55 protein-coding genes (1 of these 55 cut by a window edge) are annotated in these 53018 nt (G+C 62.7%); 22 read left to right on the top strand and 33 right to left on the bottom strand.

All coding sequences use genetic code 11. From position 1 onward, the window contains the following. The 3 genes in view from pcaH to pobA are tightly spaced (at most 42 nt apart) and all read right to left on the bottom strand, a layout consistent with a single transcriptional unit that may run on beyond the window. Nucleotides 1-90: the 5' portion of a protocatechuate 3,4-dioxygenase subunit beta gene (gene pcaH / locus SKA53_RS00810; RefSeq protein WP_007204124.1), read on the bottom strand. It extends 630 nt beyond the left edge of the window; the window shows 90 of its 720 coding nt (coding positions 1-90); its start codon is at nt 88-90; its stop codon lies beyond the left edge, outside the window. Beyond that, the gene (pcaC, locus tag SKA53_RS00815; RefSeq protein ID WP_007204125.1) at nt 87-470 is read right to left on the bottom strand and encodes a 4-carboxymuconolactone decarboxylase; all 384 of its coding nucleotides are present in this window, start codon (nt 468-470) and stop codon (nt 87-89) included. Before pcaC ends, pcaH begins: the two co-directional genes overlap by 4 nt. A 42-nt stretch (nt 471-512) precedes the next feature. Continuing rightward, on the bottom strand, nt 513-1682 hold the full coding sequence (gene pobA / locus SKA53_RS00820) for a 4-hydroxybenzoate 3-monooxygenase (RefSeq protein ID WP_007204126.1): 1170 nt from the start codon (nt 1680-1682) through the stop codon (nt 513-515). A 95-nt stretch (nt 1683-1777) separates the two neighbouring features. Here pobA and pcaQ point away from each other — a divergent pair, with 95 nt between their 5' ends. Continuing rightward, nucleotides 1778-2689, top strand: a complete 912-nt coding sequence (pcaQ, locus tag SKA53_RS00825) for a pca operon transcription factor PcaQ (protein ID WP_007204127.1) — start codon at nt 1778-1780, stop codon at nt 2687-2689. A 2-nt stretch (nt 2690-2691) separates the two neighbouring features. Here pcaQ and SKA53_RS00830 read toward each other — a convergent pair whose 3' ends face one another. The 4 genes from SKA53_RS00830 to SKA53_RS00845 are packed head-to-tail and all read right to left on the bottom strand — an operon-like array spanning nt 2692 to nt 7618. Continuing rightward, nucleotides 2692-3969: a flavin-dependent oxidoreductase gene (locus SKA53_RS00830; protein ID WP_007204128.1), complete on the bottom strand. Its 1278-nt coding sequence runs from the start codon at nt 3967-3969 to the stop codon at nt 2692-2694. Between the two features lie 23 nt (nt 3970-3992). After that, the gene (locus SKA53_RS00835) at nt 3993-5513 is read right to left on the bottom strand and encodes an acyl-CoA dehydrogenase family protein (protein ID WP_007204129.1); all 1521 of its coding nucleotides are present in this window, start codon (nt 5511-5513) and stop codon (nt 3993-3995) included. 8 nt (nt 5514-5521) lie between these two features. Further along, nucleotides 5522-6700 (bottom strand): cytochrome P450, encoded by a 1179-nt coding sequence (locus SKA53_RS00840; RefSeq protein ID WP_007204130.1) that lies wholly within the window; start codon nt 6698-6700, stop codon nt 5522-5524. A 27-nt stretch (nt 6701-6727) separates the two neighbouring features. After that, entirely contained in the window at nt 6728-7618 is an 891-nt protein-coding gene (locus tag SKA53_RS00845) for a 4-hydroxyphenyl-beta-ketoacyl-CoA hydrolase (RefSeq protein ID WP_007204131.1), read from the bottom strand. 96 nt (nt 7619-7714) lie between these two features. Between SKA53_RS00845 and SKA53_RS00850 the strand changes: the two genes are divergently transcribed. The 4 genes from SKA53_RS00850 to SKA53_RS00865 all read left to right on the top strand — a co-directional run bounded on the left by SKA53_RS00850 (nt 7715) and on the right by SKA53_RS00865 (nt 11557). Then, nucleotides 7715-8500, top strand: coding sequence for a crotonase/enoyl-CoA hydratase family protein (locus SKA53_RS00850; protein WP_007204132.1), 786 nt, complete (start codon nt 7715-7717; stop codon nt 8498-8500). A gap of 72 nt (nt 8501-8572) precedes the next feature. Next, nucleotides 8573-9622 carry a TRAP transporter substrate-binding protein gene (locus SKA53_RS00855; RefSeq protein WP_040482726.1) on the top strand — a complete coding sequence of 350 codons (1050 nt, stop codon included), beginning with the start codon at nt 8573-8575 and terminating at the stop codon, nt 9620-9622. Nucleotides 9623-9743: 121 nt separating this feature from the next. Beyond that, entirely contained in the window at nt 9744-10220 is a 477-nt protein-coding gene (locus tag SKA53_RS00860; RefSeq protein ID WP_007204134.1) for a TRAP transporter small permease, read from the top strand. Nucleotides 10221-10225: 5 nt separating this feature from the next. Further along, nucleotides 10226-11557 carry a TRAP transporter large permease gene (locus tag SKA53_RS00865; RefSeq protein WP_007204135.1) on the top strand — a complete coding sequence of 444 codons (1332 nt, stop codon included), beginning with the start codon at nt 10226-10228 and terminating at the stop codon, nt 11555-11557. A 6-nt stretch (nt 11558-11563) separates the two neighbouring features. Here SKA53_RS00865 and SKA53_RS00870 read toward each other — a convergent pair whose 3' ends face one another. From SKA53_RS00870 to SKA53_RS00880, 3 genes are read right to left on the bottom strand one after another with little or no spacing between them, the layout of a single operon-like run. Next, nucleotides 11564-13351 carry a feruloyl-CoA synthase gene (locus SKA53_RS00870; protein WP_007204136.1) on the bottom strand — a complete coding sequence of 596 codons (1788 nt, stop codon included), beginning with the start codon at nt 13349-13351 and terminating at the stop codon, nt 11564-11566. Nucleotides 13352-13367: 16 nt separating this feature from the next. Continuing rightward, nucleotides 13368-14135 carry an SDR family NAD(P)-dependent oxidoreductase gene (locus tag SKA53_RS00875; RefSeq protein WP_007204137.1) on the bottom strand — a complete coding sequence of 256 codons (768 nt, stop codon included), beginning with the start codon at nt 14133-14135 and terminating at the stop codon, nt 13368-13370. After that, entirely contained in the window at nt 14135-14617 is a 483-nt protein-coding gene (locus tag SKA53_RS00880; protein WP_007204138.1) for a MarR family winged helix-turn-helix transcriptional regulator, read from the bottom strand. The genes SKA53_RS00875 and SKA53_RS00880 overlap by 1 nt, the downstream gene beginning before the upstream one ends. Nucleotides 14618-14707: 90 nt before the next feature. Here SKA53_RS00880 and SKA53_RS00885 point away from each other — a divergent pair, with 90 nt between their 5' ends. Beyond that, nucleotides 14708-15172, top strand: coding sequence for a DUF3237 domain-containing protein (locus SKA53_RS00885; RefSeq protein ID WP_007204139.1), 465 nt, complete (start codon nt 14708-14710; stop codon nt 15170-15172). A 202-nt stretch (nt 15173-15374) separates the two neighbouring features. Here the strand turns inward: SKA53_RS00885 and SKA53_RS00890 are convergent, their stop codons facing one another. The 5 genes from SKA53_RS00890 to SKA53_RS00910 form a co-directional block, all read right to left on the bottom strand. Then, on the bottom strand, nt 15375-16172 hold the full coding sequence (locus SKA53_RS00890; protein ID WP_007204140.1) for a carnitinyl-CoA dehydratase: 798 nt from the start codon (nt 16170-16172) through the stop codon (nt 15375-15377). After that, a complete protein-coding gene (locus SKA53_RS00895; protein WP_040482728.1) occupies nt 16169-18169 on the bottom strand; it encodes an acetate--CoA ligase family protein in 2001 nt (666 codons plus the stop codon). Before SKA53_RS00895 ends, SKA53_RS00890 begins: the two co-directional genes overlap by 4 nt. Before the next feature lie 256 nt (nt 18170-18425). Continuing rightward, nucleotides 18426-19589: an acyl-CoA dehydrogenase family protein gene (locus SKA53_RS00900; protein ID WP_007204142.1), complete on the bottom strand. Its 1164-nt coding sequence runs from the start codon at nt 19587-19589 to the stop codon at nt 18426-18428. Further along, complete coding sequence (locus tag SKA53_RS00905) at nt 19589-21031, bottom strand: carnitine 3-dehydrogenase (protein WP_007204143.1); 1443 nt, start codon at nt 21029-21031, stop codon at nt 19589-19591. The genes SKA53_RS00900 and SKA53_RS00905 overlap by 1 nt, the downstream gene beginning before the upstream one ends. Further along, nucleotides 21028-21927 (bottom strand): 3-keto-5-aminohexanoate cleavage protein, encoded by a 900-nt coding sequence (locus SKA53_RS00910; protein WP_040482729.1) that lies wholly within the window; start codon nt 21925-21927, stop codon nt 21028-21030. The genes SKA53_RS00905 and SKA53_RS00910 overlap by 4 nt, the downstream gene beginning before the upstream one ends. A 73-nt stretch (nt 21928-22000) precedes the next feature. Between SKA53_RS00910 and SKA53_RS00915 the strand changes: the two genes are divergently transcribed. Further along, a complete protein-coding gene (locus SKA53_RS00915; RefSeq protein WP_040482730.1) occupies nt 22001-22969 on the top strand; it encodes a GlxA family transcriptional regulator in 969 nt (322 codons plus the stop codon). Here the strand turns inward: SKA53_RS00915 and SKA53_RS00920 are convergent. From SKA53_RS00920 to SKA53_RS00935, 4 genes are read right to left on the bottom strand one after another with little or no spacing between them, the layout of a single operon-like run. Next, nucleotides 22956-24503, bottom strand: a complete 1548-nt coding sequence (locus tag SKA53_RS00920; protein WP_007204146.1) for a 5-guanidino-2-oxopentanoate decarboxylase — start codon at nt 24501-24503, stop codon at nt 22956-22958. The genes SKA53_RS00915 and SKA53_RS00920 overlap by 14 nt on opposite strands. Further along, nucleotides 24500-25678 (bottom strand): pyridoxal phosphate-dependent aminotransferase, encoded by a 1179-nt coding sequence (locus SKA53_RS00925; protein WP_040483040.1) that lies wholly within the window; start codon nt 25676-25678, stop codon nt 24500-24502. The genes SKA53_RS00920 and SKA53_RS00925 overlap by 4 nt, the downstream gene beginning before the upstream one ends. A gap of 3 nt (nt 25679-25681) precedes the next feature. Continuing rightward, nucleotides 25682-26311, bottom strand: coding sequence for a TetR/AcrR family transcriptional regulator (locus SKA53_RS00930; RefSeq protein ID WP_007204148.1), 630 nt, complete (start codon nt 26309-26311; stop codon nt 25682-25684). Then, entirely contained in the window at nt 26308-27177 is an 870-nt protein-coding gene (locus tag SKA53_RS00935; protein WP_007204149.1) for a dimethylarginine dimethylaminohydrolase family protein, read from the bottom strand. The genes SKA53_RS00930 and SKA53_RS00935 overlap by 4 nt, the downstream gene beginning before the upstream one ends. A 189-nt stretch (nt 27178-27366) precedes the next feature. Here SKA53_RS00935 and SKA53_RS00940 point away from each other — a divergent pair, with 189 nt between their 5' ends. The 3 genes from SKA53_RS00940 (at nt 27367) to SKA53_RS00950 (ending at nt 29683) form a co-directional block, all read left to right on the top strand. Further along, nucleotides 27367-28137 (top strand): transporter substrate-binding domain-containing protein, encoded by a 771-nt coding sequence (locus tag SKA53_RS00940; RefSeq protein ID WP_040483041.1) that lies wholly within the window; start codon nt 27367-27369, stop codon nt 28135-28137. A gap of 104 nt (nt 28138-28241) precedes the next feature. Further along, entirely contained in the window at nt 28242-28895 is a 654-nt protein-coding gene (locus tag SKA53_RS00945; protein WP_081440145.1) for an ABC transporter permease subunit, read from the top strand. After that, on the top strand, nt 28892-29683 hold the full coding sequence (locus SKA53_RS00950; protein ID WP_007204152.1) for an ABC transporter permease: 792 nt from the start codon (nt 28892-28894) through the stop codon (nt 29681-29683). The genes SKA53_RS00945 and SKA53_RS00950 overlap by 4 nt, the downstream gene beginning before the upstream one ends. On the opposite strand, the gene modC is transcribed toward SKA53_RS00950, so the two are convergent. From modC to modA, 3 genes are read right to left on the bottom strand one after another with little or no spacing between them, the layout of a single operon-like run. Further along, nucleotides 29661-30767 (bottom strand): molybdenum ABC transporter ATP-binding protein, encoded by a 1107-nt coding sequence (gene modC, locus SKA53_RS00955; protein ID WP_007204153.1) that lies wholly within the window; start codon nt 30765-30767, stop codon nt 29661-29663. The genes SKA53_RS00950 and modC overlap by 23 nt on opposite strands. Beyond that, nucleotides 30764-31474, bottom strand: a complete 711-nt coding sequence (modB, locus tag SKA53_RS00960) for a molybdate ABC transporter permease subunit (RefSeq protein WP_007204154.1) — start codon at nt 31472-31474, stop codon at nt 30764-30766. The genes modC and modB overlap by 4 nt, the downstream gene beginning before the upstream one ends. After that, nucleotides 31474-32253: a molybdate ABC transporter substrate-binding protein gene (modA, locus tag SKA53_RS00965; RefSeq protein ID WP_007204155.1), complete on the bottom strand. Its 780-nt coding sequence runs from the start codon at nt 32251-32253 to the stop codon at nt 31474-31476. The genes modB and modA overlap by 1 nt, the downstream gene beginning before the upstream one ends. Before the next feature lie 122 nt (nt 32254-32375). Here modA and SKA53_RS00970 point away from each other — a divergent pair, with 122 nt between their 5' ends. Beyond that, on the top strand, nt 32376-33107 hold the full coding sequence (locus SKA53_RS00970; RefSeq protein ID WP_242601226.1) for a sugar transferase: 732 nt from the start codon (nt 32376-32378) through the stop codon (nt 33105-33107). On the opposite strand, the gene SKA53_RS00975 is transcribed toward SKA53_RS00970, so the two are convergent. Then, a complete protein-coding gene (locus SKA53_RS00975; RefSeq protein WP_007204157.1) occupies nt 33104-33829 on the bottom strand; it encodes a metallophosphoesterase in 726 nt (241 codons plus the stop codon). The genes SKA53_RS00970 and SKA53_RS00975 overlap by 4 nt on opposite strands. Nucleotides 33830-33968: 139 nt before the next feature. Between SKA53_RS00975 and SKA53_RS00980 the strand changes: the two genes are divergently transcribed. Further along, nucleotides 33969-34226: a spike base protein, RCAP_Rcc01079 family gene (locus SKA53_RS00980; protein ID WP_007204158.1), complete on the top strand. Its 258-nt coding sequence runs from the start codon at nt 33969-33971 to the stop codon at nt 34224-34226. A gap of 3 nt (nt 34227-34229) precedes the next feature. Continuing rightward, entirely contained in the window at nt 34230-35834 is a 1605-nt protein-coding gene (locus SKA53_RS00985) for a hypothetical protein (protein WP_007204159.1), read from the top strand. Here SKA53_RS00985 and SKA53_RS00990 read toward each other — a convergent pair. Then, complete coding sequence (locus SKA53_RS00990; RefSeq protein ID WP_007204160.1) at nt 35825-37681, bottom strand: GumC family protein; 1857 nt, start codon at nt 37679-37681, stop codon at nt 35825-35827. The genes SKA53_RS00985 and SKA53_RS00990 overlap by 10 nt on opposite strands. A 189-nt stretch (nt 37682-37870) precedes the next feature. On the opposite strand from SKA53_RS00990, the gene SKA53_RS00995 reads away from it, so the two are divergent. The 8 genes from SKA53_RS00995 to SKA53_RS01025 are packed head-to-tail and all read left to right on the top strand — an operon-like array spanning nt 37871 to nt 44212. Continuing rightward, nucleotides 37871-39055, top strand: coding sequence for a hypothetical protein (locus tag SKA53_RS00995; protein WP_242601227.1), 1185 nt, complete (start codon nt 37871-37873; stop codon nt 39053-39055). After that, nucleotides 39040-40380 (top strand): hypothetical protein, encoded by a 1341-nt coding sequence (locus SKA53_RS01000; RefSeq protein ID WP_007204162.1) that lies wholly within the window; start codon nt 39040-39042, stop codon nt 40378-40380. The genes SKA53_RS00995 and SKA53_RS01000 overlap by 16 nt, the downstream gene beginning before the upstream one ends. After that, nucleotides 40373-40759 carry a hypothetical protein gene (locus tag SKA53_RS01005; RefSeq protein ID WP_007204163.1) on the top strand — a complete coding sequence of 129 codons (387 nt, stop codon included), beginning with the start codon at nt 40373-40375 and terminating at the stop codon, nt 40757-40759. The genes SKA53_RS01000 and SKA53_RS01005 overlap by 8 nt, the downstream gene beginning before the upstream one ends. Beyond that, nucleotides 40729-40899, top strand: a complete 171-nt coding sequence (locus SKA53_RS15680; protein WP_007204164.1) for a hypothetical protein — start codon at nt 40729-40731, stop codon at nt 40897-40899. Before SKA53_RS01005 ends, SKA53_RS15680 begins: the two co-directional genes overlap by 31 nt. Next, nucleotides 40896-42029: a glycosyltransferase gene (locus SKA53_RS01010; RefSeq protein WP_007204165.1), complete on the top strand. Its 1134-nt coding sequence runs from the start codon at nt 40896-40898 to the stop codon at nt 42027-42029. The genes SKA53_RS15680 and SKA53_RS01010 overlap by 4 nt, the downstream gene beginning before the upstream one ends. Next, a complete protein-coding gene (locus tag SKA53_RS01015; protein WP_007204166.1) occupies nt 42026-42571 on the top strand; it encodes an acetyltransferase in 546 nt (181 codons plus the stop codon). The genes SKA53_RS01010 and SKA53_RS01015 overlap by 4 nt, the downstream gene beginning before the upstream one ends. After that, nucleotides 42564-43466, top strand: a complete 903-nt coding sequence (locus SKA53_RS01020; protein ID WP_007204167.1) for a glycosyltransferase family 2 protein — start codon at nt 42564-42566, stop codon at nt 43464-43466. The genes SKA53_RS01015 and SKA53_RS01020 overlap by 8 nt, the downstream gene beginning before the upstream one ends. After that, nucleotides 43463-44212 carry a glycosyltransferase family 2 protein gene (locus tag SKA53_RS01025; protein ID WP_007204168.1) on the top strand — a complete coding sequence of 250 codons (750 nt, stop codon included), beginning with the start codon at nt 43463-43465 and terminating at the stop codon, nt 44210-44212. The genes SKA53_RS01020 and SKA53_RS01025 overlap by 4 nt, the downstream gene beginning before the upstream one ends. 24 nt (nt 44213-44236) lie before the next feature. Here the strand turns inward: SKA53_RS01025 and SKA53_RS01030 are convergent, their stop codons facing one another. The 9 genes from SKA53_RS01030 to SKA53_RS01070 form a co-directional block, all read right to left on the bottom strand. Then, complete coding sequence (locus SKA53_RS01030; protein WP_110549050.1) at nt 44237-44761, bottom strand: cell wall hydrolase; 525 nt, start codon at nt 44759-44761, stop codon at nt 44237-44239. Next, nucleotides 44761-45990 (bottom strand): mandelate racemase/muconate lactonizing enzyme family protein, encoded by a 1230-nt coding sequence (locus SKA53_RS01035; protein ID WP_040482732.1) that lies wholly within the window; start codon nt 45988-45990, stop codon nt 44761-44763. Before SKA53_RS01035 ends, SKA53_RS01030 begins: the two co-directional genes overlap by 1 nt. A gap of 62 nt (nt 45991-46052) precedes the next feature. After that, entirely contained in the window at nt 46053-47132 is a 1080-nt protein-coding gene (locus tag SKA53_RS01040) for a zinc-binding dehydrogenase (protein WP_040482733.1), read from the bottom strand. Between the two features lie 72 nt (nt 47133-47204). Continuing rightward, nucleotides 47205-48422: a TCR/Tet family MFS transporter gene (locus tag SKA53_RS01045; RefSeq protein WP_040482734.1), complete on the bottom strand. Its 1218-nt coding sequence runs from the start codon at nt 48420-48422 to the stop codon at nt 47205-47207. 42 nt (nt 48423-48464) lie between these two features. After that, complete coding sequence (locus tag SKA53_RS01050; protein WP_007204173.1) at nt 48465-49169, bottom strand: alpha/beta fold hydrolase; 705 nt, start codon at nt 49167-49169, stop codon at nt 48465-48467. Nucleotides 49170-49171: 2 nt separating this feature from the next. Then, complete coding sequence (gene pcaD, locus SKA53_RS01055) at nt 49172-49957, bottom strand: 3-oxoadipate enol-lactonase (RefSeq protein WP_007204174.1); 786 nt, start codon at nt 49955-49957, stop codon at nt 49172-49174. Beyond that, the gene (locus SKA53_RS01060; protein ID WP_007204175.1) at nt 49957-50919 is read right to left on the bottom strand and encodes a threonine ammonia-lyase; all 963 of its coding nucleotides are present in this window, start codon (nt 50917-50919) and stop codon (nt 49957-49959) included. The genes pcaD and SKA53_RS01060 overlap by 1 nt, the downstream gene beginning before the upstream one ends. Further along, a complete protein-coding gene (locus SKA53_RS01065; protein WP_007204176.1) occupies nt 50916-51734 on the bottom strand; it encodes an alpha/beta fold hydrolase in 819 nt (272 codons plus the stop codon). Before SKA53_RS01065 ends, SKA53_RS01060 begins: the two co-directional genes overlap by 4 nt. Next, nucleotides 51734-52411 (bottom strand): haloacid dehalogenase type II, encoded by a 678-nt coding sequence (locus tag SKA53_RS01070; protein WP_007204177.1) that lies wholly within the window; start codon nt 52409-52411, stop codon nt 51734-51736. Before SKA53_RS01070 ends, SKA53_RS01065 begins: the two co-directional genes overlap by 1 nt. A gap of 129 nt (nt 52412-52540) precedes the next feature. Between SKA53_RS01070 and SKA53_RS01075 the strand changes: the two genes are divergently transcribed. Continuing rightward, nucleotides 52541-52975 carry an FKBP-type peptidyl-prolyl cis-trans isomerase gene (locus SKA53_RS01075; protein WP_007204178.1) on the top strand — a complete coding sequence of 145 codons (435 nt, stop codon included), beginning with the start codon at nt 52541-52543 and terminating at the stop codon, nt 52973-52975. Nucleotides 52976-53018: the final 43 nt, after the last annotated feature.

The raw sequence follows: 53018 nt of genomic DNA on the forward strand, positions 1-53018 counted from the left end.
GCGCGGGGAACGCGCGAGGCTGGTCTTGTAATTTTGCGCCAATGCGGGCGGGTGCCACTCGCGGTCGCGTTGGTAAAGTTCAGAGGTCATGTCTGTTCCCCTTCCATTTCTGCATAGGTTTGTTTGGCCAGCTTGATCGCATGATTGGCCGCGGGGACACCTGCATAGATTGCGACGTGCTGGAAGGCCTCGATCACGTCTTGTTTGCTGGCGCCGGTGCGCGCAGTCGCACGGATATGCATGGGAATTTCTTCGAAGTTCTTGGTCGCCGCCAAAAGTGCCAATGTGATCATCGAGCGTTCGCGTTGCGTAATCGCATCCGATGCCCAAACACTGCCCCATGCGCCTTCGGTAATCAGCGTTTGAAACGGAAGATCAAAGTCGGTTTTGGCGGCTTCTGCCTTGTCGACATGCGCGTTTCCCAAAACGGCGCGCCGCGTTGTCATGCCTTGATCAAACCGATCAACCATTGTGATCCTCCTTAAGCAGTGAACGCCAATGATTGGCGTAAATCAATATGGTAACCCGACATAGTTTTCGGCCATCGCCTTTTGCGCCGCTTTGTTGGAACGCAAAAACTCCAGATCGGCGACCTGCATTTTCAGGTCAAATTCGGATTGGTCAGGATAGCGGTGCATCATGGATGAAAACCACCAGCTGAACCGTTCGGCTTTCCACACCCGTGCAAGCGCCTTTTCAGAATAGCGGTCGATCCCTTCGGTGCTGCCGCGCGCATAGTAATCCGTTAGCCCATGATAAAGGTAATGGACATCCGATGCTGCGGTATTCAGCCCCTTCGCTCCTGTCGGCGGCACGATATGTGCCGCGTCACCGCATAAGAACAGGCGCCCCCAGCGCATTGGTTCTGTCACAAAAGACCGTAAAGGCGCGATAGACTTTTCAATGGAAGGACCCGTCACCAGACGCGCGGCTTGGTCGGCTGGAATGCGGCGTTTGAGCTCTTGCCAGAACGCCTCATCAGTCCAATCTTCGGGTTTGTCGCTCAGGGAGCACTGGATATAATAGCGGCTCAGGTTCTCATTGCGCATCGAACACAGCGCAAAGCCGCGCGGCGAATTGGCATAGATCAATTCATGGTTCACCGGCGGCGTTTCGGACAGGATGCCAAGCCAGCCGAAAGGATAGACCTTTTCGTACTCGCGGCGCACATCAAGCGGAATTGTCTGGCGGCTGACCCCATGAAAGCCGTCACATCCGGCGATGAAATCACAGTCCAGCCGTCGGTCCTCACCGTCGACACGGTAGGTGACATAGGGCGCATCACTATCGGCGCCGTGGATCACGACGTCATCGACATTGAATTCAATCAGCCCGCCTGCCTTTTCACGCGCAGCGTATAGATCGCGGGTGACTTCGGTCTGGCCATACACGATCACCGGGGTGCCGGTATGCTCGGTAAAATCGATCCGGAACATCTCATCACCGTAAGAAAGCAGCGTGCCGTCATGCTCATAGCCTTCTGCATGCAGGCGGTCCGCGCATCCGGCCTCTTCCATGAGCTTGACAAGGCCCTGTTCCAGAACACCCGCGCGGATACGGCTCAGGACATAGTCCTTTGTCTTGCGTTCCAACACGACGCTTTCGATGTTGTGCCTGTGCAGCAGCTGCGCCAACAAAAGCCCCGAAGGCCCGCCACCGATAATTGCGACTTGCGTTTTCATGCAGATCTACTCCTCTTGCTGAACAGGAATGGCATATTGAAATGGTGATGAAAATAAACTAATTGACCGATTTAGTTGCTATTTTGGGAAAGTAAATGGATCGCAGGATCAAGTTTCGACATCTCAATGCGTTCAGCACCATTGCCCGCGCGGGCAGCCTCAAACGCGCAGCCGAACAGATGAACCTGACGCAACCGGCGATTTCGAAAGCTCTCAAGGAGTTGGAAGAGATTATCGGCGTCGTGCTGCTTGCGCGGAGCAGGGCGGGGGTTCAGCTGACCGCCGAAGGTGAAATTTTCCTGCAATTTGCTGAACAAAGCATCTCTGCCTTGCGTCACGGGTTGCGCAATGTGCGTGCCACCGGCCTGTCTGCTGGCAAGTTGCGCGTTGGGGCGCTGCCAAGTGTTGTGTCGCATCTTTTGCCACAAGCCGTATCTGATTTTGGGGAAACAAACCCTGATACCTTGCTAGAGCTTCACGAAGGCCCGCATCAGGATTTGGTGACACGATTGCGCAATGGCGGGCTTGATCTGGTGGTTGGTCGTCTGGGGCGGCCCGAAACAATGACGGGATTGGAGTTTCTGCAACTTTATACCGAACAGGTGGTTGTCGTGGCACACCCCGACAGTCCGGCGGTATCGGTCCGCCAGTGGCAGGATCTGGACCGGTTCCGGGTGCTTTATCCGCCCCAAGATTCCGCGATCCGGTCGCTGATCGCGCGGTTGCTTATCTCGCAAGGTGTGCCGCTTTTCACAAATCGGATCGAGTCCGCATCCTCCGCCTTTGGGCGTGCTGTGACACTGGCTGATCCACAAACGGTCTGGGTCATCAGCTATGGGGTGGTGGCCGGTGAGCTGGCCGAAGGTCGCTTGGTCGCGCTTGATCTGGACACATCTGCCACCACGGGCGCTGTCGGCATCATGTCACGGTCACAAGAGGTCCGCTCGGTCGAGGCGCGTGCCTTCATCAGCGCTCTTTTGCGTGCAGCACCCGATGCGATGGCCTGACGCTAGCTGACACGCGCTCCAACAGGCAGCGTTGCCGGCGCGGCATTCAGCCGCTCAATCGCAAAACCCGCCGCCGCTTTATAGGTCGCCATAAACTCTGAGCGCTCTTGCGCAGGGATCACATCTTCGATGTCCTCAAACACACTGCCACAGCGTTCATCCAAAAGATTGAGCAACCCGAAAGGCCCGGCCCCGCGATTGCGCAAAACAAGCGCCGAGATCGGCGCGCAAAGCTGCGCATCATATGCCGACAGGGCCGCGGGCGTCACGCCGAGTTCCAGGATTTTTGCCCCAATCACGCGGGCATCGACGATGGCTTGGCTCGCGCCGTTCGAGCCTGTGGGATACATCGCATGGGCCGCATCTCCCATCAAAGCGACAGGTCCGTCGACCCATGTCGGGATCGGGTCGCGGTCAATCATCGGGTTTTCATAGGCGCAATCGGTCTGCGCCAGCATCTCTGGCACATTCAACCAATCATAGCGGAACTGGTCGAAATGATGCGCGAAATCGGCAACTTCGACAGGCCTGAACCAGCCTTGTTCCTGCCAGCCGCCTGCATTGTCGCGGGTCACTTCGGCAATCCAGTTGATTTGCGCATAGCCTTCGCTATCGGGGGCCGAGATCGGATAGATCACCATGCGGTGTTCATGGGTGCCTAGCCCGACAAAGGATGATCCGGTGCGCATTGGCTTGGCGCGCACCGTGCCACGCCACATGACAGCGCCACCCCAATGAATCGGTGGCTGGTCTGGGTGCATCTGGGCGCGGATGGCAGAATGGATACCATCGGCCCCGATCAGGAGTTGCGCGGTTTGGTCTTCTGTGCGGCCATCGGACCCTGTCACCACGGCTGTGACACCAGTGTCGGACTGCCTCCAGCCTGTCACACGCGATCCCAAAAGCACCGCATCTGCGCCAAGTCTTTCGATGACTTTGCGGTAAAGCAGCATATGAAACGCCCCACGGTGGGCGGCGTATTGCGGCCATTCATAGCCTGCCTCCAGCCCGCGCGGTTCGGCATAGACCTCTTTGCCGTTCAGCCCCACCAAAGCCCATTCGCGGGCGGGGACCCCGACGCTGTTCATGTCCTGCTCGGTGAAACCAAGATCAAATAGCTCGCGCACCGCGTTGGGCTGGATGTTGATGCCAACCCCCAAAGGCTTCATCACAGGCGATGTTTCGATCACGCGACAGCTGACCCCGATCTGGTGCAATGTCAGCGCCAAGCTCAGCCCGCCAATACCGCCGCCGGCGATCAAAACATCTGGGTGTGTCATAAATGAAGTGCCTTTTGCCTAGATCATCGCCTGTGCAAGCGCCTGAGCTCGCTGGGTGAATTATGGTTCTCAGCGACGGCGTCAATGCGCGCCCAAGCGGCGGCAAAAAACAAATTCGCTGTTTGCTGCGCGAAAGCGTGGGCTTGCGGTAACGGATCGGATGTCTGTGACATCGCGCTGCGCAAGATTTGCCAGTCGGCCAGACGCTGCAGCACAGGCGCGGACCCATGAGCCAGGTCGGTAACGAGATCTGCAAATTCATCCGCTCCGCCGCCTGCGCGCAGCCCACGGGTGGCAATGCTGCGTTCATGGATGCCGTTCGCCCCTTCGTAGATTGCACAGATCCGCGCATCCCGCCAAATCTGTTCCAGGCCATATTCGTTCAAATAGCCATAACCGCCGAGGATCTGGATGCCGAGGTCGGCCGCGCGTATCCCTGCCTCCGAGCAAAAGACTTTGCACAGCGGGGTCAGGAAATCACAAAGCGCGGGGCTATCTGCAGTTTCGACCGCCACAAGGGCGATGTGGCACATCGCGCGCGCGCCCAAAGCAAGGTGGCGTTGGTCGTCCAACATGCGCTGAACGTCTGCGTGCTGGTTGAGCAGGGCAGGTGATCCATGCGGCTGGCGGCCTTGTATGCGCTGCGCCGCATAGGCAGCCGCGATATCCGCGGCGCGGCTGGCGTGGGCCACCCCTTGCAGGGCGACGTCGATGCGAGCGTGGTTCATCAAGGTAAACATCGCTTGCAACCCTTGCCCCTCGGTGCCGATCAATTCCGCCTTGGCCCCGTCAAACCGAAGCTGGCAGGTGGGCGATGCGTGCAGGCCCATCTTTTCCTCGATCCGCGTCACGCTGACGTCGGGCTGGGCGGGGCACATGTACAAGGACAGCCCGTTCATGCCAGCGTTTGCCGCACTGCTTCGGGCCAGCACCAGATGCAGGATTTCGGCTGACATGTCCTGATCGCCGCCAGAGATAAAGATTTTCTCGCCTGTGATCCGCCACCCGTCACCGGTGTTTTCAGCCCGGCACCGGATCGCCGAGAGATCCGATCCCGCCTGCGCTTCGGTCAGGCACATGGTCGAAAGGGCCGCGCCAGAGGCAAGTTTCGGAATCCACGCGTTCTGCTGGGCTGCCGTGCCGTATTTCATAAGCGTTGCAATCGCACCGGGCACCAGATTGCAGACCATTTGCATCGCGTGATTTGCGCCGGAAAATAATTCGGACACCCCTGCCGCGATCAAAGGCGAGGCCCCCATGCCGCCAAACGCGGCTGGGGCTGTCAGCCCTTGCCAGCCGTCTTGTGCCAGTTGGGCATAGGCCGCGACAAAGCCGTCGGGCATCCGGACGCGCCCGTCGACAAGTTGCGCATGCTGGCGGTCACCCACCGCGTTGAGCGGCGCAATGACCCTTTCGGCAAAACCGGCAAAGTGGCCCAAGATGTCACCCGCCAATTCTGGGTCCCATGCGGCAAGCGCGCCGGCCCCCGCCACATGATGCAGCGAGAAAAGGATATCTTCGGTCGGGGCAACAAAGGCGGTCACGTCAGGGGCTACTTCAACAAGACTGGGATTTGAACAGCCCCACGAAAGCCAAATCCGCGCCAGATCACAGCGTCAGTATCGGGGATTTCCATATTCGGGAAACGGTCAAACAGGATTGGCAACATCACCTTGCCCACCGCGCGCCTTGCCACATGGGTGCCTTGGCAAAAGTGCGGCCCATTGCCGAAGGATTGATGCGGGTTCTTGTCGCGATAGACCTCAAACACCTCGCCGTTATCAAAGAAGTCTTCATCGCGGTTAGCGCTGGCCTGAATCGTCATGACCGTGTCGCCTTTTGGGATGAGATAGCCGCGAATTTCGGTATCGACGGTCACAAGCCGCGACGAAGCAGAAATGGGCGCGACCCAGCGCACACCTTCTTCAAAGGCTTTGTCCCAATCCTCACGGCGTTTTACTTCGGCCAGTTGATCGGGATTGGTCAAAAGCCCGTAGATGATCGTGTTGAGCGCATCGCGTGGTTCATTGATCCCGCCGCCGATGGCGATTTTGATGTTGGCGTAGATTTGCGAAATGGGGATCGGATCTTCGGCATTGAGCATCACGGAAAACGCCGAGTTGTTCGGCGCAGCGCGGTGGCGATCCTGAATGCGGTCGAGCAGCGCATCAATGGCGTCATTGGCGCGGTCGCTGCGGGCAAAGGGTTCATCCCGCCAACCGAAGTTGCCTGCGCCTTCGATAAGAGCTTGGGACCATTCCAGCATATCTTCGTCACTGGCGTCTTCCATACCCAGCAAGATCGCAAGGCCGCGCGCGGCATAGGCGCCTGACAAGATCGCAAACAGGTCTACGATTTCGCCGCGCGGCAGGCGGCTGACATATTCGCGGGCGATCTGCTCGTATTTGGGCATCCAGTCTGTCTGGATCACTTTGGCGGTAAAGGCGGGCGCCATCGCCATCCTCTCGCGGCGATGCTCGTCGCCGTCCTTGCGCATGAGCGTATGGGCGCGGAACGCCCGCTTCATCGGCGTATTGGGATCGTCAGAGCTGAAAATCTCGGGATTGTCTTTGACGTATTTTGTGTCGACCGCCTTTGTCAGCAGGGTGCGGCCTGCGGATTTTACGCGCAACACCGGGGCTTGGGCGCGCAGGCGGCGATAGATCGGAAACGGGTCGCGGTCCAATTGGTCCAGCGTAATCTGCTCGTCCAGTGGTGCTAAGTTTGGCATGTGTCATCTCCTCCCAATCGACGCTGTCTAAGACGTGGCTTCACCCAAAATCCGCAATGCGTTTTCTTTGAGGATCAAGGGCCGGACTTCGTCTTTGAAAGCAGCAGCTTCAAAGTCGGCCAACCAGCGGTCCGGCGTGATGGCAGGCCAGTCAGAGCCGAACAGCATCTTCTTTTTCAGGATCGAATTGGCGTAGCGGATAAATGTTTCGGGGAAGTATTTGGGCGACCAGCCAGACATATCATAATAAACATTCGGCTTGTGCTGGGCGACGGCCAGACCTTCCTCGGTCCATGGAAATGACGGGTGCGCCAGCACGATTGGCATATCGGGGAAATCAACCGCGACGTCATCAAGGTACATGGGGTTAGAGTATTTCAGCCGCATCCCCATACCGCCGCGCATACCCGATCCAACACCTGTTTGGCCGGTATGGAACAAGGTAATCGCGCCTTCCTCGGCGCATGCTTCCAAGACGGTATATGCCGTTTCGCGGTCATTGGGGTAAAAGCCCTGCATCGTGGGATGAAACTTGAAACCGCGCACGCCAAAGTCGCGGACCAGACGGCGCACTTCGCGCGCGCCTGCCTTGCCTTTGTGCGGATCGACCGACGCGAAGGGGATCAGGATATCGTCATTCTCGGCGCAAATCCCTGCGACTTCTTCGTTGGAATAGCGCCGAAAGCCGGTTTCGCGTTCAGCATCAACAGGAAAGATGACCGCCGCGATATTGCGCTCGCGGTAATAGTTGGCAGTGTCTTGCACGGTGGGAAGCATACCCTGCGCGCCGGCTGGATTTTTGAAATAGGCGGCCATGCCAGCCTGAAATTCATTGTACCCATCATCGCGATGATCACAGCAGGGTTCTTCTGCGTGGGTGTGGAAATCAATGGCCTTGACCTTGGTGAAATCGACCATGCGAACCTCCGTTTTGCACGCGCCTTGCAAAAAAAGGTATACAGTAAAACTGTTAACCTATACAACAGCTTTCAAATTAGGCCCCTAGCGGAGAAAATGATGCAGTCTTCGGCCCGCGATACGTCTGTCACACGCGTTGAATTTGACGGCGACATTGCGACCATTATTTTCAATCGTCCCGAAAAGCGCAATGCGATGAATGATGCGCTGGTCGACGCGCTTGATGCATTTTTTTCCAACCCGCCTGAAGGTGTGAGCGCCGTCATCCTGCGTGGCGAGGGCGGGCATTTCTGTTCCGGCCTTGATCTGGCCGAGCATGAAAGCCGAAAGCCGATCCCGGGCGTTTACCATTCACGCAACTGGCACCGCGTGTCCGAGCTGATCGAATTTGGCGGCTTGCCCGTGATTTCCGTGCTGACAGGTGCGGTCATTGGTGGCGGGCTTGAGATCGCGACATCGACTCATGTGCGGATTGCCGAACCTTCGGTGCGGTTCCAATTGCCCGAGGGGCGACGCGGCATTTTTGTAGGTGGCGGTGCGACCGTGCGCGTGGGCCGTATCTTGGGAGCCGACCGTATGCGCGAGATGATGCTGACAGGGCGCAGCTATGGCGCTGAGGACGGGCTGGCGCTGGGCTTGACGCATTATGCTGTGGCCGAAGGCGAGGGTGTCCCGCTTGCGCTGAAGCTGGCGCGCCGGATAGCGGACAATGCGCCGTTCTCTAACTATTTGATGATAAATGCGATTTCACGAATTGGTGACATGTCACGGAGCGATGGGATGTTCACCGAGAGCCTTGCGGCAGCGATGTCGCAGTCGTCTGCCGGGGCGCAGGAAGGTCTGCGGGCCTTTCTCGAAAAGCGGGAACCGAAATTCAGATAACAAAAGGCACAAACACCGCGAAGACTGAATAACCTTTGCTCACTTAACTGGAAATCTTTGGGAGGAGTTACCATGAAAAGAAGAGACTTTCTGAAAACCACTGCCGTTGGTGCATTGGCCGCAAGTATCGGCCCTAATATGGCTTTTGCACAGGACGCGACCCTGCGGTTCCATCAGTTCTTGCCACCTGTAGCGCCGCTGCCTGCCTTTGCATTCAAGCCTTGGGGCGAGCGTCTAGAGGCGGCGTCCGGTGGCCGTTTGCGTATCCAGCATTTCGACGCGATGGCCCTGGGTGGGCGTCCACCTGAACTGCTGGATCAGGCACGCGACGGTGTGGTCGATATTGCGATGTCGGTTGTCGGCTATACACCCGGTCGTTTCCCGCGCACCGAAGTGTTTGAACTGCCCTTCATCATGAAGAATTCCATCGCAACATCGCTGGCATTCCAACAGATGATTGAAGAAGATTTTGGCGAGAGCGAATATGGTGACTTCAAAGTGTTGGCCGGTTGGGTCCACGGCGCAGGCCTCATTCACTCTGAAGAGCCTATCACAAAGCTCGAGGATATGGCCGGCAAGACTTTGCGTGGTCCGACCCGCATCATCAATGATCTGTTGTCTGAATTGGGCGCGGAACCTGTGGGCATGCCGCTGCCTGCCATTCCAGAGGCGCTGTCCAAAGGGGTAATCAACGGCACCGTCATCCCTTGGGAGGTAACACCGTCCATTCGTCTGGCGGAAATGGTGTCCAATCACACCGAATTCGGTGGGCCAGAGGCGCTTTATACCGCAACCATCATCATGGTGATGAACAAGGATGCCTATGATGCGCTGCCCGACGATCTGCGTGAAATTCTTGACGCCGAAAGCGGTGCTGCAATGGCGCAGGCGTTCTCGCAGGTGATGTTGGACTACGATGCCCCCGGCCGCCAGATTGCTCTTGATGCAGGCAATACCATCACCACGCTGGATGAAGCCGAAGTTGCGCGCTGGAAAGCTGCTGCACAGCCGGTCATTGACCGTTGGGTTGCTGATATGGACGCTCAGGGCATTGACGGACAGGCATTGATCGCCCGTGCCAAAGAGCTGATCGACGAAAAATCTGCGATGCTGGGCGTTTAGGGCCTTTTCTCAATGATCCGGGCGCTGTCCAAGGCGCCCGGATCTTTATGCCTTATTTGATGCATTGGGGATAGCGATGTACGGGATGCTCTCACGGTCCGCACAGAGTGTTGCGCGTGTTATGGCGCTTGCGGGCGGTCTTCTTCTTTTGGTGATCATCGTCCTGACATGCGTGTCGATCATCGGCAGGGCGTTGTTTTCTTCGGGCATTTGCTGTGGACCAATCCGCGGTATCTATGATTACACCGAAATCGCCGTTGGCGCTGCGATCTTTGCGTTCTTGCCGTGGTGTCAGTACCAGGCAGGCCATGCGGCCGTCGATTTGTTTAAACCCGCCTTTCCGGATGGCGTAAACCGATTGCTGAACCTCGTCATTGATATAGCCATGCTGGTCTTGGCGTCCTTGATCGCGCACCGGCTATGGCTGGGCATGTTGGACAAAGAGCGCTTTGGCGAAACAACCCTGATCGCTCAGGTACCCGTCTGGATCGGCTATGCCGCCTGTCTGGTCGGCGCGGTCGGTTTTGTGCTGGTTGCCGCCTTTTGTGTACTGCGCGCGCTGCGAGGTCTGATCGGCCTAGAGCCGGTAGTGGAGTAATTTACATGAGTGATCTGGCCCTCGCATTGTGGTCATTCCCGGTTCTTTTGCTGCTTGTTTTTCTGCGCGTGCCAATCGCACTGGCGATGATGAGCGTTGGCATCGGCGGGGCCTATCTGGTCTATGGCACAGCATTGCCCGTGCTTAATGCCTTCAAGAATGTGACCTACGGGACATTTTCCAATTACTCGTTTTCGATCATTCCGCTTTTTTTGCTGATGGGACAATTCGCGACCCTTTCGGGGATGTCGGCCGCATTGTTCCGTGCAGCCGAAAGTTTTCTGGGCCATCGGCGGGGTGGAGTGGCGATGTCGGCAATTGGGGCCTGCGCCGGATTTGGCGCAATCTGCGGAAGTTCACTGGCGACAGCGGCCACCATGGGGCAGGTGGCCCTGCCCGAATTGCGTCGCTATGGCTATCCCGGGTCGCTTGCGACCGGAGCCTTGGCAGCGGGCGGCACATTGGGCATCTTGATCCCGCCTTCGGTCATCTTGGTGATTTATGCCATTCTGGCTGAGCAGAATATCGAAAAACTGTTTGTAGCGGCGCTTATTCCGGGGATTTTGGCGGCGCTGGGATATATCCTTGCCATCTCGGTCTGGGTGCGCGTGTCCCCGAACGCCGCGATGGTGAAAGACCGTGTCCCTTGGGCCGAGCGCCTTGTGGCCTTGGCCAAGGTCTGGCCGGTTCTGACGATCTTCGTGGTTGTTGTGGGCGGCATCTATGTTGGCGTATTCACCCCCACCGAGGCGGCGGCTGTCGGTGCCGCAGGCACAGGCCTGATCAGCGTTGTTTCAGGGCAGATGACTTGGCCGCGCCTCAAGCAAGCGATCCTTGCGACAGCCAGCGCTTCAGCCATGATCTATCTGATCATTCTGGGGGCTGGGTTTTACAACAGCTTTCTGGCGCTCAGCCAATTGCCACAGACCGCTGCCGCATGGGTCGGCGGTGCAGGCATGTCACCTTGGATCGTGCTGGTGATCGTGCTTTTCATGTATCTGGTTTTCGGCTGCGTGATGGACAGCCTTTCTATGGTGCTTTTGACGGTGCCGATTATCTATCCAATCATGATCGTGCTGGATTTCGGCATGTCACCGCAGGACTTTGGTCTGTGGTTCGGTATTCTGGTTCTGATCGTCGTCGAGGTCGGGTTGATCACGCCACCAGTGGGGATGAATCTGTTCATCATAAACGGTATGGCCAAGGATACGCCGATCAAAGAGACTTACAAAGGCGCCTTGCCTTTTGTGGTGACGGATCTGATCCGCGTCGCCATCCTGACGATGTTCCCTGCGATCACGCTGTGGTTGGTCTGGTTTATTGACAGTCTGGGCTAAAGGAAATCAGACAGCGATGACTGCAGGGTCATCGCTGTAAAGCTGCGCGACGCTTGTGGCACGATTGCTGCGCATGGCGCGCTGGTTCAGTGACCCCTTTTCGGTCACTTCACCTCGGTCAAAGCTGGGCTGTTCTGACAGCACGATAATGCGCCGGACGCGGGTGGCAGACCCAGAAGCGTCCTTTGCGGCGGCGGCCAGTTTTTCTGAAAGTGCTGCGTGCAGGATTGCCTGGTCCATGGTCTGCGCCGCCTGCGACAAAAGAACCATCGCACCAAGTTCTGCTTCGTTCTCGCCGACGATGACTGCATCGCGGATCAATTCATCCATTGAATCGACCAGTTTCGCGCGCATCGCACCGACCGCAACCCAGGTTCCAGTCGCCAATTTGAAGTTTTCTGCGATCCGCCCATCAAAGAAGAACCCTTTTGAGAAATCGTCTGGATCGGCCGGGCGCAGTGCGTCGCCCATGCAGTAATACCCTTCGTCGTCAAAGGCTTGGGCGGTTTGCGCAGGATCACCATAATAGCCCGGAAAGATGGTCGGTCCTTTGATCCGCGCTTCCAGTTTCCCCCCGTTTGGCACAAGTTTGATCGTCAGTCCCAACGAGGGTACACCGACATTGCCGGATTTTTCCTGTGGCACAGTGCATGCCAAGGCAAAAGGTGCGGTTTCGGTGGCCCCAAGCCCGGTCGCCAACAGCACTTCATGGCCTGTCGTTGCGCGCCCTGCGGCGCGCAGCCTGTCCCATGTGCGCTGTGCCATACCAGCGCCTGCATAAAACATCATGCCCAATTTATTGAAAAAAGTTGCCGCTAGTGCGGGGTCATTTTCAAGCTGATCGACCAGCATGTCGTACCCGATCGGCACATTGAAATACCATGTGCAGGAAATATCGCGAAGATTGCGTAATGTTTCGTCGAATTTTCCAAGCACCGGGCGGCCGTCGTCGATATAGTAGCTGCCGCCATTCGTCATCACCAGGTAAAAGACCTTGTTGCCAGCGGCCGTGTGGTTCCACGGCCCCCAGTCCAATACGACGGGTGGTTCATGCGTCAAGAACCGGTAACAGTCGCGCACGATTGCTTGCATCGCACAGATCATACGATTGGTGTTGATCACGGCTTTCGGTGATCCTGTAGAGCCTGATGTGAACAGGTATTTGACAACCGTGTCTGGCGTCAGCCTGGCGCGCGCCGCTTGGGACGGTGCCGGATCAGCGTCAAGCAGGTCAGCAAAGCGCACCGCCCCGCTGATCGGGTTGTCCAGATTGATGACCGTGGTGTCTGTATTGTTGATAGCGGAAATAGCATTGGCGAACGCCTTGCCGTTATCGGCAAAGATGGCGCCGGGTTTCAGCAATGCTGCAATGTTTCGCAACTTGGCATGGTCTGTGGACACTAAAGAATAGGCAGGTGACAGCGGCGCATAAGGCACGCCGACATAGGCACAGGCCATACCCAGCAACGCATGTTCCAAGCTGTTTTCAGACAGGATCAATAAGGGCCTTTGGGGACCCAACCCCATGTCGAGCAGGGCGGTACCAATGGCTTTGGCCTGCGCGCGCCCCTGAGCGTAAGTGATGTGTCTCCACTCACCCCCATCCTTGCGGCGCGCAATCCATGTCATGTGCGGGGTCGCGTCAGCCCATTTGTCCATATAATCAGCCAGCAATGGCGCGTAGTCGGGCAATTGACCTTCCTGACGCATGACGACCGTGCCATCGGGACGGTGTTCATATGCGAAGGTTGGGGCCCAGAAATCGCCAGAGATGCTCGGTATGGGTTGGGACATGGTCTTGGGCTCTGCCTTAGCGGGGGGCCATGCGAATGGCTCCATCCAAGCGGATGACTTCGCCGTTCAGCATCGGGTTTCGGGTGATGTGATCAACCATTTCGCCGTATTCGCGTGGATCGCCCAGCCTTGACGGGAAAGGGACCTGCGCGCCGAGTGACGCCTGCACCTCGGCGGGCAATTCGTGCAACAGCGGCGTGAGAAAGAGCCCTGGCGCGATGGTGCAGACACGAATGCCCTTGGCGGCAAGATCTCGTGCCATGGGCAAGGTCATGCCGACAATGCCACCCTTGCTGGCAGCATAGGCCAATTGCCCGATTTGCCCGTCATAGGCTGCGACCGAAGCCGTGTTGATGATCACGCCGCGCGCGCCATCTGGATCAATCGGGTCCTGCGCGACCATGCGCGCTGCGGCTTGGCTGGCGCAGTTGAAGCTACCCATCAGGTTGACGCGGATCACGCGCTCAAAAACCGCAGGATCATGGGCTTTGCCGTGTGACACAGTTTTGGATGCGCCACCGATCCCGGCGCAATTGACCAGAATGCGGATCGGCCCATGTGCGGCTTCGGCCTTGGTAATACCGTCAGCAACAGAGTGCGGGTCGGCCACATCGACATGCGCAAAACAGCCACCGATCTTGTCAGCCTGCCGCCGCCCCGCGTCGTCATTCATGTCAAAAACAGTGACTTTCAGCCCGCTTGCGGCAAGCCGCTCGGCAGTGGCTGCCCCCAGTCCCGAGGCGGCGCCGGTGACAATCGCGCCATGGCCTGACCAATCCTGCATTAAATGTCTTCCTTGTCGGTCAGGCGGATCTTGATCAAGATCTGCATCAGGGTGTGCTTCTCGGTCGCGGAAAGCGTGGCCAAGAGGCGTTCTTCATGTGCCTGAACGGTTGCCAAGGTTGCCTGATAGGCCGCGTTGCCTTCGTGTGTCGCAACAAGCGCCTGAACGCGACGGTCTCCCGGCACATGGCTGCGGGTCAGGTAATTGCGGCGTTCGAGCTCGTCAATAATTGCCACAAGGCCAGAGCGTTCAATGCCGAGCAAACGCGCAAGGCTGCTTTGGCTGATGTTGGGGTGTGCGACGACAAGCGACAGGGCTGAAAATGTGCGCGGAGACAGCCCGCCTTCACCAAGCGCGGCACGAAAATCTTTCTGGATCGCGACATAGGCTCGTTTCATGTTGTAGCCAATGAGTATTTCCAGATCCGAGACAACATCCGGCATTTCAGCATTGGTCTGTTTCGCAAGTGCGCGAGGTGCCATCACCTACCTCCTTATTCTATCGACAGGGATAGCGCATATTGTTAATCAGGTAAACAGTTTTGCGCTGATGATACATTAAGGATGACGGCTATGAACCTTCCAGAACCAAAGCTTGAATGGGTCACGGATATGATCGTTGAATTGGACCCGATCCGTGCGATGGGTCAAGGCCGTGCAGGGGTCCGCCGGATCATACCGATTGTCGGCGGTACGATGTCAGGGCCGAAATTGCAGGGCAAAATTCTGAATGTCGGCGCGGATTGGCAGACCTTGTTTGCGGATGGGCTGGCGGAACTTGATACGCGGTATGCTTTGGAAACCCACGACGGCGCCACGATTGAAATCTGCAACTACGGATTTCGCCATGGTCCAAAAGACGTCATCGCGGCGATCGGGCGTGGTGAGGATGTGGCGCCAGACAGCTATTACATGCGCACACATGCGCGGCTGGAAACCGGAGACAGTCGCTATGCTTGGGTCAATCACACGCTTTTCGTGGGTGTCGGCGCGCGCAAGGAACAAAGCGTTCTGATGCGCCTTTATGCCCTGATGTAAGAATTCTGTTTGCGCAGAAATCCAAGGCAAGATCGCTGGCCGGGACGAGGCCGTGAAAAACCCACGTCCTGGTGGAAAATGACCAGCGGCGGGTTCTGGGTCCGAGGCCGACCAAGCAGTGTGAGCAAAGATTCTTGCGCTCCGCGCGGGAGTATTTTGGGAAATAAGAAGTTAGGGTCAGGCTGGAAAGTGCGGTGCCGCGCTAGCGCCCTGTCCAGACTGGATCGCGTTTTTGGGCAAAGGCGCGCGCGCCTTCTTTCTGGTCGTCGCTGGCGTAAAGCTGGTCCACGGTCGCGAATTGCCGTTTGGTGACGCGGTTCAGCGCATCCTGAAACCGCATGGCTTCGGCCTCGCGCACGATTTCCTTGATCGCGGCATAGACCAGTGGTGGGCCGTTCTCGAGCATGCGGGCAAGCGCCCAAGCCTTGGGCAGCAAATCGGCAGGTGTCGTGATCTCGCGTAAAAGGCCCCAATGCATCGCTTCGTGTGCATCAAACCAGCGTCCGGTCAGCAACAGATCCATCGCGACATGATAGGGGATGCGTTTGGGCAGTTTGATCGAGGCCGCATCCGCCACCGTCCCTGACCGGATTTCCGGCAGCGCAAAGGTGGCTGTGTCGGAGGCAAGGATCAGATCGCAGCTGAGCGCCAGTTCCAGCCCGCCCCCACAGCAGATGCCGTTGACGGCGGCGATCACCGGTTTGTTCAGATGTGGCAGTTCCTGCAGGCCGCCAAAGCCACCTATGCCGTAATCGGCGTCGACCGCGTCACCATCAGCGGCGGCTTTGAGATCCCAGCCGGGGCAAAAAAACTTGTCCCCCGCCGCCCGCAGGATCGCGACCCGCAGACTGTCATCATCGCGGAAATCGCGGAACACCTCGCCCATGATCCGGCTGGTCGCCAGATCAATCGCATTGGCCTTGGGCCGGTCGAGCGTGACTTCGAGCACGGCCCCTTCGCGGCGGGTGTGGATCGGGCCATCGCTGCGCATCTGCATCATGGGGTGTCCTTCCAGATCACGGCATCCGCGGCCACGGCAAAATCTGCCCCAACCATCAGCGGATTGATTTCAATTTCTTCCAGCATCCTGTCGGTTGCCAGCATCTCCTGCAAGGTCAGCGCCGTGCGGATCACCGCGCCGAGATCGGCGCGCGGTCGGCCGCGATAGCCGTCAAGCAGCGGCCAGAGCGTCAGGCGGCGCAGGGCATCTGCGATTTCGGGTGCTGTCACCGGCAGGACCAGCGTCACCGTATCGGCCAGTAATTCCGCCGCGACCCCGCCGAAACCCAGCGTCAGCGTTGCGCCGTAAACCGGATCGCGGCGCGCGCCGAGCAAGAGCTCTGCGATGGCATCCGTCACCATCTCCTCGGCCAGATAGCCGATAGCGCCCGGCATCTGTTCCTGCCCGTCAAGCGTGACAAGCTGCAGCCGTACGGCGCCTGCCTCGGTCTTGTGGGCAAAGCCCAGACCTTTGAGGGCCAGCGGCGGTGTCAGGTCATGCGCTGCCGATTGCAGGCTGGTGATCGTCGGCGCGGTTACGCCACGCGGTACCGCAATGCCCGCCGCTGCCAGCCGCGCCTTGGCGGCGGCCTCGTCCAGCAAAGTCAGGGGGCCGGTGCGCGCGATGGGCGTCCAATTGCGCCACCCTGCGCGCCCTGCGGTGACCTGCGCTGCACGCACTGCCGCCAGCGCTGTTTCCAGCCCCATCAGCGGTGCAATGCCTTGGTCCATAAGCGCGATGGCGCGGTCCTCTTCAAAGTTTTCGGGCAGGGAGGCAACAGGAAAGGCGGGTTTGCCGGTGGCGCGCGCGGCGGCGACGATGGCGTCGAGCGCGGGGGCGAAGCTGGCCGGATCGCAGCGGTCGGGGCGCGGCGGGTCGATGATGAACAGCCCCGCATCGTATCCTGCGAGCATGGTGGCGAAAACCTCTGTCGTGCGCGGCCCGTCGCCCCAAATGAAGGTCTGGTAATCCAGCGGGTTTGCGATGGTCACCAACGGGCCGAGTGTGGCCGCGAGATGCCCCACTTGCGCCGGACCGGGCGGTGGAAACTCCAGCGCCAGAGGGGCGGCAAGATCCGCGACCAGCCCCGCCTCACCCCCTGAACAGGCCACAGCGCAAAGCTGCCTGCCCAACCCTGGCCCATGCAGATGCAGGATCTTGAGCGTTTCGAGCAGTTCCGCCGGTGTGTTCACCTCGGCGACCCCGATCTGGCGCAGATAGGCAGACGAGGCAGCACCACCGCCCGCCAAAGACGCGGTATGAGATGCGGCTGCGGTCTGTGCGGCTGCGGTCTTGCCGGATTTGATCGCGACGATGCCTTTGCCTGCCGTCTGTGCAGCCTCAGCCACGGTGGCGAAACCGGCGGCGTCACCTAGACCTTCGATGTAAAGCCCAAGGGCGGTAACACGCTCATCCGCCAGCAAGGCGCGCGCGAGCTGCGCCAGCCCGACTTGGGCCGCATTTCCCAGACAGGCGACATAGGCGATGGGCAAGCCGCGCGCCTGCATCGTCAGGTTGATCACGATGTTGGAGGATTGGCTGATCAGCGCCACGCCCCGCGCCACCCGTCGCCCGCCATGCTGATCAGGCCAGAGCAATGCCCCGTCAAGATAGTTGATCACGCCATAGCAATTTGGCCCGAGGATCGGCATCGTTCCCGCGCGCGAGACCAGCCGGTCCTGCAAATCGCCGTCGCCGGTTTCGCGCCAGCCCGAAGCGAAACAGATCGCGCCACCTGCGCCCATGCCCGCCAGCTCCGTCACGACATCGAGTGTCGCGTGCCGATTGACCCCGATAAAGGTGGCATCAGGTGCGCCGGGCAAATCGGCCAGCGAAGGATAACACCGCACCCCGGCGATCTGGTCGCGCGTTGGATGCACGGGCCAGACCGGGCCATCGAACCCCATGCGCTGGCATTGTTCAATCACATTTGCGGCCCAGCCAGAGCCGAGAACAGCGATGCTGCGCGGTCGTAGCAAACGAGACAGATCCGTCATCGCAGCACCTGCCTGCGGTGCAGGCAGCCGGGGGCCTTGCCCCCGGACCCCCAGGATATTTGTAAACAGATGAAACAGGGGCGTCGCCCTGCCCCGGACGAGCGGGACAGGGAAACTTCACCTGTTGCGGTCATCGGGGTCCCCCCCTGTACCGCCCGATCAGTTTGCAACGGATTGGTTAACATATCGTTTCATCTGTTCAAAAATATCCTCGGGGGTGAGGCGCGGCGCGCCGAGGGGGCAGACAGCCCCCTGACTAGCCCTCATGCGGGCGCAAGAGTTGCCGGCTGATGATGTGCCGCTGGATTTCGCTGGTGCCTTCCCAGATCCGTTCGACCCTTGCATCGCGCCAGATCCGTTCCAGTGGCAGGTCGTCCATCAACCCCATGCCGCCATGGATCTGGATCGCCTCGTCCGCGACCATGGCCAGCACTTCGCTGGCCTTGAGCTTGGCCATGGCCATATCGGCCTCGGTGACGCTGCCCTGGTCAAACTTCCATCCGGCCTCCCATGTCAGCAATTCGGCGGCTTTCAGCTCCATCGCCATATCGGCCAGCTTGAAACTGACGCCTTGAAACTTGCCGATCTGCTGGCCGAACTGGCGGCGTTCCGCTGCATAGTGCACCGCGTGATCAAGCGCCCGGTCTGCACGGCCAAGACAGGTGGCGGCCACCTGCAATCGCGTGGCGCCCAGCCAGTCATTGGCGACTTCGAACCCTTTGTGGATTTCACCAAGGATATTCTCGGCCGGTACGCGGCAATCGTCGAAGTCCAGAATGGCGTTGGAATAGCCGCGGTGGCTAACGTTGCGGTACCCTTCACGCACCGTGAACCCCGGCGTGCCTTTGTCCACGAAGAAGGCGGTGATCTTTTTCTTGGGGCCGCGCGGCGTGTCTTCTTCGCCCGTCGCCATGAAGGCGATGGTAAAGCCCGCGATATCGGCATGGCTGATGAAATGCTTGGTGCCGTTCAGCACCCAGTCCCCGCCGTCCTGGCGCGCGTTGGCCTGCATGCCGCGCAGGTCGGACCCGGCCCCCGGTTCGGTCATGGCCAGACAATCCCAGGTTTCGCCGCGCAGGCAGGGGAAAAGGTATTTTTCGCGCTGCGCCTTGGTCCCTGCCAGCAGGATGTTCGATGGCCGCGCCACGCAGGTCCAGTGCAGCGCGTAATTCGCGCGGCCCAATTCGCGTTCGTAAAGCAGCCATGACAGGGTATCGAGGCCCGCGCCGCCCACTTCTTCCGGCATATTGGCGGCATAAAGACCGGCGGCCATCGCCTTGGCCTGAATCTCGCGGATCAGCTCCATCGGCAGGTGGCCGGTGCGTTCGACCAGCGCTTCATGCGGGTAAAGTTCCGCCTCGACGAAAGCGCGGGTCGTGTCCACGATCATCCGCTGTTCATCGGTCATGGCAAAATGCATCAGCTTTTCCCCTGTCCGATATGGCGGCCTGCGCCGGCGGGGCGCGGCAGGCTGGCATGGGCGTCGCGGATTGCAAAGAGCCGGTCAAGCACGGTGGGGGCGGCGGGGCAGGTCTTGCCTGCGGCCATGTCCACATGCAGCAGCATCTGTTCCAATGTCGCCACGGCATCCCCATCCTTGGCGATGGTGATGAAGATATGCAGCCGCTTGTCATCCGCGCCCAGCACCTGCACCGAACCGGTCAGATGATCGCCCAGTTTCGCCTCGCCCAGATGGCGGATATGGGTTTCGGCGGTGTAATAGCTGTGCCCGCCTGCGACATAATCCATATCGGCCCCGATCAGCCGCAGCAGCGTGTCCGATGTTTCCGAGCCTGCGAACAGATAGCGGCTTTCGGTCATATGGCCGTTGTAGTCGATCCAGCTTGGCAGCACTTGCAAGCGCACCAGCGGGGCGTCGGCATCTGGCGTCTGCACAACGTCGCGCCTTGCCGCGTCATGCGCTTTGAGCACGCGCCCCGCGCCCCAATCGCGGTCTTTGAGCACCCGCAGAAAGCCCACCAGATTGCTGTCGCGGATCCGTTCCAACTCGCGGATCGTGTGATGCCCTGATTGCGCATCCGATTGTCCCGCGATCAGATCGACCAATTCGTCGTTGAATTCGGGCACATCCATCAGTTTGGTCCATGGCCATGTCAGACAGGGGCCGAATTGTTCCAGAAAATGTTTCATCCCCGCTTCACCGCCCGCGATCCGGTAGGTCTCGAACAGGCCCATCTGACCCCAGCGCAACCCGAACCCCATGCGGATCGCCTCGTCGATTTCCTCGGTCGTGGCGATGCCGTCCTTGACCAGCCAGAGCGCCTCGCGCCAGACCGCCTCGAGGAACCGGTCGGCGATATGGGCGTCGATTTCCTTGCGCACATGCAGCGGGAACATGCCGATGCTGCGCAACGTATCCTTGACGCCTTCGATCAGGGCGGCGTCGGTGGCGGGGCTTGGCACCACCTCGGCCAAGGGCAAAAGGTAGACCGGGTTGAACGGGTGGGCGACAAAGATCGTCGCGGGGTTGATCGCCCCCTCCTGCAATTGCGATGGTTTATAACCAGAGGTGGAGGAGCCAAGGGGCGTGTCGGGCGCGGCCTTTTGGATTTCGGCATAAACGCGGTGTTTCAGGTCCAGCCGTTCAGAGACGGATTCCTGAATGTAATCCGCGCCTGTCACAGCCTCGGCCAAAGTCGCGGCATAGCTGAGCTGCCCCATCGCAGGCAGCGGCACATCCGACAGGGCGGGCAGCGAGAGTTTTGCATTGTCCAACACGGCAGCAATCTTGCGCGGGGCGTCGGGGTCGGGGTCAAAGACCGCGACATCCCAACCGTTGAGCAGGAACCGCGCGGCCCAGCCGCCGCCGATCACGCCGCCGCCGATGATTGCGGCCTTCATAATGGCGCCCTTTTCGTCAGATGCAGGCGGTCGCGGACGGCATCCGGCCCGATCACCCGTGCGCCCATGTTTTCGATGATCGTTGTGGCCTTTTCGACCAGTTGCGCGTTCGTGGCCAGCACGCCTTTGGACAGATAGAGGTTGTCTTCCAACCCGACCCGTACATTGCCACCCGCCAGCACGGCGGCTGCGACATAGGGCATCTCATGCCGCCCCAGCGCAAAGGCGGACCAGTGCCAATGGGCTGGCACATTGTTCACCATCGCCAGAAAGGTGTTCAGATCATCGGGCGCGCCCCATGGCACGCCCATGCATAATTGCACCAGCACGGGGTCGGGGATGATACCTTCGGCGACGAGTTGTTTGGCGAACCACAGATGGCCTGTGTCGAACGCCTCGATCTCGATGCGTACGCCGGATGCCACCATCCGCGTCGCCATATCGCGCAGCATGCCGGGGGTGTTGACCATGACGTAATCGGCCTCGGCGAAATTCATCGTGCCGCAATCGAGCGTGCAGATTTCTGGGCGGCAATCCAGCACATGCTGCACCCGTTCTGCAGCGCCTGCCATGTCGGATGTCTGCGACATGCGGTGCATGCTTTCGGTGCCATCGAACACCAGATCACCGCCCATGCCGGCGGTCAGGTTCAGGATCACGTCGGTGTCCGCGTCGCGGATACGTTCGGTCACTTCGCGGTAAAGGGCCGGGTCGCGCGACGGTTTGCCGGTCTCGGGGTCGCGCACATGGCAATGCACGATGGCCGCGCCCGCCTTGGCCGCGTCAATGGCGGCGGTGGCGATCTGTTCTGGCGAGCGTGGGACATGGGGCGACATATCCTGCGTGCCGCCCGATCCGGTGACGGCGCAGGTGATGAAAACACGCGGTCTGGGCAAGTGGGTGGCGATCCTCCTTTTTTAAGCAGGCTAACAGGGTGCGCGGGGCAGCTTGGCGATTTACGAAAATGTTATGACGATTTCTGAATCCATCTTTGCGCCTTCAACCCAGCCGCTTGATATCGCGGTGCTGGTGCTGCCGCGCGCCTCGATATTGGAGGTGGCGTCGGTGCTGGACCCTTTGCGCAATGCGAACCGACATCTGGGGCAGGACAGGTTTCGCTGGCGGGTGGTCTCGCCCTCGGGGGCGGATGTGGCGCTGACCTGTGGCATTGCCTTGCCCGCGATTGGCCCGCTTGCGGCGGCAGACGGCGCTGATGCGCTGATCGTCGTGGCGGGCTATAACCAGTCCGAGGTGGCGACCCGCCCCCTGATTGCGGACCTGCGCCGTGTCGCCGGGCGGTTCCGCGCGGTGGGGGCGGTCGATGCCGGACCTTGGGTGCTGGCGCGGGCGGGATTGCTCGATGGCCACCGCGCCACCGTGCATTGGGAGGATCTGGAGGATTTCGCCAGCGCCCACACGTCTGTCGATGTGGTGCCGGACCGTTTTGTCATCTCGCGCAATCGCTTCACCGCAGGCGGTGCCGCCCCTGCCGCTGACCTGATGCTGCATCTGATCGGCGCGCGCTGTGGCGCGGGGCTGGCCGGTCAGGTGGCCGCATCGTTTCAATACGAGCCGCAGTCAGATGGCAGCCGCCCGCAGCGCCCCGGCCTGTTGCCTGTGGTCGGCGATGTGCGGCTGGCGGGGGCGCTGGCGCTGATGAATGCCCATCTGGAAGACCCGCTGCCGCTGGACACAATCGCCCGCGCGCAAGGGGTGGGTCTGCGCCGGATGGAACAATTGTTCCGCGACAATCTGGGGCAGGGGCCGGGGGCGGCCTATCTGGACCTGCGGTTGCAGATGGCGCGGCGGATGGTCACCGACACGCGCCACGATCTGCGCGCCATTGCCTTGCGCTGTGGATTTGTGGACCCCACCAGTTTTTCGCGCGCATTCCGGCGGCGGTTCGGTGTGCCGCCCAGCCGGATCAGGTCGTCGTGACAGGCGGCAGGGTGACTTCGATCATGCGGGGGCCGGATTGCGTCGCGTCGATTGCATCGGGCGTGGTGCGGGTAAACGGCAGACCGCAGGCGCGCGCAAGATCGGCGAAATCCGGCGGGCGCGGGGTGCAGCCCAGCACCTGCGCGCCTGCGGCTTTCATCGCGCTGGCGATCTCGCCGTAGCCTGCGTTGTTGAACACGATAAAGGTGATGTTCAGGTTTTCCTCAACCGCTGTCAGCAATTCTGCGGGGCTGAACATCAGCCCGCCATCGCCGATCAGGCACAGGATGCGTGCGTCAGGGGCGGCCAACGCGGCACCCACCGAAGCCCCCGGCGCATAGCCAAGCGCGCCGTAGCCTGTCGCCGCATTGAACCAGCCGCAGGGCCGGTCATGGTCATAATAAAGGTTGCCTGCATAGATCACTTGGGTGGAATCGCCGACCATGATGGCGTCAGGGCAGCTGTCGCGCAGGCGGTTCAACAGGGCGATTTCAGCAGCATAGCCTGCGGGCAGCGCGGCATGGGCCGCGTTCCGCGCTTGGGCCGCGCGCTGGGCGCCATCGGCGCTGGTGGCACCGTGCAGTAATGGCAGGATATCGGCCAGATCACCCTGCAGCGTCAGGGCGGCGGGATGGCGCGCCAGTTGCGCGGCGTCAATATCGACGCGGATCATCCCCGCCAGATCGGGCAGGCCGCCATCGTCATACATATCCCAATCGGTCGGCCCGATTTCGGACCCCAGCACCAGCAGCTGATCTGCCGAGGCGATCAGCTCGCGCACCGGCGCAAGGCTGGGCGCGGCCGGCACGACCAGTGGATGGGCGTGCATCAGCCCGCGCGCATTGGTGGTCAGGATCACAGGCGCGCCAAGGCGGTCTGCCAGCGCCTGCAGTGCCGCCCCCGCGCGACGGCAGCCACCGCCTGCGACGATGACAGGGCGCAGCGCCTGTGCCAGCAAGGCATTTGCGGCGCTGACATCCGGCACAGCGGCGGCGGCTTGGTCCGCGATGCGGCTTGGCGCATCGGGCGCCTGCGCCGCCATCAGGTCCAGCGGGATTTGCAAATGCACCGGCCCGCCGCGCCCATTGGTCAGGGCGCCGGCAATCTGGTCAAGGATCGCGGGCAGATCGTCGGCGCGGTCCAGATGAAACGCCGGACCCAGTGTCGCGCTCAGCGCCAGTTGGTCTGGCAGTTCGTGCAGATGCCCCAGCCCCTTGCCCAAGCTGTCCCGCCGGTTCACGCCGGAAATCACCAGCATCGGCACGCTATCTGCGCGCGCCTGCGCCATCGGCGTCAGGATATTGGTCAGCCCCGGCCCGGTGATCACCAGCGCCACGCCGAACCGCCCCGACACGCGGGCATAGCCATCGGCCATGAAACCTGCCCCCGCTTCGTGGCGCGGGGTGACATGGCGGATGCCCGCATCGGGCAGGGCGCGGTAAAGCTCGATCGTGTGTACGCCGGGAATGCCGAAAATCACCTCGGTGCCCATCTGCTGCAACCAGCGCACAAGGCTTTGCGCGACGGTGGTCATCGCGGCCAGCTCATCGCAAAGCGCTTGATCCGCGTGCAAGCCTCGCGCGTGGCGTCATCGCTCGCGTTGAGCGCCAGCCGCAGCCAACCTTCAAAAGCTTTGCCAAAGGACGCGCCGGGCATGACGGCGACGGCCTCCGCCTCTAGCAGCGCCAGCGCAAAGGCTTTGGAATCGCGGCTCAGCGCGCGAATGTCGAGAAGGGCGAACATCCCCGCCTCGGGTTTGTGGACATGCAGGCCCGCCACACCGTCAAGGGCCGCATGGATGATCCCCGCGCGCCGCGCCATGCGGGCGGCCATCGCGGTGGCAAGATCGGGCGCGCCCGCGACAGCCTGCGCTGTCATGTCGGCGATGAAAGGCTGCGATCCGAACAGCATGGTTTCCGACAAGGGCAGCGCGCGGGTGCAGAAGGCCGCAGGCCCGCAGACCCAGCCCGACCGGAACCCCGGTGCGGCATGCGATTTGGAGATCGAGGCGGTAACGATCACGCGGTCCTCATAGGTGGGATTGGCCAGTGCAGATGTGAATACCGCGCCATCATGGGTCAGGTTGCCGTAAACCTCGTCTGATACCACCCACAGATCATGCTGGGCCGCCAGCGCGCAGATCGCGTCCAGATCGGCAGGCCGCAGGATCGCGCCGGTGGGGTTATGCGGCGTGTTGAGCATGATCACGCGCGTCGCGGGCGTGATCGCGGCCGCCACATCCGCCGCCTGCAGGCGAAACGCATGGGCGGGGTCAAGGCTGACCGGCACCGGCACGGCACCCGACGCACGGATCAACCCCTCATATGTGGCATACATCGGATCACCGAGGATCACCTCGCAACCCGGATCGCACAGCGCTGTCAGCACCAGATACAGCGACGTCTGCGTGCCAGGCAGGCACAGGAACCGGTCGGTCCCGATGCTGCGGCCTGTCAGCGCGGAATATTTGCCCGATAGCGCATTCAGCAATGAAGGCTCGCCCCGCCCGTTGGAATAGCCGGTGCGCCCTGCGCCCATCGCGGTGATGGCGCTGTCGATCAGCGCGGCAGGCGTTGGCACGTCAGGTTCACCGATGGTCAGGTTGATGATCGCCTCGCCCGCGCGGATACGCGCATTGGCGGCGGCACTCAGCACCCATTTATCCGACCCCAGCCCGGCAAGGCGGGTGGTGACATCTGCATATTGCATCATTTACTCCGATAGTTTCAGGTCAAGCAGCCGCGCAAAGGCGCGGATCGCGATGCTGCGCATTTCGCCTTGCGCGAATTGGTCGGGCAGGACCGATGCTTCGATCCACAGCCCGTCGAGCAGCGCATTGCCTGCGATGGCAAGGGCGCGTGTCGTGGCCGTGTCATGCGGTTTGCCCGCCGCTGCCAGCGCATTGGCAATCATGCGTTCCAGCCGGTCACGGAAGGCCAGATAGGTCGCTTCGTGGACATCGCGCATCGCGGCGTCGCGCGGCACCAGCTGCATCGACGCCGCCCACAGCGCCATGGCGCGTGGATCGACAACAGGCGGCGTGACGGCATTGGTGATGAACCCCGCCAGCCGCGCCACCGGATCGGCGGGCAGATCATCCAGCGCCGCCGCACTCGCCTCGGTCATGCGGGTCATCAGGGTTTCGTGGGCGCTCGCGACAAGGTCTTCTTTGGTGTCGAAATAATGCTTGATGAGGCCCGGCGTCACGCCGGCCTTTAATGCGATGGCGCGCACGGTTGCCGCCTGCGGGCCACCCTCGGCGATGCAGTCGAGCGTGGCGTCGATCAATGCGAGACGGCGCGCCTCCTCGCCTGCGCGTATAAATGTGCGGCGCGCGGTCATGCGCGCAGCACCGGACGGGTCAGGCAGGTGGGGCCACCTTCGCAGGCGATGCACAGCGCATCGCCGTCGAATACCTGTACCTTGCAGCCTGCATCTTCCATCAGGGTGCGGGTCTGCGGGAAACCGTCGACCATCACCACATCGCGCGGGCGCAGCGCCAGCACGTTCAGGCTCAGCCCGTTCGAGGCCATGAATTCATCCTCGGGCGCGTGCAGCAGGGTCCAGCCGCGCGCGCGCATGTCCGACCACAGCGCATAGGGCAGCAATGGCGCATGGATCAGCGCGATATCGGGGCCAAGTGGGGACACCAGCGACATCAGATGCAAACAGGCGGCGGGGCCAGTCCAATAGGGCAGGTCATAAGCCTGCACATTGATGGCGTAAGGGCGCAGGATGTCGGACAAAGCGGCGATGCCTGCCTGATTGGTGCGCACACCGCGCCCCACGGCCAAGGTCTGCGGATCAAGCCAGAAACAATCGCCCGATTCGACCGTGGCATCACCGGTCAGACGGCCGATCACCGGCACGCCGATACTGTCATAAAACGCGGCATGCATATCCGGTTCGGCGCGGCGCAAGGCCTTGCCCATGTTCAGGATCACGGCCCCGTGGCGGGTGACAAAAGACGGGTCTTGCACGAATACCGCATCCGACAAACTGTCGTCGGCGGATGGCATCCAATGCACCTTTGCCCCACTGGCGGTCACGATCCGCGCCAGCTCTGCATGCTGGGTTTCCGCGCGGGCGGGGTCGAACCCTGCGCCGTAATGCCAGTCTTGCGGGCGGGCCTTGGCCATGGCGGGGCCGGGGGCGCGCATGATCACGGCGGCAAGGGGTTTTGATCGGTCTTCGGCACCAAATTGCATGATGTTCTTCTTTAGCTGAAATTATACACTTGAATAATTGCTGCCATTTTGGCCAGATACAATCACAAAAATGTTGCGGTCGCGGCTTTGCCTGTCGCAGCCTTTGCAAACGTCGCGTCGAAACCCGCGCTGCGGGATCATCACAAGAAGCGCAAAAGCGTTCTGACATTCAACAAGGAGAGAAAGATCATGAAGACACTGGCCCTTCTGACGACCACCGCCCTGATCGCTGCCGCCGCCGGACTGGCACAGGCGCAAGAGGTCCGTATCGGCATCGCCGCCGAACCCTATCCGCCGTTTGCCTCGCCCGATGCGGCGGGCAATTGGGTCGGCTGGGAGGTCGAGATCATCGACGCGGTTTGTGCTGCCGCCGCACTTGATTGCGTGCTGACGCCCACCGCATGGGACGGGATCATTCCCGCGCTGGTGTCGGGCCGGATCGACACAATCATGGCGTCGATGTCGATCACCGCAGACCGGATGCAGACCATCGACTTTTCGGACCCCTATTACAACACGCCGACCGTGATTGTGGGTCAGCGCAACATGCAGATGGACGCCTCCCCCGAGAGCCTTGCAGGCAAGGTGCTTGGGGTGCAGGTCTCGACCATCCACCAAAGCTATGCGCAGGCCTATTTCGAAGGTGCGACCGAATTGCGCACCTACCAGACCCAGGACGAGGCGAACCAGGATCTGGCCGCAGGCCGGATCGACGCCACGCAGGCAGATAGCTTGGCGATGGATGATTTCCTTGCCACCGCAGCCGGTGCCTGTTGCGAGGTCAAAGGCGCTGTCGCCGCGGACGAGGCGATCCTTGGTGCCGGCGTCGGTGCTGGTGTGCGCAAAGGCGATGATGCGCTGCGCGAGGCGATCAATACCGGCATCGCCGCGATCATCGCCGATGGCACCTATGACGCGATCACGGCGGGCTATTTCGCCACCTCGATCTTGGGCAACTAGGCCCGGCGCGGCGGGTGTTGGACTGGCTTTATGCCCTTTGGCCGGGGCTGGAAACATCGGTCGGTCTTTTGTCCCTCCAGCCGCCGGGCTGGGGGGGTAATCTTTTGCGCGGAGCGTGGGCCAGCGTGCAAATCTCACTTGGCGCTTTCGCGCTGGGGCTGCTGATCGGCACAGCAGGCGCGCTGGGCAAGCTGCATGGTGGGCCGGTCACGCGCGATTTGCTGGCGGTTTATACCGTCGTTGTGCGCGCGGTGCCGGAATTGATCCTGATCCTGATCCTGTATTACGCAGGCACCGATCTGCTTAATCAGGCTTTGCGCGCGCTGGGCCAGCGGCCTGTCGAAATCTCGGGCGTTGTCGCAGGTATCGCTGTGCTGGGGATCGTGCAGGGCGCCTATGCGACCGAGGTGTTGCGCGGCGCCATCCAATCCGTGCCGCGCGGCCAGCACGAGGCGGCGCGCGCCTATGGCATGGGGCCGGTGCAGATATTCCGCCGCGTGACCATTCCCGCGATGCTGCCCTTGGCCTTGCCCGGTCTGTCGAACCTGTGGCTGATTGCAACCAAGGATACCGCGCTGCTGGCCATCGTCGGCTTTTCCGAACTGACGCTGGAAACGCGGCAGGCGGCGGGGTCGACGCGGGCCTATTTCACCTTCTTTCTGGCGGCGGGGGCGCTCTATCTGCTGATGACGCTGCTGTCGGGGCGCATCTTTGGCTGGATCGAGGCGCGCTACCGGCGCGGACAGGCTTCGCAATGAACCGACAGCGGATCGCACAAGAGGTATTTGTGCCGCACCGGATTATTATGGTCGCGGCGGCGCTGGGCCTTGTGGTCTGGGCCGCGCTGGCGATGCGCTGGGACTGGATTGCGCGCTATCACGATCTGGCAGTGCAGGGCATCTGGCGGACGCTGTGGCTGCTGGGCTTGAGTTGCCTGATCGGTTTTGCGCTGGCTGTGCCTTTGGGGCTGGCGCAGGCGGCGGGGCCACGGTTTTTGGCAGCACCCGCGCGTGCGTTCTGCACGGTGATCCGTGGCACGCCGCTGTTGTTGCAGCTTTGGCTGATCTATTTCGGCGTTGGCAGCCTGTTTCCGCAATTTCCCTGGATCAGGGAAAGTGAGCTTTGGCCCTATCTGCGGCAGGCATGGCCCTATGCATTGTTAGCCCTTTCGCTTAGTTTTGCAGGCTACGAGGGCGAGGTGATGCGCGGCGCGTTTAAATCCGTCGCGGGTGGTCAATTAGAGGCCGCACGGTCAATGGGCATGGGCCGGTTTGCGATCTTCCGACGCATCTGGTTTCCGCAGGCCCTGCAACGCGCCTTGCCAACCTTGGGCGGCGAAACCGTGCTGCAACTCAAAGCCACGCCCTTGGTCGCCACGATCACGGTGATCGAGATTTACGCGGTGTCCAGCCGTGTGCGCCAGGATACGTTCATCATCTATGAACCGCTGTTGTTGCTGGCGGTGATCTATATGGTGATCGCGGGGCTGCTGGCGCTGGCCTTCAAGCTTTTGGAACAGCGGTTCAATCGCGGGATGCTGGGCTAACGCGCAGCCCTGTGCCGATGGCATCGGGGGCCACGGCAACCGATTTGATCACAGCGTGACAGGTCTGGCCGGGGGCCAGCCCCAGCGCCTCGGCTGATCTGCGGGTGATGCGTGCGGCAAGCCTGTCTTCGCCCACGGCCAGCGTGACCATCGCGCCGGGGCCCTCGCCAAGGCGCAGATCGCTGATCGTGCCTTGCAGGATGTTCAGTGCCGACAACCCCGCAGGCCGGTCGCGCGACAGGATCACATCCTGCGCCATGATCCGCACCCGCAGGGTCGCCTCTGTCGCATCAGCGATGCGCGGCAACCACAGCGTGCCTGCTGCCGTTGCCAGTTCCGTCAACCCGTCCGCGTGATGTGCTACAACCCGCACGGTCAACAGCGATGCCGCACCCCGCGCGCCGACCACGGCCACATCGCCCAGCACCTGCCCCGGTGGTCCGCAGGCGATCACGCGGCCCGCGCGCAGGGCGACGACGGTGGTGGCCAGACGCGCCACCTCGGCAGAGGCATGGCTGACATAAAGGATCGGCACCGCCACCTCGTCGCGCAGGCGTTCGAAATAGGGCAGGATTTCGGCCTTGCGCGCCTCGTCCAAGGCGGCCAGCGGTTCGTCGGCAAGGATCAGCCTTGGCCCGGACAGCAGCGCGCGCCCGATGGCGACCCGCTGCTTTTCACCCCCCGACAGGGTGGCGGGGCGGCGGGACAGCAGATGGCCGATGCCCAGCATCTCGACCGTGCGGTCCATGCTGGTGGCCTTTGCCTCGCGCGGCGCGAACCAGCGTCCATAGGCAAGGTTCTGGCGCACGCTCAGATGTGGGAACAGGCGGGCGTCCTGAAAGATATAGCCGATGCGCCTGCGGTGGGGCGCGCTGTGGTGGCGGCTTGCGGTGTCGGTCAGCACCCAGTCACCTATCGCGATCCGCCCCTGATCGGGGCGCAAGAGGCCCGCGACCGCATTGATCACCGTCGTCTTGCCGGACCCTGAAGGGCCGAACAACACGCTGACGCCGGCTGGCAGGTCAAGATCGACATCAAGATCGAACCCCGCGAAAGCGTGCTGCACCTTGATCTGCAGCGTCATGATCCTGCCACCCGTTGCGCGACCCGCCGCGCGAGGTATTCAGACAAAAGCAGCGCCGCCATGGCAATCACGATGGCGATGATCACCAGTCGCGTTGCCTGTTCCTGCCCGCCCGGCACCTGTAGAAAGGCATAGATCGCCGATGGGATCGTCTGCGTCTGGCCGGGGATATTTGAGACGAAGGTGATCGTGGCACCAAATTCGCCGATCGCCTTGGCAAAGGCCAGGATCGACCCCGCGATGATGCCGGGCAGGATCAGCGGCAGTGTGACTGTGGTGAAAACCCATGCGCGGGACGCGCCCAGCGTGCTGGCGGCGGCTTCGAGCTTGGGGTCCACCGCCTCGATCGCCAGCTTGATCGCGCGCACCATCAGCGGAAAGGCCATGATCGCGGCGGCGACGGCGGCCCCTGTCCAGCGGAATGACAAAACGATACCGAACCATGCATCAAGCACTTCGCCCACCGGCCCGCGCCGCCCCAAGGTGCTCAGCAGCAGATAGCCTGTCACGACGGGGGGCAGGATCAGCGGCAGATGCACGATGCCGTTCAGCAGCTGTTTGCCCCAGAAATTCCAGCGTGCCAGCGCATAGGCGACGAATATGCCCAAGGGCAGGCTGACAACTGTCGCCCAGAACGCCACGCGCACCGACAGGCGCACCGCTTGCCATTCCGCCGGACCCAGCCAGTTTGCCCAATCGCCCCCCATCACTGCACCACGCTGAACCCGTAGGCGCGCCAGATCGCGCGGGCATTGTCCGATGACAGGTAATCCAGAAACGCCGCTGCATTGGCGCTGTCGCTTTGCGCAGTGATCGCGGCGGGATAGATGATTGGCGCATGGCTGTCTGCGGGAAAGGTGCCGATCACGCGGACATTGTCCTGCGCCGCGGCATCGGTGGCATAGACGATGCCGAATGGCGCCTCGTTCAGTGCCACAAAGGCAAGGGCGGTGCGCGGCGTGTCCGATTGCGCCACCAGCGGTGCCACGCTGTCCCACAGCCCCAAAGATGTCAGCGCGGCCTTGCCATAGATGCCCGCTGGCACCGCATCGACCATCGCCATTGCCAGCCTTTCGTCGCCCAGCATGCCGGCCAGATCAAGCGTGGCGTCGATGGTCACGGGGGCCGCATCCTGCCCATGCGCGATCAGCACCAGCGTATTGCCCAGAATATCGCGCCGTGTGCCGCCCTGCAGATCGCCCGAGGCTGCGACCGCATCCATCCAGTCCACGCTGGCAGAGATGAAAATATCGGCGGGCGCGCCCTGCTGGATCTGGTGGGCCAGCGTCGATGATCCGGCATAGGATGTCACGGCAGTTTGTCCCGTCTCGGCGGTCCAGGCCTCTGCCACGCGGTCGAGCGCGCCTGTCAGGCTGGCGGCGGCAAAGACCGTGACATCCTGTGCCACCCCGCGCATTGGGGCCGCGATCAGGATCGCTGCAGCAAAAGCTGTGACGATCTGTTGGCGCGCGAAGGCTGTTGGCAAAACGCTTTCTCCTGCTGGCGGGCGTTCCCGACATATCGCAGCAAGCGCGCACCGCAGGCAAGCGTCAACCGCGTTTTGCCGGCGCACGCAGGGTTTAAGCGCCCTTTAACGATCCTTTAACCATGTTTCGCCACTCTTGTGGCTGGCCGGATGCAAGGTTGCTCTGGCTTGGTGAAATGGGTGCGGTGGTGCGTGGTATGTCGGATGTGTCACGTCATGACGGTCGTGTCGGAAAGCAAGCCTGCGGGCGCGCGATACGACCGGACACCGGACGACCGCGCCTGTCCAAGCGGGTCTTTGACCATGTTGTGGCCCTGCTGCTTTTGGGTCTGCTGGTGCCGGTCGGGGCTGTGTTGCTGGTGCTGAACCCGTTTGCGAATGCCGGTCCGCTGATCTATCGGCAGGACCGGATCGGGTATCGGTGCCGCCGGTTCGCCGCGTATAAATTCCGCACCATGCGCTGTGCGACAGGTGCGGCGCGCGGGGCGTTTGACGCGCTGGACGCGGACCGGATCACGGCGCTGGGCCGGGTGCTGCGCAAATCTCGGCTGGATGAATTGCCCCAGATCATCAACGTGCTGCGCGGCGAGATGAGCCTGATCGGCCCGCGTCCTGACAGCTATGACCATGCCTGCGTCTATCTGCGCGACATCGCGGGCTATGGCGCGCGGCACAACGTCCGGCCCGGTGTCAGCGGTCTGGCGCAGGTCGAGCTGGGCTATGTCGACGGGATCGACGGCATCCGGCGCAAAGTGGCGCTGGACCTGCATTACATCGCCCATGCGTCATTCCGGCTGGACCTGTGGATTGCCTGGCGCACCATCATCGTGGTGCTGGCGCGCAAGGGGGCCTAGAACGGACGGACCCCGCCTTCGCCGATCAGGGCAGCGCAAAGCTTGCCGGTTTTCCATGCGCCGGTGTCGATGGACACCACGCCGTCGCGGATCGCCAGACGCGGCACGATCCGGTGGCCATGCACGCACCAGACCCGGTCGCTGCGCGGCACCACCCCGAAATCGGGATGCCCCCAGGCCATCGCCTTGGGCAGCTGGTTGGCCAAAGGCCGGGCCGGATCGGCACCTGCATGCAGGACCGCCACATTGCCGCTTTGCCACCAATAGGGCATGGATTGCATCCATGACACGGTCGCGCCCATCGCGGCGCGCAGCGCGTTGCGCGCACGGGAAAGATCGGCCAGGGTGATATCTGCGGGCAGGTCGGTGATGCCATAGCTGGCCAGCGTGGTCCGCCCGCCATAGCGCAGCCATGTCCGGCCCATTTTGCGCGGTTGGCGCAGAAAGCGCAGCAACAGGTCTTCGTGATTACCGCGCAGGCAGGTCAGGTCGATCCGCCCCGCGTGGTCGTGCAACAAGCGCAGCACGCCCGCGCTGTCGGGGCCATGGTCGATGTAATCGCCCACCAGCACGACCGGCAAGGCGCGCGCCACGGCACGTTCCAGCACGGGGGCCAGCAGATCGGCGCGCCCATGCACATCTCCGATGGCGACAAAAGGCCGGTCCGGCGCGGGTGGTGCTGCGTCAAAGCCAAAAGGGGGCAGATAATCGGGCAAAAGCATGGCCGCCGTTCTAGCGCAACGATCACTGGCTTGGCCAGAGGCTGCGCCAGCGCCGTTGCATCTGGTGCCGCACGGTCGTGCAACATGGTTTTCAGACAAAAGCGGCATGATGACGGCTGCAACCACTCAGGAGTCTCCGATGCCCGATCCTTTCAGCGCCGATTATGTCAACCTGACCTCGCCCGCCGTGGCGCATTACGTCGTCACACCCTCGGACAGTGCGGATCTGCCGGTGCGCCCGCGCGCGATTTTCGTGCAAAGCGCAGGCACGGCGGCCTTGCAGGACAAGGACGGGCAGGTCGTGACCTATGATGTCGCGGCAGGTGCGGTTTTGTCGATCCGGCCGGTACGGGTACTGGCCAGCGGGACGACGGCGCAGCTTGTGGCGTGGTATTGATCCATGATCGGGCTAGAGCTGTCACCCGCCTCTACCGGCCATACTGCACCCGACCCGCTGGCGGCGTTTTTTGCCATCGGCCGCGGCGCGCATGTGGCCCTTGGCCCCGGCCCGCAAGGCGGGCTGAGCATCTGGACCGAGACCGGCCCCGCAACCGCCGCCTGTCTGCGGTTGGACGGGGCTAATGCCGGCACAAGGCTGTCGTGGCGCGAAACGCTGAGCTGTGCGTTGCGCAAGGTCTATCCGGTGGCAGCCTTTGGTTTGTCGGCGGGCTGGTCGCAGTTGCAATCTTCGGGCTCTGGCCTGTCGGGGAGCTATACCGGCAACCGTGCTGTCAGCACCACGGCGCTGACCGCCACGATCAGCGTGACGGTGGACCGCGCCAAACCCTATGACCTTTGGGTCTGTTTCACGGGGCGCATTGCGGGGGGCTATTGCCGTGTCGATATCGACGGGGGGCAGGCTTTGGTCGATGCGATCGGAGATCCGGCGGGGCTGGGGTTCAAGGCGTTCAGCACCCAGACCGCCACCGACATGCAGCGCCGCCGCAGCATCCGCGTGGCCACCGGCCTGACCGGCAGCCATGTCGTGACCCTGTCGCATGGCGGGGCGGCGACACCGGGTGGTACCAGCCTGATGATCGAGGCTGTGGCGCTGTCGGCCGATCTGTCCGATGACGGCATCCTGCCCCCCGTCTGGCAGCCTGCAACCGCTTATGTCATGGGCGACGAGGTGCAATGGCAAGGCACCTTTTATGCCGCCCGCGCGACGGGTGTCAGCGGCACCACACCCCCTGTGCATCTGTCAGGCATCAGCGGTGATGGCGCGCTGGACTGGCGTGCCGATAACCGCCCGACCTATCCGCTGTTTCAGGCGGTTGATTACGCCTCCGAGCGTGAATATGCCGCGCGCGTCAGAATTGCGGGTACCACCACCGAAATCGGCGGCCAGACCCATGGCAACGAGGCGCTTGTGGCGCGCAGCGTGACGCTGGACGCACAGCCTTTTGTGCCAACGACCAGCGGCACCGGCCTGTCCGTCGGGGCCGAGATTGCCACCTTTGAGAACACCACTTGGCAGGGGGCGACGGGTGGTCCTATCGGCACCTGCCAGCTGATCCGCCGGATCACGCCGGGTGCGGTGCGCCATGACGTGCAGGTCACGGCAACAGGGCCAGATGCGGTGTTTGACTGGCTTTATCTCGGGATGCTTCCTTTCGTGCATTGGGACGGGGAAAGTGGTGCTCTGGCTGTGCAACAGGTTGCCGGACCTGCGGGCCTTATCAGCATCGGGGATCTCGCAGGTACAAGCCCTGCGCAGATCAGCCTTGGCGCGACCGCGCGGCTGGGTCTGGTCGGGCGCGCGCTGACGGGTGATCTACGCTATGGCTGTCAGGTGGTCGCCACGGGCATCGCGGGCAATCTGGTCGGGCCGGTCAGCACATTCCTGCGGCCCAATATCGAGGCAAGCGCCGCCGCAGGACCGCTTGACTGGACCGCCAAGGCCTATTTCGCAGCAGACCTGCCTGCGGGCACGGTGATGCAGGCGGGTGATGTGATCGGGTTTTCCAGCCACCACATTCTGGCGGTCACGCCGGTTCAGGCGTGAAAATAACCGCGCCCATATTGGGCGAAACCGACACCACCGCGCTGCGCTTGTTTGCGGATGTCGATCTGCGTAAGCGTCACGCCGGTCACAGCCACCCCGGCCGCGGCGAGCTTGTCGGCGGCGGCCAGCACCACGGCATCCGCCACCGGCACCACGGGCGGGGCGTCGATGATGACCACATCATAGGCCGCGCGCGCCTGTGCGATCACATCGGCCAGCGCGGGCGCAAACAGGGTTTCACCGCCCGCCGCATGCTGTGCGCCACCCGCCAGCAGATCGACCCCGGGGATCGGGCTTGGTTCGGTCGCCGCCCCAAGGCCGATATGGCCAAGGATCACCGCCGCCAGCCCGTCTGTCCCCGCCAGCGCAAAATAGCGCCGGAACGATCCGCGCCGCAGGTCTGCATCTACCAGTAGCACGCGTTTGCCCAACAGGGCCAGCGCATGTGCCAGCCCGATGGCCTGCGTCGTCTTGCCTTCGCCCGGGATCGCCGAGGTGGACAGGATGACCTGCGGCGGCTTTGTGCCATGCAGCATCAGCGCGGTGCGCAGATGCCGATAGCCTTCGGTCGCGGCCGATGCTGTGCTGACATCAAGTGCCGCCAGCAGCCGTGCGGGCCTGCGTGAGGGCAATAGCGGCAGCTGCGCCAGAACCGGCAGGCCGGTGGCATCCTGCAAGGCCGCCGCATCGGTGAACCCACGGCGCAGGCTGTGACGCAGCGCCACCAGCATCAGCCCGCCCAGCCCCCCGACCATGGCCGCGATCTGCACCATCAGCAGCTTTTGCGGCCCGATATAGCGCGCCTCGGTCGCGGCGTTGAGCACGCGACTGTCGGGGGCGATTTGTGCGGCACCCAGCGTCAATGCGCGCAGTTCTTGTTGATAGCCGGCCTGCTGTGCGATGGCCATGTCCAGATCGCGCTGCATCCGGTCGCGGGCATGGCTGGCTGCGGTCAGCGCCTGCAGCGCAGCGGCCAGATCGGCGCGGTTGGTCTGCAAGGCGGCAATCTGGGCGGTCAGCCGCTGGGTATTGGCGGTGTCGCTGGCGCGGGCAAGCGCGGCTTGGGCGCTGGCCAGCCGTGTTGTGGTGTCTTGCAGGTCATGGCCCAACCGGTCGGGGCGCGTCGGGTCGTGCAGGCCCGCACGCGCGACCAGATCGGTGATCGCGGCCTCTATTGCTGCCTGGTGCGAGCGCAGGTCGGCCGATCTTGCGCCCAGCAAGGCGATGCTGGCTGCCGTTGCATCCTGTTTGCGCGCCACCTGATCGGCCAGATAGACCGCTGCCAGCGTGTTCGCGATGGCCATGGCGCGGTCGGGGTCGCCTGTCGTGACGGTGACGCGCAACAGATCGCTGTCGCGCGGAGTCTCGACACGGATCGCGGCCCGCAGGTTCTGGACCAGCTTGCTGGCGATGGCCGCGTCATCGGGGACGGGTTCGCTGCGGCCTTGCAACAGGTTCCGCAGCGTCGTGCGCAACCCGCGCGGCGACAGCGGTGGCACCGGCGTCAGATAGCGGTTGAAGGCGGGGTCGTCTTGCAGGTCCAGCTTTGCGATCACCTGTTCCAGAATGGGTGTCGCCAACAGGATCTGAACCTGCGTGCCAGGCGGAACATCTGTGCTGGTTTGGCCTGGTATTGCAAACGCTTGAGTTGTGCGAATTTCAATGATCGTGACGGCGGCATGTTGCGGGCGCGCGATGGTAAAGCCGTAATACCCCGCCATCAGAACTGCCAAAAAGGTTGTGAGCACCACAACCCATTTTCCCGCCCATAACACCCTAAAAATATGCCGAATATCGACAGCCACAGGCTGATCAACTTCGACCAGAGCGGGCATGGGCTGTGACATGGAACGCGGCATCAGCGGGGCTTTCTTGGGCAGTGCGACCCGATTAGGAAACCATAAACCAGTTAACACAAAATTAATCACAATGAAGGCAAGATCAACCAAGGCGATAGTTTGCGTGCGCTGTTCAAGTGGTTTTGTTGTATGATGGCTTTCTTGCGATATTGCCTGAATCAGCCCGTCGGTATCGCGATGACGGTGCGTGCCGCGCTGGTGGCGGGCAATGTCGCAGTGCTGTTTGGGCTGGCGCTGTGGTTGGGGCTGGACGGCTTTGGCGGGCTGATCGTGCTGTGGGGGCTGGCGCTGGTGGCGGCGACCTGTCTGGGGTTTGGCGGGCCGCTGATCTTGTTGGCACGGCTGGGGGATGGCGCGGGGATGCATCCGCGCGCTGTCATCGGGCTTTGCATCGGCTGGCCTGTGCTGGCGGCTTGCGGGGCGGGCTTGGCCCTGCGGCTGGTCTGGCCAGAGCTGCCATGGCTGGCTGTGCTGGCGGTGGCGGTTGTGGTCAATCTGGCATCCTGCCTTGCCAGCATCCTGCGCGCCTTGGGGTCGGTGCATCTGTCGATGATCCTGCGCGACGGGGCCCCGATGGTGGCGCTGGGGGCGGCAGGGTTGCTGCTGACAGAGCCTGCGGCGATCCTGTGGGGCATGGCCACGGGGTTGGGAGTGATCTGTCTGGGCGCGGCGGTGCTGGTTTTGTCGCATCCGCAGCGCGCATCGGTGATCAGCGGTAACAGGCCGGGGGCAGGCTTGGCGGCTGATCTGTGGGCGACGACGGTGCTGGGCATGGGGCTGGCGCAGGTCGATATCATTGTGGGCGGGCAGTTTCTGACACCGGAACAGATCGGGGTCTATGCATTGCTGCGACGGGTGGCGAACCTTGTCGCGCTGCCGTTGTCGGTGGCGACATGGGTCAGCGCGGGGCCGATCAGCGCCGCCCATACCGCCCGCGACACCGCTGCCCTGCAAAGCGCCAGTGACGCCGGCGCGCGGATCGCCTTTTTGCCGGGGCTGGGGCTGGCGATGCTGAGTCTGCTGGCGCTGCCGGTATTGGCGATCTGGGTGCCGGACTTGCCGGTGCCGGTGCTGCTGGTGCTGTTGGGCGGCACGCTGGTGCAACTGGCCTTTGCGCAGGGGATGAGCGTTGCCACGCTGACCGGGCGGGGCGATCTGGCCGCGGGGGCGCGGTTGGCGGGGGTGGCGGGCTATGTGGCGGCAGTTGCGTTTTTCGCGCCGCTTGATCCGTTGCGCAATGCGCTGGCTGCTGCGCTGGCGACCAGCCTTTGCGCCGGGCTGCTCTGGCTTTGGGTCTGGCGCAGCATGGGGATCGACACCCTTGCCCGCCCGATGCGGAGGCGCGCATGGCAGATATCCTGATCATTGCGCTTGCCGCACTTTGCACGCTGTTGCCGTTCTGGATCGCGGCACGGCACGGGCTGCTAGGCTGGGTGTCGCCGCTGCATCTGTTGGGCTATTTCTGCGGGCTGGGATTTCTGGCCAAGGCCGTTGCCTATGCCGCTGCCCCTGATCTGGCATTTTACGCACGCTTCGATCCTGCACCCGGCGCGGCGCTGGTGGGGGCGATCTATCTGGGGGGCTTTGTCGCGCTGATCTGTCTGGGCTACCTTTTGGCCTGCAAACCGCAGCCCGCCGCCGCGCAGATCATTGCCGCGCGCGCGGTCGCGGCAGGCGTGCAGCCGATGGGCGCGCTAGTGGGTATCGCGCTGGCCGTCAGTGTGGTGACGGTGCTGCTGATCCTGCAGGTGCGCGGCGCAGCGCCGGGCGAGGCGGGCGTGATCGCCGCGCTGAACCGCGTCAAGCAGATCAACGTCAATGCCGATGGTGTGGGCGCGACGCTGGCCGGGATCAAGACGCTGTTCGTGATCCCCAAATATGTTTTTGTGCTGTGCCTTGCGCAGACGATCCTGCATCCGCGCCCGGCCTTGTTGGGCATGACGCTGGCGCTGGGGGCGGCGCTTTTGGGGATCGCACTGGTGTCGGGGGACCGGTTCGAACTGGTGGAACTGGCCATCTATGCGCTGGCCACCCATGCCGTTCTGGGCGGACGGATCGGCTGGCGGCAAGGCGCGCTGGGGCTGGCTGGCGCCACGGCGATCGTGATGCTGTCGGCTTATATGACAGAACTGCGGCTGGGCGCGCAGGGCGCCAGCCTGCTGCGCCAGATCATCGGATCGACCTATTTTCTGGATATCAACGTGGCGGTAATGGTCACCGGCCATCTGGAACCGGCGCAGATGCTGTTGGGGCAAAGCTATGGCTGGTGGGTCTTTGGCTGGGTGCCGCGCGACATCTGGCCGGACAAGCCCGCGATTGATCTTGGCGTCTATTTCAAGCGCGAGGTGATGGGGATCACCACAGGCGGCGCGTTCAACGTCACCGGCCCGGGCGAGGCGTTCATCAACTTTGGCTGGGCGGGGCTGGCAGTAGCCCCCGCGCTGGGCTGGGCGTTTCGTGTGGGCGAGGCGTTCTTGCTGGATGCGCAGCGCACCGCGCGGACGGGGGCGGCATTTTTGTATCCGATCCTGTTTTATCCCTTTGTCCAAGCCTGCCTGCAATCGTCGTTCAGCGCCTTCATCGTCGGGGCCGCGGCGCAATTGGTGCTGATCGTGATGATCCGCACGTACTTCGTCCGCCCGCTGCACTGGCGGGCCGTGCCAATCGAAAGGCTGTCTCATGCATAACAATGTTCTGCGCGTCCTGCGCCTGCCTGCGCAAATCCACCGCCGGGCGGGGCTGATCCTTGCGACGCTGTGGCACCGTGCGACGCTCGCGCAGGTGGGCGCAGGCAGCCGGTTCCAGCCCGGTGTGCGGTTTGATGATCCGTCCTCGGTCATCATCGGGGCGGGCTGCTATTTCTGGCGCGGTGTTGCGGTTTCGGCCGAGATCGGGCGCGCCGGTCTGCGCATCGGGGATGGTGTACAGATCAACCGCGGGGTGCATCTGGATACGACGGGCGGGCTGGTGATTGGGGATGACACGCTGATTTCCGAAGCGGCGGTGATCTATACCCATGATCACGGACTGCACCCTTGGGCGTCTGGATCGGCCTGCGTGCGGTGATCCTGCCGCAGTGCCGCCGGATCGGGGATCATGCGGTGATCGGGGCGGGGGCCGTGGTGACGCGCGATGTGCCTGCAGGCGCTGTCGTCGCGGGCAATCCCGCGCGGATCATCGGTCAGCGCGCAAAGGTGGCAGCATGAAGGTTTTGCATGTGACCCCCAGCTTTTATCCCGCGACATTCTGGGGCGGGCCGATCTTTTCGACCAAGGCGATCTGCGACGGGATTGCGGCCGCGCCTGATTTTAGCCTGCGCGTGCTGACCACCGATGCCGCGGGACCTGCGGTGCGCGACAGGTTGCGCCGCGTGCCGCTGCCTTACCGCGTTGATTACACCCGCCGGATCGCAGGACATAGCATCGCGCCGGGGCTGCTGGCGCGGTTGCCTGCGGCGATGCTTTGGGCCGATGTCGTGCATCTGACCGGCACCTATTCCTTTCCGACATTGCCGGTGCTGGGTCTGGCGCGGGCCTTGCGCAAGCCGGTGGTCTGGTCACCGCGCGGGGCGTTGCAGGCGACGCAAGACTGGCCCGCCGCGCCGCGCCTGCGCGCAAAGCAAGCGTTCGAACAGGCCGCCAACCTGCTCCGCCCGGCGCAGACCATCTTGCATGTCACCGCCCCGATCGAGGCGGCAGCAAGCCGCGCGCGCCTGCCGGATATTCAGGTGACGGTAATCCCCAATTGCGTGACGATCCCACCCGTGACCAAGCGACCCTACCGTCCGCAAGGCGCATTGCGGCTGATGTATCTGGGGCGGCTGCATCCGAAAAAGGGCGTTGATCTGCTGATCGCGGCGATGGCGGCGCTGCCTGTGCATGTCACGCTGGATATCTATGGCACGGGCATTCCGGCGCATGAGGCGGGGCTGCGCGCGGCAGCGGCGGGCGATCCGCGCATAAGGTTTCACGGCGATGTGCAGGCCAGTGCAAAGGCCCGCGCCTTTGGGCGTGCCGATCTATGTGTGCTGCCCAGCCACAGCGAGAATTTCGGCATCACCGTGGCCGAGGCGCTGGCGCATCGCGTGCCGGTGCTGACGACGACCGACACACCCTGGCGCAGGCTGGCGATGATGGCGGCGGGGGCCTGCATCGACCCTGCATGCGATGATCTGGCCGAGGCGATCCTGCGGCTTGGGGCGGGTGATCTTGCCGCGATGGGCGCGCGCGGGCGCGACTGGATGATCCGCGATTTCGCCCCCGATGCGATGGTTGCGGGTTTCGCCAGCCTTTATCGCAGCCTTGCCACCGGCGAGCCGCAAATGGTGAACGCATGACGATGCAGGTCAATATCACCGCCAACCGGCGCCGGCGCAATTGGTCGGGGCAGGCGCAGGCCGGGCGCGTTTTATGGGGGCTGTGCCACCCCTTGTTCCGGTTCAGCCCGCGCCCGTTCTGGGCATGGCGGGTCTGGTTGCTGCGGCTGTTCGGCGCAAGGATCGGGCGCGAGGTGCATATCCATCCCACCGTGCGCATCACTATCCCGTGGCATCTGCATATCGAGGATCAGGCCGCCGTAGGCGACAATGCGATCCTTTATGCGCTGGGGCCGATCCATATCGGGCCGCGTGCCACGGTCTCGCAGCATGCGCATCTATGTGCGGGCAGCCATGATTGGCGCGATCCGGCGCGCCCCTTGTTGCGGCCTGCCATCGTGATCGGGCCGGATGCCTGGGTCTGCACGGATGCTTTTGTGGGGCCGGGTGTGGTGATCCGGGCAGGGGCGATCCTTGGCGCGCGCGGCGTGGCGCTGCGTGATCTGCCCGCGCGCCATATCGGGCAGGGCAATCCGATGGTCACAAGGCCGATGGATGACTGACTTGACCGTCATCATCCTGACCCGTGACGAGGCGCTGCATCTGCCCCGCGCGCTGGTGTCAGTGCAGGGCATCGCCACCCGCGTTGTCGTGGTGGATAGTGGATCGACCGACGCCACCGTCCAGATCGCGCGGGATGCGGGGGCCGATGTCTGGCAGCACCCCTGGACCAATCATGCGCAACAATTCAACGGGGCACTGGACCGGCTCGAGACCGGCACCGGCTGGGTGCTGCGGCTGGATGCGGACGAATATGTGACGCCGGACCTCGCTGCGCAGATCGCTGTGGGCCTGCCCGATGTGGCGGGTATCACGGTCGGGCGCAGCATGTGGTTCCAAGGCCAGCCGGTCCGCTATGGTGGCCTGTTCCCCGCCCGGATGCTGCGGCTGTTTCGCCACGGCCAAGGTCGGGTCGAGCCGCGCTGGATGGACGAACATATCGTCGTGAACGGCCCTGTCGCGCATCTGTCTGGCGGGATCATCGACGACAACCGCAAACCGCTTGATTGGTGGATCGCCAAGCACAACGCCTATGCCAGCCGCGAGGTGGTGGATATCCTGAACCAGCGCCACGGGTTTTTGCCCGCAGATGTGGCGCCGTCAGGGGCGGCGGGGGTGAAACGCTGGATCAAGCAACATCTTTATGCGCGCCTGCCCGGCGGGCTGCGGGCGGGTGTGTATTTTCTGTATCGCTATATCCTGCGCGGCGGCTTTCGGGATGGCGCGCAGGCCCGCGCGTTCCATGTCCTGCAAGGGTTCTGGTACCGCTATCTGGTCGATGCCAAACTGGCCGAGGTGGAACGTTTCATGGCGCAAAATGATGCCGGTCCCGCCGCCGCGATCCATGCTGTGCTAGAGATCGACCTGTTTGCCCAAACCCGAAGCGAGGCCGCATGAAAATATCCGTCGTCACCGCGGTGCGCAACGGGGCCGCAACCTTGCCACGGATGCTCGATAGCCTGCGGGCGCAGACGCATGACGAACTGGAGCATGTCATTCAGGACGGCGGGTCAACCGATGGCACGCTGGATGTGCTGCGCGCGCAGGGGCTGGATGGCATGGCGCTGGTTTCGGCCCCTGACGGCGGGATCTATCAGGCGATCAACGCCGGCATCCGGCGCGCGACGGGCGATGTGATCGGGGTGTTGCATGCCGATGATGTGCTGGCGGATGCATCCGTTCTGGCGCGTGTGGCGCAGGCGTTGGCGGACCCTGGCATCGATGGGGTTTACGGCGATCTGCATTATGTCGCGCGCGCCGATGCGTCCCGCGTGATCCGGCATTGGCAAGCGGGACCGTTCGACCCGCGTGCTCTTGCGCGTGGCTGGATGCCGCCGCATCCGACGCTTTACCTGCGGCGCGCTGTGTTTGATCGTGCGGGGCTTTACGATACCAGCTATCGCATTTCGGGCGATTACGACGCGATGCTGCGGTTTTTGACGACAGGACAGGTGCGGCTGGCCTATATCGCGCATGTCATGGTGCGGATGCAGATGGGCGGGGCCAGCAACCGCGGTTTTGCCCAGATGATCCGCAAAAGCCGCGAGGATTACCGCGCGATCAGAGCCCATAACGTGGGCGGGATCGGCACGCTGGTCGCCAAGAACCTGTCGAAACTGCCGCAATTCTGGGGGCAGTTCTAGGCAGGGCTGCGGGCGACACAACGCCTAGCGTCCGGTGATGCCTTCGCGCGGCGGCAAGGGCCGCGGGGTTGTCACATTCTGCGGGTTGCGGCGTTCGTAAAACGCATTTCCCCCCGTCGTCAGGACATAATGGATATTGTTGAACGACGCCCGATAGCTCGCGGCATGAAAGAACATGGCCTGCGCAATGTCAGGGTGTCTTTCGCCTGCAAGAACCGCCTGTGCGGCCGCGCGTGCCATGGGCGCTGACCGGCTGTCCATCCGCTTGGACATCACGCCGGGGGCGAATTGATTTTTCTGGCGGACCACGCCGCAGACCGTGTTGGGAAAAGCGTCGGCCTCGACCCTGTTCATCACCACGCTGCCCACCGCGATCATGCCGTCCCTGCTGGAGCGGATCGATTCAAAATACATCGCGCGCGCCATGCAGTCGATATCGGCAGAGGGCGCCCTCAACGACGACCCCGATGGCCCGCCGCAGGCCGCAAGCAGCGCAAGGCAGGCCAGCGCCAAACCGAACGGTCGGCGTGGCAAACAGCGTTGTACCATCATGCCTTCACCGGCGCACCGCCTTCAAAGCTGTTCACCCCGTGATAGCCGATGGCGTCTTGTTGCATCTGCAAATGCAGCCCGTCGCCGGTATAGGGATGGGCGCGGGCCAGATCCTCGTCGAAATCAATGCCCAGACCGGGGGCCGTGGGGACGGGGATATAGCCACCTTCGACGCTCAGGCTGCTCTTGATCAGCGCCATGTGGAACGGCGTTTCAATCGTTTCGGCCATCAGGATATTGGGGATCGATGCGGCCAGCTGGATATTGGCCGCCCATTCGACGGGGCCTGCGTAAAGATGCGGGGCCACCTGCGCGTTATAGACCTCGGCCATGGCGGCGATTTTCTTGGTCTCCCAGATGCCGCCCGACCGGCCAAGTGCCGGTTGCAGGATCGTCGCCGCCCCGCTGCGCAACACAGTGGCAAATTCGGCCTTGGTGGTCAGCCTTTCACCCGTGGCAATCGGGATCGGCACCGCCCCTGCGACCTTGGCCATTTCGGCCACGTTGTCGGGTGGAATGGGTTCTTCGTACCACAGCGGGCTATAGGGCGCGATGGCCTGGCCCAGCCGGATCGCGCCGCCGGTGCTGAACTGGCCATGGGTGCCGAACAGCAGGTCGGCACGGTCGCCCACAGCCTCGCGGATTTGTTTGCAAAAGGCGACCGACAGCGACAGGTCATGCATCGACGGCATATGCCCGCCGCGGATCGTATAGGGGCCGGCGGGGTCGAATTTCACCGCCGTATAGCCTTGCTCTACCATATCGAGCGCCACTTCGGCCGCCATGTCGGGGTTGGACCAGAAGTCGGGCAACGGATGCGTGGGGCGCGGATAAAGATAGGTATAAGCGCGGATCCGGTCATTCGTGCGCCCGCCGATCAGGGCATGCACGGGCCTGTCGCGGTCTTTGCCCAGAATGTCCCAACAGGCCATTTCAAGCCCGGACCACGCGCCGATCACCGTCAGGTCAGGGCGCTGGGTAAAGCCGGACGAATAGACGCGGCGGAACATCAATTCGATATTTTCGGGGTTTTCGCCTGCCATGTGGCGCGCGAAAACATCGGTGATGACGGCCTTCATGGCCTCTGGCCCGACCGAGGAGGCATAGCATTCGCCGTAACCCACGACGCCGGTGTCGGTCGTGATCTTGGGGATGATCCAGTACCGTCCGCCCCAGCCGGGGGCAGGGGGGGCGGTGATGATGATGTCGAGATCGGCAAGTTTCATGGTATGGCTTTCTGGTGGCGGGTAGGGTGGATCATGATCCACCTTACGTGATGCAGCTTTGGTCAGTTGAAAACGATCACATTGCGTTTGGCGCTGCCGCTTTTGGTATCGGTGATGGCTTCGTTGATCTGGTCAAGCCGCCAGCGCCCCGAGATCAGCTCGTCCAGTTTCAGCCGCCCCTGTTCATACAGATCGACCATCCAGGGAATGTCGCGCGCGATCACGACATCACCCATCTTGGACCCGACCATGCCCTGGCCGGTGGCGGCCAGCATCACGGGCTCATAGGTGGACATGGCCCCCGAATGGGGCATGCCGACCATGATCACCTTGCCGCCATTGGCCAGATAATGCGGTGCCTGATCATAGGCAGGGATCGCGCCCACGGTCACGAACACCGCATCGGCCCCGCGCCCCATCGCCTTTTTTGCGGCGCGCCAGGGTTTGTCGCTGGTCGCCAGCACCGTATCGGTCGCCCCGAATTCCTGCGCGATGACGAGCTTTTCCGGCGTCATATCCACCGCCACGATCCGGCGTGCGCCCGCGATCCGCGCGCCTTGGATGGCATTCAGGCCAACACCGCCCGTCCCGATCACGACCACATCCTGCCCCGCGCGCAATTGCGCGGCATTCACCACCGCCCCGATGCCGGTGATGACCCCGCAGGCCAGCAGGGACGCCGCCTCCATCGCAATCGTATCCGATAATTTGACGACCTGGCTTTGGTTCACCACCACGCGTTCGGCAAAACCGCCGGTGTGCATCGCCTGATGCAACGGGCTACCGTCGGGCATAGTCAACGGCCCGCTGGCCATGTCGCTTTCGCAGGCGACGGGCCGACCGCTCGCACAAGAGGGACAGGTGCCGCAGGACCGGATCAGCGTCACGACCACCGGATCGCCCAAGGCAATCCCGCGCACGCCCGCACCAAGGGCTGTGACATGGCCTGCCGCTTCGTGGCCGTAAACCGCAGGCAGGGTGCCACCCCAGCCGCCCTCCATATAGGTGACGTCGGAATGACAGATGGCGCAGGCTTTCAATGTGACTTCGACCTCGCCATGCTCGGGCGCGGCAAGGGTGACGGTTTCGATGGTCAGCGGTGCGCCGAAGGCATGGCAAACGGCGGCTTTGATCTGGGGCATGTTGGGTCCTGTCAACGGGTTCATCCGTCAGCCTGAAGCGGCGCGCGCCTGACTGCAACCCCGAACCCGACCTTATGTGCCGCGGGCGCGCTTTGGCCTTGGTGTCTGCATGAAAACCGCGATGCAGCTGACGGTCAGCAGGGCTGAGAGCAAGAAAGGCGCACCGGGCAGATAGACCGGGGCGTCGGGCGCGGTGAAAAACCAAAACGTTTGCGTCACCAGCAAAGGGGCGATGATCGTTGCCACCGCGTTGATCGAGCTGATCGTGCCTTGCAATTCGCCTTGCTGGTTGTCGGCAGCCGTGCGCGACATGATCCCTTGCAAGGCCGGTCCGGCGATGGACCCCAAGGCCGTCAGCGGCGTCAGCGCCAGCGCGATCCAGCCATTGCTCACAAACCCAAGTGCCACAAAGGCCGCCACATCAACCCCCAGCCCAAGGATCACCGCCCGCCTTTCGCCGATCCGCGCGATGATGGGCCGGATCAGCAGCCCCTGCACAACCGCGATGCCGACCCCGAACACCGCCAGCGACAGCCCGATCATCCCCGGCCCCCAGCCGAACCTTTCAGCCCCGAAATAGGCCCAGACGCCCGGATAGACGAAAAACGCGATCGTATAGACAAAGCTGATCAGCAACAGCCGCTTCAGCCCTGGCAATGCGCCGATATTGCGCAACGCACCCAAAGGGTTCGCGCGGCGCCAGTCAAACGGGCGGCGGATCCGGTCGGTCACGGTTTCGGGCAGGACATAATAGCCAAAGACCGAATTCGCCGCCGCCAGCACCGCCGCCGCCCAGAACGGCGCGCGCGTGCCATATTCGGCCAGCACCCCGCCGATCAGCGGGCCAAAGATGAACCCCATCCCGAAGGCCGCCCCGATCAGCCCGAAATTGGCGGCCTTTTCTTCGGGGCGCGAGATATCGGCCATATAGGCCGCGGATGTCGCTTGCGTCGCCGCCGTGATCCCGCCGATGATCCGCCCGACCAGCAACAGCCAGATCATCTGCGCCAGCGCCATCAGCACATAGATCAACGCCATGATCACCAGCGAGATGATCAGCACCGGCCTGCGCCCGTAGCGGTCCGACAAGCTGCCCAGCGTCGGGCCAAACAGGAATTGCATCGCGGCGAATATCGTGGCCAGCACCCCACCCCAGACGGCGGCTTGGCCCAGCCCTGTGCCTTCGATCTCTTGGATCAGGGCGGGCATCACCGGCAGGATCAGCCCGATCCCCATCGCGTCCAGCATGACCGATATCAGAATAAAGGTGACGGGAAGGCGTTTGTCCATCCGCCCAGCGTTAGGCGGTTCGCTCGGCTTTGCAAGCGTCATTCAGAGCGCCCTTGCGATCCGGTCCAGATGCTGCGCCAAAAGCGCGGGATCGGACAAGAAAGGCGAATGCGATGTGGGCAAATCGCTGACGGTGCCGGCGGGCCAGTCTGCGGTCATCGTCGACTGAAACGCCGGCGGGATCGTGCGGTCATCGGTGCAGCGCAGGTAATGGCGCGGCAGGGTGTGGCGTGGCTCCAGCGGCGTTTCCTGTGGCAGGATCGGCTGTGGGCCAAGTTGGCCAATCGCCCAAGCGGCACGAGCGGGCGGGACATCGTGATAGAATTTCTCGGCGGCCTTGGCCCGATCGACGCTGAAGGTCACGCGCGCATCATCCACGATGATCGCATCCAGCAAAGGCTGCGACGGCGCCATCCGGCGCATATCCGCAAGAGACTTGCCCGCCATCGGCACATAGGCGCAAAGATAGACTAGCGCGCTGATCCTATCGGGGGCCAGCCCTGCCGCGGCGGTGATTGGATAGCCCGCCATGGAATGGCCCACCAGAATGACCGGCGTGTCAATCGCGGCAACAATCGCGCTGGCGTAAAGGTCCAGCGTCACCTTGTGCGCAGCTGTGCTGTCCTGCCCATGCGACGGCAGGTCGATGGCGCGTGCCGTGTGGCCATGGGCGGTCAGATGCGGGATCAGATCATCCCAGCACCATGCCCCGTGGCAGGACCCGTGGATCAGCAGGAAATCAGACATGATCAGACATGGCCGACTGCTTTCATGAAATCCGCCAGATGCGCGGCATAGGTTTGGGGGTCTTCGACACAGGCCAGATGGCCCACGCGGCGCATCAGTACGAATTGCGACCCAGGGACCAGATCAATCGTTTCGCGCACCAGATCGGGCGGTGTTGACCCGTCATCAATTCCCGCGATCCCCAGCGTCGGGATGCGCAAGCCTGCGGTCGGCGTATAGAAATCGGTGCCAGCGATGGCCGCGCAGGTGCCGGTATAGCCCGCAACCGGCGTGCTTTCCAGCATCGCGCGCCACGGCTGCATCGCGGGCGTGCCATAAAACCCCCGCGCAAACCAGCGTTGCAGCACGGTGTCCGACAGGGCGGGCAATCCTTTGGTGCGCACCGTGTCGATCCGGTCCTGCCACAGCTTGGGATTGCCGATCTTGGCGGCGGTATTGGACAAGACCAGCGCGCGGATCAGATCGGGGCGTTTGACCGCCAGCCCTTGGGCGACCATCCCGCCGACGGACAGGCCGACGAACATAGCATCGCGCACACCTGCGGCATCGCAAACCACTTCGGCATCGCTGACCAGCTGGCCCATGCTATAGGGGCCATCCGGCACATCTGATGCGCCATGCCCGCGCATGTCATAGCGGATGATCCGCAGACCGGCGGGCAAACCTGCCAATACCTGATCCCAGATCGCGCGTGTTGTTCCCAACGCATTGGCAAAGACCACAGGCGGGCCGTCATCCGGCCCTGTCACGTCATAATCCAGCGCCACGCCGTCGCGGATCACCTGCATCAGGCCAGCGCCTTGGCAAAGATCGCGGGATCGACGTTGCCGCCTGTCGCCACGGCGATAACCGCATCGCCTTCGCTGGCATCAGGATGGAACAGCGCGGCCGCCAGCGCCACCGCACCGCCGGGTTCCAGCACGATTTTCAGCCGGTCAAAGGCCAGCGCCATCGCCTGCAACGCCTGATCCTCACTCACCACCACGCCCGGCCCGCAATGTTGCTGCATGATCGGAAAGGTCAGATTGCCGGGCTGCGGCGTGATGATCGCATCGCAAAGCGAGCCTGACAGCCGTGCGTTGCGTTCGATCCGGCCACTGGCCAATGACCGTGTCGCATCATCAAAGCCTTCGGGCTCCACGGGGCGCGTGCGCAGGCCGGGCGCATCGGCAGCCAGTGCCAGCGCAATGCCGGATGTCAGCCCGCCACCGCCACAACAGACCATCACATCGGCGCGGGTGACGCCAAGGGCCGTCATCTCGGCCGCGATTTCCAGCCCGCAGCTGCCTTGGCCGGCGATGACCTGCGGTTCGTCATAGGGCTTGATCAGCGTCAGCCCGCGTGCGGCGGCCAGCCTGTCACCGATGGCATCGCGATCCTCGGTCGTGCGGTCGTAAAGCACGACCTCTGCCCCCAAGGCGCGGGTATTGGCGATCTTCACCGCAGGTGCATCGGCGGGCATGATGATCACCGCAGGCGCGCCATGGCTGCGCGCGGCCAAGGCCACGCCTTGGGCATGGTTGCCGCTGGAAAAGGCGATCACACCCTTTTGCAGGGCCTCGGCTGGCAGGGCCGATACCGCCGACCAGCCGCCACGGAACTTGAATGATCCGGTATGTTGCAGGCATTCGGCCTTTACGAATACGCGCCGCCCCGCGATGGCATCCAGAAACGGCGAGGTCAGGATCGGCGTGCGCCGCGCATGGCCCGCGAGCCTTTGGGCCGCCGCGCGGATCATCTCGATATTCATTGCATTTCCTCCAGCCATGCATGGAGCGCAGAAAGCGCCTGTGGTTCATCCAGAAACGGGATATGCCCGCGCCCCGGCACGTCGGTGCGGATCATGTCGGGGCGGCGGCGGGCCATCTCGTTAGCGGTCTGCACAGTCAGAAGGTCGGAATTCGCGCCACGGATCAAGGCCAGCGGCAGGTCCTGAAACGCGTCGAACAAGGGCCACAGGTCCGGCACCGGCTGCGCACCCGCCGCCAGCACCGCATCGCGCAGGCGCGGGTCATAGCGGACCACCAGCCCGTCGGGGGTTTGCGCGTAATGCGCACGCACCTCGGCCAACCAGCGGTCCATCGGGACCTGCGCGAAATCGGTCCAGAGTGTCGCGCGCGCCTCTGCCGCTGCGGCATAGGTTTTCTGCGGTGGGTTGCGCCCGATATACTCTTTGATAACAGCCAGACCGGCGGGCGCAATCTCTGGCCCGATATCGTTGAGCGCGACCCCGATCAGCCGGTCCTTGGCAGTCGCGGCCAGCAGCATCGCGATCAGCCCCCCGCGCGAGGTGCCAAGCACCGCCGCGCGGTCCAGCCCCAGATGATCCATCAGTGCCAGCACGTCGGCGGCTTCATGCGCAATGGTGTAGGTCGCGGGATCGGCCCAATCCGACTGCCCGCGCCCGCGATAATCGGGCCGGATCAGGCGCACCGGCAGATGCGGTGCGACATGGTCGAAATCCGCACCATTACGCGTCAGCCCCGCCAGTGCCATCACCGGCAGGCCGTTGCCTGTATCGGTGTAATGCAGTGACAGGCCATCAGGCGTGGTGAAACGGGGCATCAGAGCAGATCCGGAATGCTGACAAGATTGCCCAGTGTATGGTGTGGATCGGCATACAGCCTGTCGGGCGGATCACCGGCCCGGTTGACCCAGATTGTCCGAAACCCGTAACCTGCCGCACCCGCCGCGTCCCAGCCGTTGGAGGACACGAACAATACCTCATCCTTGGCGCAGCCGAACTGGGCGCCCACCAAATCGTAAACGCGGGCATGTGGTTTGAAGACGCCCACGGTCTCGACGCTCAGGATGGCATCAAGCTGCGGCGCGATCCCCGCCGAGGCGACGGCGGCGTTCAGCATATCGGGCGATCCGTTCGACAGGATCGCGGTGGTCAGCCCGCGTGCCTTGAGCGCGGCCAGCATGGCGGGGACTTCTGCATAGGTTGGCAGCTGGCGATAAAGCGCCAACAGGCGGGCGCGCAAGGCGGGATCGTCCAGCCCCTGCGCCGCGAGCGCCCAATCCAGCCCGTCCTGCGTGACCTGCCAGAAATCGCAATGCCGGTCGGCCACGGCGCGCAGCCAGGTGTATTCCAGCTGCTTGCGTCGCCAGTCGCGGGCAACCGCCGGCCACAGATCCGCAAGACGCGGGAAATCGGGGTCATCCGCGGCTTGCGCCGCCGCCGCATTCACGTCGAACAACGTGCCATAGGCATCGAAAACACAGGTCGTAATCGGCATGGCGGCCTCCTTTCACGCGACCTAAGCACGGCGGCGCGGCGGCGGAAAGAGGCAAAGCGATTTGCAATCAGGGACCGGCCTTCCTAGGTAGGGGGTGCGATTTATTGAGAAAACGAAAGGAAAGACGCGATGACACAGGCTAAAGCGGGCGATAAAGTCCAGATTCATTACACCGGCACCCTGCAGGACGGCGTGACATTCGACAGCTCTGCGGGACGCGATCCGCTGGAATTCGTGATCGGCTCCGGCCAGATCATTCCGGGCCTTGATGCCGCGATCCCCGGCATGAGTGTGGGCGAGAAGAAAACTGTGCAGATCCCGTGCGAAGAGGCTTATGGCGCGCATAATCCCGAGGCTCTGCAGGCCGTGCCGCGCGACAATATTCCGGCTGATATTCCGCTTGATCCGGGCACACAATTGCAGATGCAGACCCCACAGGGGCAGGTGGTGCCGGTGACTGTCGCAGACGTAACCGAGACCGAAGTGACGCTGGATGCCAACCATCCTCTTGCTGGCAAGGATTTGACCTTCGCGGTCGAAGTCGTGGCGATCAAGGCCGCCTGAGCCCCCGGAGAAGAGGCCCCGGATCAAGTCCGGGGCGGGTATG

It is taken from the genome of Yoonia vestfoldensis SKA53, assembly GCF_000152785.1.
GTDB classification, from domain to species: domain Bacteria; phylum Pseudomonadota; class Alphaproteobacteria; order Rhodobacterales; family Rhodobacteraceae; genus Yoonia; species Yoonia vestfoldensis_A.

Bases quoted from the DNA above. Each gene is read 5' to 3' on its own strand.
- pcaC (WP_007204125.1), bottom strand. From the start codon at position 470: ATGGTTGATCGGTTTGATCAAGGCATGACAACGCGGCGCGCCGTTTTG.
- pobA (WP_007204126.1), bottom strand. From the start codon at position 1,682: ATGAAAACGCAAGTCGCAATTATCGGTGGCGGGCCTTCGGGGCTTTTG.
- pcaQ (WP_007204127.1), top strand. From the start codon at position 1,778: ATGGATCGCAGGATCAAGTTTCGACATCTCAATGCGTTCAGCACCATT.
- SKA53_RS00830 (WP_007204128.1), bottom strand. From the start codon at position 3,969: ATGACACACCCAGATGTTTTGATCGCCGGCGGCGGTATTGGCGGGCTG.
- SKA53_RS00840 (WP_007204130.1), bottom strand. From the start codon at position 6,700: ATGCCAAACTTAGCACCACTGGACGAGCAGATTACGCTGGACCAATTG.
- SKA53_RS00845 (WP_007204131.1), bottom strand. From the start codon at position 7,618: ATGGTCGATTTCACCAAGGTCAAGGCCATTGATTTCCACACCCACGCA.
- SKA53_RS00850 (WP_007204132.1), top strand. From the start codon at position 7,715: ATGATGCAGTCTTCGGCCCGCGATACGTCTGTCACACGCGTTGAATTT.
- SKA53_RS00855 (WP_040482726.1), top strand. From the start codon at position 8,573: ATGAAAAGAAGAGACTTTCTGAAAACCACTGCCGTTGGTGCATTGGCC.
- SKA53_RS00860 (WP_007204134.1), top strand. From the start codon at position 9,744: ATGGCGCTTGCGGGCGGTCTTCTTCTTTTGGTGATCATCGTCCTGACA.
- SKA53_RS00865 (WP_007204135.1), top strand. From the start codon at position 10,226: ATGAGTGATCTGGCCCTCGCATTGTGGTCATTCCCGGTTCTTTTGCTG.
- SKA53_RS00870 (WP_007204136.1), bottom strand. From the start codon at position 13,351: ATGTCCCAACCCATACCGAGCATCTCTGGCGATTTCTGGGCCCCAACC.
- SKA53_RS00875 (WP_007204137.1), bottom strand. From the start codon at position 14,135: ATGCAGGATTGGTCAGGCCATGGCGCGATTGTCACCGGCGCCGCCTCG.
- SKA53_RS00880 (WP_007204138.1), bottom strand. From the start codon at position 14,617: ATGGCACCTCGCGCACTTGCGAAACAGACCAATGCTGAAATGCCGGAT.
- SKA53_RS00885 (WP_007204139.1), top strand. From the start codon at position 14,708: ATGAACCTTCCAGAACCAAAGCTTGAATGGGTCACGGATATGATCGTT.
- SKA53_RS00890 (WP_007204140.1), bottom strand. From the start codon at position 16,172: ATGATGCAGATGCGCAGCGATGGCCCGATCCACACCCGCCGCGAAGGG.
- SKA53_RS00895 (WP_040482728.1), bottom strand. From the start codon at position 18,169: ATGACGGATCTGTCTCGTTTGCTACGACCGCGCAGCATCGCTGTTCTC.
- SKA53_RS00900 (WP_007204142.1), bottom strand. From the start codon at position 19,589: ATGCATTTTGCCATGACCGATGAACAGCGGATGATCGTGGACACGACC.
- SKA53_RS00905 (WP_007204143.1), bottom strand. From the start codon at position 21,031: ATGAAGGCCGCAATCATCGGCGGCGGCGTGATCGGCGGCGGCTGGGCC.
- SKA53_RS00915 (WP_040482730.1), top strand. From the start codon at position 22,001: ATGACGATTTCTGAATCCATCTTTGCGCCTTCAACCCAGCCGCTTGAT.
- SKA53_RS00920 (WP_007204146.1), bottom strand. From the start codon at position 24,503: ATGACCACCGTCGCGCAAAGCCTTGTGCGCTGGTTGCAGCAGATGGGC.
- SKA53_RS00925 (WP_040483040.1), bottom strand. From the start codon at position 25,678: ATGCAATATGCAGATGTCACCACCCGCCTTGCCGGGCTGGGGTCGGAT.
- SKA53_RS00930 (WP_007204148.1), bottom strand. From the start codon at position 26,311: ATGACCGCGCGCCGCACATTTATACGCGCAGGCGAGGAGGCGCGCCGT.
- SKA53_RS00935 (WP_007204149.1), bottom strand. From the start codon at position 27,177: ATGCAATTTGGTGCCGAAGACCGATCAAAACCCCTTGCCGCCGTGATC.
- SKA53_RS00940 (WP_040483041.1), top strand. From the start codon at position 27,367: ATGAAGACACTGGCCCTTCTGACGACCACCGCCCTGATCGCTGCCGCC.
- SKA53_RS00950 (WP_007204152.1), top strand. From the start codon at position 28,892: ATGAACCGACAGCGGATCGCACAAGAGGTATTTGTGCCGCACCGGATT.
- modC (WP_007204153.1), bottom strand. From the start codon at position 30,767: ATGACGCTGCAGATCAAGGTGCAGCACGCTTTCGCGGGGTTCGATCTT.
- modB (WP_007204154.1), bottom strand. From the start codon at position 31,474: ATGGGGGGCGATTGGGCAAACTGGCTGGGTCCGGCGGAATGGCAAGCG.
- SKA53_RS00970 (WP_242601226.1), top strand. From the start codon at position 32,376: ATGTTTCGCCACTCTTGTGGCTGGCCGGATGCAAGGTTGCTCTGGCTT.
- SKA53_RS00975 (WP_007204157.1), bottom strand. From the start codon at position 33,829: ATGCTTTTGCCCGATTATCTGCCCCCTTTTGGCTTTGACGCAGCACCA.
- SKA53_RS00980 (WP_007204158.1), top strand. From the start codon at position 33,969: ATGCCCGATCCTTTCAGCGCCGATTATGTCAACCTGACCTCGCCCGCC.
- SKA53_RS00985 (WP_007204159.1), top strand. From the start codon at position 34,230: ATGATCGGGCTAGAGCTGTCACCCGCCTCTACCGGCCATACTGCACCC.
- SKA53_RS00990 (WP_007204160.1), bottom strand. From the start codon at position 37,681: ATGTCACAGCCCATGCCCGCTCTGGTCGAAGTTGATCAGCCTGTGGCT.
- SKA53_RS00995 (WP_242601227.1), top strand. From the start codon at position 37,871: ATGACGGTGCGTGCCGCGCTGGTGGCGGGCAATGTCGCAGTGCTGTTT.
- SKA53_RS01000 (WP_007204162.1), top strand. From the start codon at position 39,040: ATGGCAGATATCCTGATCATTGCGCTTGCCGCACTTTGCACGCTGTTG.
- SKA53_RS01005 (WP_007204163.1), top strand. From the start codon at position 40,373: ATGCATAACAATGTTCTGCGCGTCCTGCGCCTGCCTGCGCAAATCCAC.
- SKA53_RS01010 (WP_007204165.1), top strand. From the start codon at position 40,896: ATGAAGGTTTTGCATGTGACCCCCAGCTTTTATCCCGCGACATTCTGG.
- SKA53_RS01015 (WP_007204166.1), top strand. From the start codon at position 42,026: ATGACGATGCAGGTCAATATCACCGCCAACCGGCGCCGGCGCAATTGG.
- SKA53_RS01020 (WP_007204167.1), top strand. From the start codon at position 42,564: ATGACTGACTTGACCGTCATCATCCTGACCCGTGACGAGGCGCTGCAT.
- SKA53_RS01025 (WP_007204168.1), top strand. From the start codon at position 43,463: ATGAAAATATCCGTCGTCACCGCGGTGCGCAACGGGGCCGCAACCTTG.
- SKA53_RS01030 (WP_110549050.1), bottom strand. From the start codon at position 44,761: ATGGTACAACGCTGTTTGCCACGCCGACCGTTCGGTTTGGCGCTGGCC.
- SKA53_RS01035 (WP_040482732.1), bottom strand. From the start codon at position 45,990: ATGAAACTTGCCGATCTCGACATCATCATCACCGCCCCCCCTGCCCCC.
- SKA53_RS01040 (WP_040482733.1), bottom strand. From the start codon at position 47,132: ATGCCCCAGATCAAAGCCGCCGTTTGCCATGCCTTCGGCGCACCGCTG.
- SKA53_RS01045 (WP_040482734.1), bottom strand. From the start codon at position 48,422: ATGGACAAACGCCTTCCCGTCACCTTTATTCTGATATCGGTCATGCTG.
- SKA53_RS01050 (WP_007204173.1), bottom strand. From the start codon at position 49,169: ATGTCTGATTTCCTGCTGATCCACGGGTCCTGCCACGGGGCATGGTGC.
- pcaD (WP_007204174.1), bottom strand. From the start codon at position 49,957: ATGCAGGTGATCCGCGACGGCGTGGCGCTGGATTATGACGTGACAGGG.
- SKA53_RS01060 (WP_007204175.1), bottom strand. From the start codon at position 50,919: ATGAATATCGAGATGATCCGCGCGGCGGCCCAAAGGCTCGCGGGCCAT.
- SKA53_RS01065 (WP_007204176.1), bottom strand. From the start codon at position 51,734: ATGCCCCGTTTCACCACGCCTGATGGCCTGTCACTGCATTACACCGAT.
- SKA53_RS01070 (WP_007204177.1), bottom strand. From the start codon at position 52,411: ATGCCGATTACGACCTGTGTTTTCGATGCCTATGGCACGTTGTTCGAC.
- SKA53_RS01075 (WP_007204178.1), top strand. From the start codon at position 52,541: ATGACACAGGCTAAAGCGGGCGATAAAGTCCAGATTCATTACACCGGC.